Source organism: Sinorhizobium sp. BJ1 (assembly GCF_002531555.1).
Lineage (GTDB): Bacteria > Pseudomonadota > Alphaproteobacteria > Rhizobiales > Rhizobiaceae > Sinorhizobium > Sinorhizobium fredii_B.
Genome location: NZ_NWTH01000041.1, coordinates 1 through 44,624 on the forward strand (window position 1 = coordinate 1; position 44,624 = coordinate 44,624).

The 44,624-nt window shown below is 61.2% G+C and carries 39 protein-coding genes and 1 pseudogene; 10 read left to right on the plus strand and 30 right to left on the minus strand.

Annotation, left to right across the window (positions count from 1 at the left end; translation table 11 throughout):
• From purU to hmgA, 4 genes and pseudogenes are all read right to left on the minus strand, one after another.
• Positions 1-326, minus strand: a pseudogene (gene purU / locus CO676_RS29975) (formyltetrahydrofolate deformylase); the annotation flags it as partial.
• Positions 327-469: 143 nt separating this feature from the next.
• Positions 470-1,111 (minus strand): maleylacetoacetate isomerase, encoded by a 642-nt coding sequence (maiA, locus tag CO676_RS29980; RefSeq protein WP_097523760.1) that lies wholly within the window; start codon positions 1,109-1,111, stop codon positions 470-472.
• Between the two features lie 27 nt (positions 1,112-1,138).
• Positions 1,139-2,155, minus strand: a complete 1,017-nt coding sequence (locus CO676_RS29985; RefSeq protein ID WP_097523775.1) for a fumarylacetoacetate hydrolase family protein — start codon at positions 2,153-2,155, stop codon at positions 1,139-1,141.
• Positions 2,156-2,233: 78 nt separating this feature from the next.
• Positions 2,234-3,595 carry a homogentisate 1,2-dioxygenase gene (gene hmgA, locus CO676_RS29990; RefSeq protein ID WP_097523776.1) on the minus strand — a complete coding sequence of 454 codons (1,362 nt, stop codon included), beginning with the start codon at positions 3,593-3,595 and terminating at the stop codon, positions 2,234-2,236.
• 83 nt (positions 3,596-3,678) lie between these two features.
• Between hmgA and CO676_RS29995 the strand changes: the two genes are divergently transcribed.
• Positions 3,679-4,128 carry a MarR family winged helix-turn-helix transcriptional regulator gene (locus CO676_RS29995; RefSeq protein WP_014766048.1) on the plus strand — a complete coding sequence of 150 codons (450 nt, stop codon included), beginning with the start codon at positions 3,679-3,681 and terminating at the stop codon, positions 4,126-4,128.
• A gap of 176 nt (positions 4,129-4,304) precedes the next feature.
• On the opposite strand, the gene CO676_RS30000 is transcribed toward CO676_RS29995, so the two are convergent.
• A complete protein-coding gene (locus tag CO676_RS30000) occupies positions 4,305-4,784 on the minus strand; it encodes an Lrp/AsnC family transcriptional regulator (RefSeq protein ID WP_097523761.1) in 480 nt (159 codons plus the stop codon).
• A 131-nt stretch (positions 4,785-4,915) separates the two neighbouring features.
• On the opposite strand from CO676_RS30000, the gene hppD reads away from it, so the two are divergent.
• Positions 4,916-6,034, plus strand: coding sequence for a 4-hydroxyphenylpyruvate dioxygenase (hppD, locus tag CO676_RS30005; RefSeq protein ID WP_097523762.1), 1,119 nt, complete (start codon positions 4,916-4,918; stop codon positions 6,032-6,034).
• Between the two features lie 68 nt (positions 6,035-6,102).
• Here hppD and CO676_RS30010 read toward each other — a convergent pair whose 3' ends face one another.
• Entirely contained in the window at positions 6,103-6,879 is a 777-nt protein-coding gene (locus tag CO676_RS30010; RefSeq protein WP_014766051.1) for a response regulator transcription factor, read from the minus strand.
• 1,166 nt (positions 6,880-8,045) lie between these two features.
• Entirely contained in the window at positions 8,046-8,573 is a 528-nt protein-coding gene (locus CO676_RS30015; protein ID WP_014766052.1) for a hypothetical protein, read from the minus strand.
• A 508-nt stretch (positions 8,574-9,081) separates the two neighbouring features.
• Here CO676_RS30015 and CO676_RS30020 point away from each other — a divergent pair.
• From CO676_RS30020 to CO676_RS30040, 5 genes are all read left to right on the plus strand, one after another.
• Complete coding sequence (locus tag CO676_RS30020) at positions 9,082-10,788, plus strand: hypothetical protein (RefSeq protein ID WP_097523763.1); 1,707 nt, start codon at positions 9,082-9,084, stop codon at positions 10,786-10,788.
• A 105-nt stretch (positions 10,789-10,893) separates the two neighbouring features.
• A complete protein-coding gene (locus CO676_RS30025) occupies positions 10,894-12,903 on the plus strand; it encodes a type I secretion protein (RefSeq protein WP_097523764.1) in 2,010 nt (669 codons plus the stop codon).
• 20 nt (positions 12,904-12,923) lie between these two features.
• Positions 12,924-15,263 carry a type I secretion system permease/ATPase gene (locus CO676_RS30030; protein WP_097523777.1) on the plus strand — a complete coding sequence of 780 codons (2,340 nt, stop codon included), beginning with the start codon at positions 12,924-12,926 and terminating at the stop codon, positions 15,261-15,263.
• Between the two features lie 7 nt (positions 15,264-15,270).
• Positions 15,271-16,608: an HlyD family type I secretion periplasmic adaptor subunit gene (locus CO676_RS30035; protein WP_014766055.1), complete on the plus strand. Its 1,338-nt coding sequence runs from the start codon at positions 15,271-15,273 to the stop codon at positions 16,606-16,608.
• A 551-nt stretch (positions 16,609-17,159) separates the two neighbouring features.
• Positions 17,160-18,149 (plus strand): tetratricopeptide repeat protein, encoded by a 990-nt coding sequence (locus CO676_RS30040; RefSeq protein WP_245424546.1) that lies wholly within the window; start codon positions 17,160-17,162, stop codon positions 18,147-18,149.
• A 235-nt stretch (positions 18,150-18,384) separates the two neighbouring features.
• On the opposite strand, the gene CO676_RS30045 is transcribed toward CO676_RS30040, so the two are convergent.
• Positions 18,385-19,428, minus strand: coding sequence for a class I SAM-dependent methyltransferase (locus CO676_RS30045; RefSeq protein WP_097523765.1), 1,044 nt, complete (start codon positions 19,426-19,428; stop codon positions 18,385-18,387).
• 310 nt (positions 19,429-19,738) lie between these two features.
• Here CO676_RS30045 and CO676_RS30050 point away from each other — a divergent pair, with 310 nt between their 5' ends.
• On the plus strand, positions 19,739-21,739 hold the full coding sequence (locus CO676_RS30050; protein WP_179875698.1) for a GGDEF and EAL domain-containing protein: 2,001 nt from the start codon (positions 19,739-19,741) through the stop codon (positions 21,737-21,739).
• 182 nt (positions 21,740-21,921) lie between these two features.
• Here the strand turns inward: CO676_RS30050 and CO676_RS30055 are convergent, their stop codons facing one another.
• From CO676_RS30055 to CO676_RS30080, 6 genes are all read right to left on the minus strand, one after another.
• Entirely contained in the window at positions 21,922-22,308 is a 387-nt protein-coding gene (locus CO676_RS30055; RefSeq protein WP_041414690.1) for a hypothetical protein, read from the minus strand.
• Between the two features lie 284 nt (positions 22,309-22,592).
• Positions 22,593-23,168 carry an S-(hydroxymethyl)glutathione synthase gene (gene gfa / locus CO676_RS30060; RefSeq protein ID WP_014766060.1) on the minus strand — a complete coding sequence of 192 codons (576 nt, stop codon included), beginning with the start codon at positions 23,166-23,168 and terminating at the stop codon, positions 22,593-22,595.
• An 83-nt stretch (positions 23,169-23,251) separates the two neighbouring features.
• Positions 23,252-24,379, minus strand: coding sequence for an S-(hydroxymethyl)glutathione dehydrogenase/class III alcohol dehydrogenase (locus tag CO676_RS30065; RefSeq protein ID WP_097523767.1), 1,128 nt, complete (start codon positions 24,377-24,379; stop codon positions 23,252-23,254).
• Between the two features lie 154 nt (positions 24,380-24,533).
• Positions 24,534-25,394 (minus strand): substrate-binding domain-containing protein, encoded by an 861-nt coding sequence (locus CO676_RS30070; protein ID WP_014766062.1) that lies wholly within the window; start codon positions 25,392-25,394, stop codon positions 24,534-24,536.
• Position 25,395: 1 nt separating this feature from the next.
• Entirely contained in the window at positions 25,396-25,917 is a 522-nt protein-coding gene (locus CO676_RS30075) for a c-type cytochrome, methanol metabolism-related (RefSeq protein WP_097523768.1), read from the minus strand.
• A gap of 137 nt (positions 25,918-26,054) precedes the next feature.
• Positions 26,055-27,926: a methanol/ethanol family PQQ-dependent dehydrogenase gene (locus CO676_RS30080; RefSeq protein WP_048657519.1), complete on the minus strand. Its 1,872-nt coding sequence runs from the start codon at positions 27,924-27,926 to the stop codon at positions 26,055-26,057.
• Positions 27,927-28,424: 498 nt separating this feature from the next.
• Here CO676_RS30080 and CO676_RS36430 point away from each other — a divergent pair, with 498 nt between their 5' ends.
• Positions 28,425-28,724, plus strand: coding sequence for a hypothetical protein (locus CO676_RS36430; protein ID WP_245424550.1), 300 nt, complete (start codon positions 28,425-28,427; stop codon positions 28,722-28,724).
• Positions 28,725-28,789: 65 nt separating this feature from the next.
• Here the strand turns inward: CO676_RS36430 and CO676_RS30090 are convergent, their stop codons facing one another.
• From CO676_RS30090 to CO676_RS30165, 16 genes are all read right to left on the minus strand, one after another.
• Positions 28,790-29,530: an ATP-binding cassette domain-containing protein gene (locus CO676_RS30090; RefSeq protein WP_097523769.1), complete on the minus strand. Its 741-nt coding sequence runs from the start codon at positions 29,528-29,530 to the stop codon at positions 28,790-28,792.
• Positions 29,499-30,212, minus strand: a complete 714-nt coding sequence (locus CO676_RS30095; RefSeq protein WP_179875699.1) for an ABC transporter permease — start codon at positions 30,210-30,212, stop codon at positions 29,499-29,501. Before CO676_RS30095 ends, CO676_RS30090 begins: the two co-directional genes overlap by 32 nt.
• Positions 30,213-30,313: 101 nt before the next feature.
• On the minus strand, positions 30,314-31,306 hold the full coding sequence (locus tag CO676_RS30100; protein ID WP_097523780.1) for an ABC transporter substrate-binding protein: 993 nt from the start codon (positions 31,304-31,306) through the stop codon (positions 30,314-30,316).
• Between the two features lie 47 nt (positions 31,307-31,353).
• Positions 31,354-31,563, minus strand: coding sequence for a hypothetical protein (locus tag CO676_RS30105; protein WP_097523770.1), 210 nt, complete (start codon positions 31,561-31,563; stop codon positions 31,354-31,356).
• 190 nt (positions 31,564-31,753) lie between these two features.
• Complete coding sequence (locus CO676_RS30110) at positions 31,754-32,386, minus strand: hypothetical protein (RefSeq protein WP_014766070.1); 633 nt, start codon at positions 32,384-32,386, stop codon at positions 31,754-31,756.
• Between the two features lie 161 nt (positions 32,387-32,547).
• Entirely contained in the window at positions 32,548-33,333 is a 786-nt protein-coding gene (locus CO676_RS30115) for a hypothetical protein (RefSeq protein WP_097523771.1), read from the minus strand.
• Positions 33,320-34,627, minus strand: a complete 1,308-nt coding sequence (locus CO676_RS30120) for a hypothetical protein (protein ID WP_097523772.1) — start codon at positions 34,625-34,627, stop codon at positions 33,320-33,322. The genes CO676_RS30115 and CO676_RS30120 overlap by 14 nt, the downstream gene beginning before the upstream one ends.
• Before the next feature lie 161 nt (positions 34,628-34,788).
• The gene (pcaD, locus tag CO676_RS30125; protein ID WP_245424548.1) at positions 34,789-35,619 is read right to left on the minus strand and encodes a 3-oxoadipate enol-lactonase; all 831 of its coding nucleotides are present in this window, start codon (positions 35,617-35,619) and stop codon (positions 34,789-34,791) included.
• A gap of 158 nt (positions 35,620-35,777) precedes the next feature.
• Positions 35,778-37,109, minus strand: coding sequence for an MFS transporter (locus CO676_RS30130; RefSeq protein WP_097523773.1), 1,332 nt, complete (start codon positions 37,107-37,109; stop codon positions 35,778-35,780).
• Positions 37,110-37,151: 42 nt separating this feature from the next.
• Positions 37,152-37,940: a benzoate diol dehydrogenase BenD gene (benD, locus tag CO676_RS30135; protein WP_014766075.1), complete on the minus strand. Its 789-nt coding sequence runs from the start codon at positions 37,938-37,940 to the stop codon at positions 37,152-37,154.
• Positions 37,937-38,962: a benzoate 1,2-dioxygenase electron transfer component BenC gene (gene benC / locus CO676_RS30140; protein WP_014766076.1), complete on the minus strand. Its 1,026-nt coding sequence runs from the start codon at positions 38,960-38,962 to the stop codon at positions 37,937-37,939. Before benC ends, benD begins: the two co-directional genes overlap by 4 nt.
• A 42-nt stretch (positions 38,963-39,004) precedes the next feature.
• Entirely contained in the window at positions 39,005-39,493 is a 489-nt protein-coding gene (gene benB / locus CO676_RS30145) for a benzoate 1,2-dioxygenase small subunit (RefSeq protein ID WP_014766077.1), read from the minus strand.
• Positions 39,490-40,848 (minus strand): Rieske 2Fe-2S domain-containing protein, encoded by a 1,359-nt coding sequence (locus CO676_RS30150; protein WP_097523774.1) that lies wholly within the window; start codon positions 40,846-40,848, stop codon positions 39,490-39,492. The genes benB and CO676_RS30150 overlap by 4 nt, the downstream gene beginning before the upstream one ends.
• A gap of 99 nt (positions 40,849-40,947) precedes the next feature.
• Positions 40,948-41,886 (minus strand): catechol 1,2-dioxygenase, encoded by a 939-nt coding sequence (catA, locus tag CO676_RS30155; RefSeq protein ID WP_014766079.1) that lies wholly within the window; start codon positions 41,884-41,886, stop codon positions 40,948-40,950.
• Positions 41,887-41,961: 75 nt separating this feature from the next.
• On the minus strand, positions 41,962-42,252 hold the full coding sequence (catC, locus tag CO676_RS30160; protein ID WP_014766080.1) for a muconolactone Delta-isomerase: 291 nt from the start codon (positions 42,250-42,252) through the stop codon (positions 41,962-41,964).
• Between the two features lie 4 nt (positions 42,253-42,256).
• A complete protein-coding gene (locus CO676_RS30165; RefSeq protein WP_014766081.1) occupies positions 42,257-43,408 on the minus strand; it encodes a muconate/chloromuconate family cycloisomerase in 1,152 nt (383 codons plus the stop codon).
• Between the two features lie 93 nt (positions 43,409-43,501).
• Here CO676_RS30165 and CO676_RS30170 point away from each other — a divergent pair, with 93 nt between their 5' ends.
• A complete protein-coding gene (locus CO676_RS30170; protein WP_014766082.1) occupies positions 43,502-44,434 on the plus strand; it encodes a LysR family transcriptional regulator in 933 nt (310 codons plus the stop codon).
• Positions 44,435-44,624 lie beyond the last annotated feature (190 nt).

Consider the following 44,624-nt stretch of genomic DNA (forward strand, 5'->3'; position numbering starts at 1 on the left):
CCGATCTTCCAGCGGTAGAGCAGGTCGTTCAAGCAATGGCCGAAACGCGACACCATCAGCAGCACCTTGGTGCGCTCCTCGGAATCGCGGACTTCCATCGTCATGTCGAAGCGCTTGATGACAGGAGCGAAGCCTTCGCGCAGCTCCTCGAGCTTCGCGCCGTCCTGGCTGATGAAGGTGAGCCGCATGAAGAACAGGCCCGTTTCGAGATCGTCGAACTGCGAGCTGTCGCTGATGTAACAGCCCTTCTCCGCCAGATAGCCGGTCACGGCGGCAACGATGCCGCGGGTGGATTTGCAGGTGACGGTCAGCACATAGCTTTTCATCGATGGGTCTCTCGTTCTTGAGGTGTTTCCGCTCGCCCTTATACGGGCAGTCTCGCGAAAACTACCGTGACGATTTGAGACCCGCCGATCCATTCGCGACATCGGCTGGACGGAACGGAACACGCGGTGCGGCCAGGGTGAGTCTAAGGCTTCGCGCGATCGGGATGCGCTCTCGCGAAGCCGTCGATCTCGGCGCAGCGCGCGTCGATGGCGACAATCCGGGGACAGCGGGAAAGGTCGACCTCCCAGCGGCGCGCATTATAGACCTGCGGCATGAGGCAAATATCAGCCATTGTCGGCGTATCGCCGTGGCAGAAGGCGCCGGTCGCGGGGTGATCCAGCAGCCGCTCGAAGGCGGCAAGACCCTCGCCGATGAACTTCTGCATCCAGGCCCGGCGCGCTATCTCGCCGTCCGGAGCAGCCTCCATCACATGAGCGACCACCCCGAGATTGCAGACGGGATGGATATCCATGGCGATCGCATAGGACAACGCGCGCACCCGCTGGCGGCCGATGGCGTCGTTCGGAAGAAAGCCGCTCTCCGGCCGTGTCTCGGCGAGATACTCAATGATGGCGAGTGACTGATTGAACCGTTGGCCATCAATGTCGAGCACCGGCACCAGCCCTTGCGGGTTGCGGGCCAGATGCTCGGATGCGCGATGCACCTTGGCGACGAGATCGACCGGGACGGAGCGATAGCTCTCATCGACGAGATTGAGGGCGATCCGCACCCGATAGCTCGCCGACGAACGCCAGTAGTCGTAGAGAATGGTTTCGCAAGTCACGCTGCCTCCGATCGATCCCTCGCACCATCAACCACGCTCGTAACTTGCCACCTTCTGCTCGATCGCGCCGAAGATCGAATGGCCGGTAGCATCCTTCATCTCGATCCGGACAACGTCGCCGAATTTCAGGAAAGGCGTCGTCGGCGCACCGCTTTCGATCGTCTCTATCGTGCGCAGCTCGGCGACGCAGGAATAGCCGACGCCACCTTCCGAAGCCGGCTTGCCCGGTCCGCCGTCGAGCTTGTTCGAAACCGTGCCCGAGCCGATGATGGTGCCGGCCGAGAGCAGTCGGGTGCGGGCCGCGTGTGCAATCAGTTGCGGAAAATCGAAAGTCATGTCGATCCCGGCATTGGCGCGGCCAAAGGGCTTGCCATTGAGATCGATGCGAAGCGGCAGGTGGAGCTTGCCGCCGTCCCAGGCGTCGCCGAGCTCATCGGGCGTCACCGCGACCGGCGAGAAGGCGGAAGACGGTTTCGACTGGTAGAAGCCGAAACCCTTGGCGAGTTCGCCGGGGATGAGGCCGCGCAGCGAGACGTCGTTGACGAGCATGACGAGCCGGATCGCCTCGCGCGCTTCCTCGGGCGTCGCGCCCATCGCCACGTCGTCGACGATCACCGCGACTTCGCCTTCCATGTCGATGCCCCAGGCCTCGTCGGCCATCAGGATCGGATCACGTGGGCCGAGAAAACTGTCGGAGCCGCCCTGGTAGATCAGCGGGTCGGTCCAGAAACTCGCTGGCATCTCGGCATTCCGCGCCCTCCTGACGAGCTCGACATGGTTGACATAGGCGGAACCATCGGCCCACTGGAAGGCGCGCGGTAGGGGCGAAGCGGCATCGTGCTCGTGAAAACGCATGGTCGGCTGCGAGCCGGTCTCAATCCCCTCGGCAACGCGCGCCAGCCGCGGGCCCGCATGCGCCCAATCGTCGAGCGCCGCCTGCAGCGTGCGGGCGATGTGCCCCACCTCGGAGCAGCGGGTCAGGTCTTTCGAGACCACGACGAGCTTGCCGTCGCGGGTAGAATCTTTCAGCGTCGCGAGTTTCATGGTGCTTCCCGATAGATTTTGTTGATCCGCGCCGGACGGCGCGGATTTGGCCAGCATGTCACGGTTCTTCGCCTAAAGTCACTTGATTCCGGGCGTGCCGTCGAATTTCCGCTCGAGCCCCGACCAGCAGTCGATGTAGTCGTTCTGCAGCGTCTCGAGTTCGGCTGCGAACGTCGTCAGCTGTTGCGGAAAACGGGTCTCGAACATGAAGGCCATGGTGTTGTCGAGCTTTACGGGTTTCAACTCCCCATTCGAGGCCTTCTCGAAGCCGGAGAAATCCGGGCCGTGCGCCAGCATCATATTGTGCAGGCTCATGCCGCCGGGCACGAAGCCCTCCTCCTTCGCGTCGTAGCGCCCGTAGATCAGCCCCATGAACTCGCTCATGATGTTGCGGTGGTACCAGGGCGGGCGGAACGTGTGTTCGGCGACCAGCCAGCGCGGCGGGAAGAGGACGAAATCGATATTGGCCGTGCCTTCCTCCCCCGACGGCGCCGTCAGCACCGTGAAGATCGACGGATCCGGATGGTCGAACAGGATCGCGCCGACCGGCGAGAAGGTCTTGAGATCGTATTTGAAGGGCGCGTAATTGCCATGCCAGGCGACGACGTCGAGCGGCGAATGGCCGATTTCGACGACGTGGAAGGAGCCGCACCACTTCACCTGCACCCGGCACGGCGTCTCCTTATCCTCATAGGCCGCGACCGGCGTCTTGAAGTCGCGCGGATTGGCGAGACAATTGGCGCCGATCGGACCGCGATCCGGCAGCGTGAACTTGGCGCCGTAGTTCTCGCAGATATAGCCGCGCCAGACCTTCTCCTCGCCAAGCCGGGTGACCTTGAACATCGTGCCGCGCGGGACGAGGCAGATTTCCGATGGCGTGACATCCATCTTACCGAGTTCGGTAAAGACGCGGATCGCACCCGTTTCCGGCACGATCAGCAGCTCACCATCGGCATTGAAGAAATAGTCGTCGACCATGTCGGCATTGAAGACATAGGCATGCGCCGACATGCCGACCTGGGTCAGCACATCCCCCGCCGTCGTCATTGTGCGGATGCCTTGAAGGAAATTCAGCTCCTCGGTCGGGGCCGGCAGAGGGTTCCAGCGCAATTGTCCGAGCGCCAGCGAATGTTCCACGACATGCGGCGCCGTCTTCCAGTGCGGGTAGTCGATCTTCCGGAAGCGCCCGGTGTGCCGGACGCTTGGACGGATGCGGTAGAGCCAGGAACGCTCGTTCGTTCCGCGCGGCGCTGTGAAGGGCGAACCGGAGAGCTGCTCGGCATAGAGGCCGTACTCGCATTTCTGCGGGCTGTTCTGCCCCTGCGGCAGGGCACCGGGCAGGCTTTCGGTCTCGAAATCGTTGCCGAAACCAGGCATGTAGGCGAGCGCCTGCTCCTCGCCGGCCGCTCCTGCGCGGCGCTTATCCGCCTTGTCCAACATGGCTTGCATCTCCTCTTCAGCGCGGCATATTAGTTGCAAGCGTAACTATTGATTTTGTAACTATCAACTGCGGAGAAGCTTGTTTGACCGATGCGTTCGATTTGGAGGCCTTCCTGCCCTACCGGCTGAATCGGGCGGCGGAATTCGTGGCGCTGCGCTTTGCCGCGCAGTACAAGGCGCGCTACCAGCTGACCCGGCCCGAATGGCGTACGCTCGCGGCGTTGGGCAGTTCCGGCCGCAGCATGACGGCGACCGAGATCGGCGCCCATTCAGCGATGCACAAGACGAAGGTGAGCCGCGCCGTCTTCGGTCTCGAGCAGCGCCGATGGCTGAAGCGCGAAGAGGACGGCCGCGATCGTCGCTTCGAACATTTGGCGCTGACACCCGCCGGCCAGCAGGCCTATAAGGAACTGACGACGCTCGCCGCCGACTACCAGGCGGAGTTGCTTTCGATGCTGGGTATGGAAAACATGGAGGCGCTGTCGACAGGCTTGCGCGCCGTGGAGCGGGCGATGAAGAAAGCCCGTGCATAAGCCACCTCCCCAACCCCTCCCCACAGGTGGGAGGGGCTAGGCGCCCGCGGCGATCGCCTGCCATTTTCCGACCTTCGCGTCCGATGGAAAGGCGTGTTCCGTGGCGGAGACGGTGCGGCATCGGAGCCCTCCCACCTGTGGGGAGGGGAATTCAAATTGCCACAACAAACCCGAACTCACCCTTTCATGCGCTCCGGTATCGGCAGACCCTCGAAGCTCTTCAGCGTTTCCAGCACGATCGAGGTCTTCACGTGCTGGACGCTGTCATGCGGCAGGAGCACGTCATTGACGAAGCGCGAAAGCCCGGCAAGGTCGGGTGTCACGACGCGCAGGTGATAGTCCATCTCGCCGGTCAGCGCATAGGCTTCCAGCACCTCGGGCAGGCCGGAGATGAGCTTGGCAAAACGCTTCGCATTGTCGCGGTTATGGGTGGCGAGCGTCACCGAGATCACCACCATCAGATCGAGCCCGAGCTTCTGCCGGTCGATCTGCGCCTGATAGCCGGTGATGAAGCCTTCCGCCTCCAGCCGCGAGCGCCGCCGCGAACATTGCGACGGTGAGAGTGCGATGCGCTCGGAGAGTTCGTTGTTTGTCAGATGTCCGTCGCGCTGCAATTCGCCGAGGATCTTGAGGTCGAAACCGTCAAGCTGCTCCATTCATGCACCTCCACACCGCCACTTGCACAATTTATGCACGATCTGGGCAAAATCGCGCAAGAATACAAGCATCATGCATCGGATCTGCGCCATACTCCAACAAAGTTCGGAGGAATGAGAGGAGAGTTTCAATGGGACCGTTTCCACATGATGCACCGCCCGCAACCATATCGGCGGACAACCCCGCCGGAACCGATGGCTTCGAGTTCGTCGAATTCGCCCATCCGCAGCCGGAGAAGCTCGAAGAACTCTTCCATCGCACGGGCTACACACCGGTCGCCAGGCACCGGACGAAGAACATCACCGTCTGGCGGCAGGGCGACATCAACTACCTCCTGAATGCCGAACCCGGCTCGCATGCGATGCGCTTTGTCGACAAGCACGGGCCCTGCGCCCCATCGATGGCTTGGCGCGTCGTCGATGCGAAGCATGCCTTCGAGCATGCGGTCGCCAAGGGCGCCGAGCCCTATGCCGGCAGCGACAGGAGCCTCGACGTGCCGGCGATCGTCGGCATTGGCGGCTCGCTTCTCTATTTCGTCGAGACCTACGGCGACAAAGGTTCCGCCTATGAGGCCGAGTTCCAATGGCTGGGAGAACGCAATCCGAGGCCCGCGGGGGTCGGCTTTTACTATCTCGACCACCTGACGCACAACGTCTATCGCGGCCAAATGGACAAATGGTGGGCCTTCTATCGCGAGCTGTTCAACTTCAAGCAGATCCATTTCTTCGACATTGACGGCCGCATCACCGGGCTCCTGAGCCGGGCGATCACCTCCCCCTGCAGCAAGATCAGGATCCCCTTGAACGAGTCGAAAGACGATACGAGCCAAATCGAGGAATATCTGAAGAAGTACAAGGGCGAGGGTATCCAGCACATCGCGGTCGGAACCGAAGCGATCTACGACGCCACGGACAGGCTGGCGGAGAACGGTCTTAAATTCATGCCCGGACCGCCGGACACCTATTACGAGATGTCGCACGAGCGCGTCCACGGCCACGAAGAGCCGATCGAGCGGATGAAGAAGCACGGCATCCTGATCGATGGCGAGGGCGTTGTGAACGGCGGCATGACGAAGATCCTCCTGCAGATCTTCTCGAAAACCGTCATCGGGCCGATCTTCTTCGAATTTATCCAGCGCAAGGGCGACGAAGGCTTCGGCGAGGGAAATTTCCGGGCGCTGTTCGAGTCGATCGAGGCCGACCAGATCCGGCGCGGCGCGCTCAGCACTCCGCCGGCCGCGGCCGAGTAGGGGAAAATCCGTTCAGAAAAGCGCCGCGCACCCTGGCGGGTGCGCGGCGCTTACCTTCGTTGGCTCATTCAGTTCGACCAGCGCCCCCGTGGTGAGCCCAGGTCGCCTTCGTGCCGGAAATAACGCGACGCCGCTTCGGTGCGGTTGCGCACGTTCATCTTTTTGTAAATGTTGCGGACATGCACCTTGACGGTGTTTTCCGAAAGCCCTAGCCGGTCGGCGATGATCTTGTTTTGCGTGCCCATGCAGATCAGATCGAGAATCTGGATCTCACGCGTCGTCAGCATGCCCCTGCCGTTCTCGCTCCTGCGCTCCGGGTCGCTCGACTCGATGACCGATGGCCGTTGAACAGAGGAGCCGCCTCCTGCGAATCCCCGCGGGGCCAATCGCCTGAGCAACGCTGCGGGAAAGTGCTCGCCGCCCTTCATCAGCAGATCGATGGCGGTCAGGCAGACATCGAGGTGCAGGTTCAAGGGCAGTACGCCATGAATGAGGCCTTCATCGACGAAGCCGGCGATCGACGTATCGAGCTCGTCGGCATTCTCCACCACCACGCCGATCGAGGCCTTGGGGTGAAACTCACGGATGATTCTGATGATCGACGGGAAAGTGCTTGCGGGCATGCGGTAGAGCATTACCAGTGCGATATCGACGAGATTGCCGTCGAGCAGACTGTCGGCTTCCGACAGACTGACCACGTCATGGCTTTGAAAGCGGGCGCCGATCGCTTGCGTCAGGCATTCGGCAAGCAGGTCCGCCTTGGCGAGCATTACAATCTTGTTTCTCTTTGTTAAAACTTTGTTGTTATCCTCAAAATTGCTCAGGGTAGAACTCTCACGGTACATTTATCCCTCCTTGGGCATTCCCTGAAAATTTATGGGTGTGAGGCCCCTCTTGAAGAACGCCCTTGTTTAAAAATTTATTCGAATAAAAAACGAATTCCCACAGCGGTAGAATTCGTAATGACTAATGTATCGTAAATATGGGGGATGGGAAACAGCCCAAATGGGTTAGATTGGCAGGGTGACGCTATCTAGACCGTCTGAAATCGAACCAATTTTGGGCCTGTCCACGCAAAGCCTTGGACAAGCGCGTAAGCCGCCGTGCATTTTCCGCTTCCTTCGATCACCCTTTGCTTTTCAGGGGTTCGGCGGACCAAGGGCTGGGGCGGAAAACGGCGGGGCCGTGAGAACATTCAAGTCTAGGATGTAGATCGCGGCTCCGCACGTTCTAGCCTGCTCCGATACCAACAACGGGTTAGCGCCGGCCAGTCGCGCAGTCGATCCGCAGACCCATATGCCAGCCCGCGCGCATCACTCCCCAACTCTCGCGGTCGCTCGATCCGCGCCCTTGGGACCCCAACAGCGGCTCAACGCGACGGGTCGGAGCGGCGGTGACGGATTCACAATGTTAACATTGTCTTAACGTGCATGGCACGAAAGCGCATCCCGGCAGACCGGGCACAGCCAGACGGCAGTCCGTCTCCCCGGCGCCCGATCCACCACCGCAAGGTCTCGGTGTCGCCGTCACGATGCCACCCCGAAACGCATGCGCTCCGTCAAGCGGCTGCCTAGACTAACCATAATTGGTATCTATCGCTTCCTTACATTCCGGACCACACTGCAATGGTCGCACGGCGTTTTGTGCGTCCCGGATAGTGTCTTGCGTAGGTTCGGAAGTATTTATATTGCGTTCACATGACTAATCGTATGACTTCTTATTTCTGACGTAACAATTTGGACAGAGCCGAACCTCTGTCGCACAATTATATTGGAAAAAGAAATAGAAGATATCGAGACCCGCAGATGGATGATATCGCATTCCTCTGATTGCAGATGAGCCAGCGCCATAAGAATCCTAAATGAGATGAAAGGGTTTCGGTGCTGGCTCCCTCTCCTCACGCCTCTCTTCGGACTCCGGCAAAGCCAAGCAAGAATTGACCCAGTGCTGTGTCATAGGCGCGGATCACCGCGGTCTTAAGGGAAGCATGTCGTCCTTCCGTGCCCTCCCGTTAGCGCGGGAAGGAATGTCGCTCGACGATATCCCAGATCCCCTTGTTGATCTTCATGATCTGATCGATCGCCTCACTGATCCTCGCCAGTTCGGCATCGTCGATCTGCTCGATCTTGCCGTATTTGATCGTTTCCTTGCTGTCGAAGATGGCCATCAGCTGGGTGCTCGCCTGATCCCCGGTCTCGTCGAAGGAATAGATGCAATGGCTGTACTTGTTCCTGAGCTTCGCCTGCCTGCCCAGCTGCTGCGTCACGGCCAGGATCTCGTGCCTGCGATCGGATGGCGTCTTGGCCATCTTCGCAAACCGCTCGACGAGCTCGATGCGGGCGCGTGTCGTGTTCAGCGTCAGGAAAATAATGACCGCGGTTTCCTTGTCCACATTCGCAAGGCCCGCAATCAGGTAGATAAGTAGGCTTTCCGTGTTCGTCCACGTGTAGTTCAGCTGCCCGATCAGAAGCAGGATCTCGTGAAATCGCTTCATGGGCCCTGTTTGCCGTTGCCGAACACCTCCAGCAGGATCGCTCATATCCGCCTCCCATTCATTTCTTCCGGTTGAATAGGTTTGGGCTTTAAGTTTGCCTGCCGCAAGTAGCCCCAACGGAGTAGAAACGCAAATCCATTCTCAATATTTGCCATTTCTCAAAATACCTTTCCGCATGTGATCAACCTGGGGCTGACTAGCGCCCGCCACGACTACCCGACGGGCTAGCTCGAACTGACAGCTTACATTTCCTTCAACTTGGCAACAGACTGCCCGGGCAAAACGACGAGCAGGGAGGCTCGAGCCTGGGGACCGACACTGCGCCGGATGCGCAGGTGTCCTTCGAGAGGCCCGACGAGCTGCTCCACGATGGAGGAGGGCATCTACCACGACAATTTGAATGTCTGATCCCCGGTCGCGCTTGGCCGCCGGTGATCGAAATTCTTCACTGAAATAACTTTATTCATTTTCAACACCTGGACCGCACATCCATTAGCCGCGTGAGAGAAAAAGGTGGCTTGGTTGTCGCGGCCTCAATCTGAGGTAGATCGTTATGAGCAGCAAGGACAAGAATTTCTTGTGGCCGTGGGAAGAGCAATCCCAAAATCAGGAGCAGGATCAGGAGCAGGAGCAGGAGTCCGAGCAGGAACAGGAGCAGGAGCAGGAACAGGAGCAGGAATCCGAGCAGGAGCAGGAGCAGGAGCAGTCCAGTGAGTCCTATAATGGCAACCTGAACGGCAACGGCAACCTGAACGGCAACGGCAACCTTAACGGTAATGCCAATGGCAACGGCAACCTGAACGGCAACGGCAATGCCAACCTGAACGGCAACGGCAACCTGAACGGCAACGCCAACCTCAACGCCAACGTCAACAAGAACGAGACCGAAGTCGACGTCGACGTCGACAGCAAGACTGAGGTCGACGTCGATGTCGATGTCGACGTCGACCTTGATGGCTACAAGCCCTCGGATGACGATTTCGTTGACATCGACGATTCGACCATCGAAGGCATGGCCAGCGTCAGCTTCAAGGACATCTTGAACGGCTCGCTTGACGGCGCCGGCAATGATGTCGGTAACGTCTTCAGCCAGTCCGCCATCATGTCGGATGACGACGAGCTGTACGACGTCTCCAATAGCGGCACCCTGCACCAGAATGGCGATGCCGATGGCGGTTACGCCAAGTCGGACGACGGCATTTCCGCCAGCGGTGACGGTGGCGAAGGCGGTGACGATGCCGATGCCGACGGCGGCGACGGTGGCGACGGTGGCTTCGCGATCGGCGGCTTCGCCGGGGGCGGCGACGCTGACGGCGGCGACGCCGACAATGACGGCGACGCGGACGGCGGAGACGGCGAAGGCGGTCTCGCGGCAAGTGTCGGCGTCGGCACAGGTGGGACCAGCGGCAGCGCCAATGGCGGCGCGGCAGCGGGTGGCGCCGGTGGCGCCGGTGGTGCCGGCCTCGGTCTCGGCCTCGGTCTCGGTGTCGGTCTCGGTGTCGGCGCGGCAGAAGGCGGCGAAGGTGGCGACAACGAAGCCGGCGACGGCGGCGAAACGGGTGACGTCGAAAGCGACGAGGCGGAAGCTGAGGATGCGGGCGACGGCGGCGACGGCGCAGATGTCGACGACTTCTCGATCCCGATCCTGAACTTCGGCGGCGACGGCGGCGACAACGATGGCGGCAACAGCGTCGCTCTCGGTCGGACCGGCAACGCCAACGGCGGCAGCGCGGACGATGCTGGTGACGGCGGCGATGCGCTCGGTGCTGGCGTTGGCATTGGCACGGGTTCCGGTGTCGGCGCCGGTAACGGCGGTGGTGGCGGCGGCGGCGGCGGTGCCACTGCGAACGGCGGAACCTCCGGTGCTGCCGGCGGCGGAGCCGGAACCGGCGGAGCGGCAACCGGCGGCGCTGGTGATGGCGGCCTTGCTCTTGCAGGTGCATGGGCTGGCGATGCCTTGGCCGGTGGCGGCGTAGGCGGAGCAGCCACAGGCGGTGGCGGCGGCGCAGGCGCTGCAGGTGGCACCGCTACGACCGGTGCAGGCGGCGCAGGGTCGGGCGGCACCTGGGGTTCCTACAATGGCGACGATAGTTTCCTCGAAGGAATCTCCTCGGCATCGGCCGATGCGGTGATCGACACCAACGCCTTCAACCAGCAGATCGTGCTTGGTGCCAACCTGCAGGGCAACACCATCGACATGACGGTCGTCGGCGGCAACTACAGCTCGACGGCCATCGGCGAAGACGACGACGACGCATAAGGCGAGACTGCCGGTTCGCATTCATCGCAAATCGGGCATTGAACTGGACTGCGCGGGTTCGCCCCGCGCAGTCCAACAGCACCGAAGTGAAAAAGGGGGCTGACAATGACCCTGTATTTCGACAAGACGACCGAGGCTATCGCCCATTTCATCGGCCTGTTCGCCATCGCTCTTGAAGAAATTCGCCTGCGCGACGCCTACGAGGAATTCAAGGCTCACCAGAAAGCGCAGGAGGAACCGCCGGAACTCCCTTCCGTGCCGGTTGCGGTAAAGGCGCCCTACGAGCTCAAGGATTTCAACCCCGGTATTCCCTACCGCCCGGCCGAGCCGGACGAGGCTGGGCCGACACCGGGTCTCTATCCCGGCCTTCGTCCCCCGGAAATACCGATTTCGCGTCCGGCCAATGAAATCGACAATCCCCACGCTTACACACGGGACGGCTCGAGTTCCTCATCCGGCGGCGCACCCGAAATTCAAATCGATCCGCCCGGCTCGACCGCCGTCTACGCATCGCAGCAGATCTGGCTTTCGGACGACGACGTCGTCAGCCTTGGCGGTCACGGATTGCAGTTTGCCCCCCAGGTGGACAACAGCGCTTTGATGAATGATCTCATCGAAGCGGCGCTGCAGATCTCCCCGCTCGGCGGCGAAGAGATACCCGGTTCCCCGGAGGAGATCGCCACCTTCATCAACACCGCCTCGCAGCAGCTTGATGCCGTCCCGGCGGGACAGGAAGGACAGGAAGGCACAGTTGTCGAGAAAGCCGAGACTCTCGAAGGCACCGTCGTCGACGGAGAGCTCGTCGAGGAGGCACCGAGTCTCGATGATTACCTGCCGCCGCCGGAAGAAGCCACGGAGGAAAAGCCGGCTACCACCACCGAGGCCAGCGGTAACTTCACGCCGGGCCAGGGCCAGATCGGGGTCGAGGCATCGGTCGAACTGGAAGCCGGTGGCAACACGCTGATCAATTCCGTCGAGCTGACGAATAACTGGTTGCAGTCACATGTGCTCGCTGTCGAAGGCGACCATGTCGAGCTCAACGCGATCATCCAGACCAACATCGTTTCCGACAACGATCTGGTGAGCCCTGCTCTCAACGGCTGGAATCTGGACCCAGGCAAGGCAACCGAGGCCTTCAATATCGCGATGTTCAAGCATCTCGACCCCGAGGCCGACAAGGCAGAGCAGGCCGGAACGGGCGGCTTCCCGAAGGCTTGGGCGATTACCGAGATCAAGGGCGACCTCTTGATCATGAACTGGTTAGAGCAATTCACCTTGATGACCGATGAAGACACGGCCATTTTAGCGTCCGCTGGCTCGACGGCTTCGATCATCACCGGCGACAATACGGCGATCAACAACGTCTCGCTCGCAGAGCTCGGACACTACTACGATCTCATCTTCGTCGGCGGCAGTGTCTACGATGCCAACATCATCCAGCAGACGAACATCCTGCTCGACAACGACTTGGTCGGCGCCGTCGAGGGTTTCGGCACAAGCGGCAAGGGCTCCGTCTCCACTGACGGCAACTTGCTGTGGAACGAAGCCCGCATCGTGGAAGCCGGTGGCGCGACCGCCGTCAAACCAATGCCGGAATCCTACCTCGACGCCTTCGGCGATCTCGCAAGCGGAAAAAAATCGCTACCGGACGACGTGCTGCAGGACGGCGCCTTTGCCGGGATGAATGGCTTGCGGGTACTTTATATTTCGGGCGACCTCGTCAATCTCAACTACGTCAAGCAGACCAATATCCTGGGTGACAGCGACCAAGTCGCGCTGGCGATGAGCAAACTTGCGGCGGATTGGGACGCAGACTGGACGATTTCGACGGGTTCGAACGCCTTGGTGAATTACGCCGGGATTGTCGACGTCGATGCAGGCCAGACCATTTATACGGGTGGCACCGCCTATTCGGACGAGATCCTGATCCAGGCCGAACTGATCAGGACCGAACCTTACCTCGGGGGCCAGGATCCTGACGCGCTCGTCAGCGAAGCGGTTGCTTTCCTTGGTGAGGACATGATGGCCCCCGACCCCGGGCCCCAGTCGCCGGGTCACGCGCCGCATCCGCTCGATACGGCGAACTCCGATCCCATGCATAGCATGCTGGCATGATCGGATCGCGGGAGGAGACGATGACCGACGACCGCGACCCGTCCTGGGAGCAATTCGCGACAAATGGCGACGAGGCTGCAGACGAGGCGGATTCCCCGCCGCAGACGCCGAAGGCGGAGGCTGCCCGGCAGCAATTGCTCCGCAGGATCGACCGCAGGGAAGATATTTTGGATCGCACTGTTAAGGAGTTCGACCAGGTGATTGACCAGCTTCGCGGCACGGCGGCCGCAAGAACCAGCCAACAAGCCGATCATGACGATACGGCCGCACCGCCCGTTTCCGAACGGCGTGCGGCGCCCGAGGTCATGAAACAGACAGTCATGCAACAGACAAGGACGCCCCCGCTGATGGCCGATAACGCGAACACCGCGCAAATCGTGCCTCGCCCGCATGGAGGCGATGCCGGCCAGCGTCCGCCTGTCCAGGAGGCCCGCAAGCCGGAACCGCGCGTCGAAAAGCCGAGCGTCGAGACGAGGGCTGAAGTCAAGGACAGGTCTTCAATACCGGGTATGGTGGTGATCGACGGCGACCGCGGCCCCCTCAAGGCCGAGCCACGATCCCCCGACAAGGGGGGCTCCTCGGGCGGCGGCGGGGGTGGTCATGGCGGCGGAGGCGGAGGCGTTTTCCATAAACGTCTCGGGCCGGTCGATTTTTCCGCCAGTCTCAAGGCCGGTCTGCAGGCCATCAAGCAGAACCTGATGGTCGTGATGGTCTTCACGCTCGCCACCAACGTGCTGGTGCTCGCCATACCGATCTATCTGTTTCAGATCTCGGACCGCGTGCTGACCAGTCGCTCGATCGACACGCTGGTCATGCTCACCGCGCTGATCATCGGCGCGGTCATTCTGCAGGCTGTTTTCGACGGAATCCGCCGCATGATCCTCATGCGGACGGCGGTGGAGGTTGCCGCTCAGCTCGGCGCGCCGATCCTCAGTGCGGCGGCCCGAGCCTCGCTTCACAGCAACGGGCGGGAATATCAGACCCTTGGCGACTTGCAGCAGCTTCGCTCCTTCCTCGTATCGAGCACGCTGCTGTCCTTCCTCGACGCCCCGATCGCGCCGTTCTTCGTCCTGGCGGTCTTTCTGATCCACCCGCATCTTGGCTTCATCGTCATTACTTCCGCCTTGTTTCTCCTCATTGTCACCTTGGTGAACCAGAGAGCGACCGCCGCTCCCTTCGGCGAGGCCAACACCTTCCAGGGCAAGGCGAACCTCCATCTCGACTCCATGTCGCGCAATTCGCAGATCATCAATGCGCTTGCGATGATCCCGGAAGCAGTCCGCATCTGGGGGAAGGACATGGCGGGATCGCTAAAGGCGCAAGTCGTGGCGCAGGACCGCAACATCGCGCTTGCCTCGCTCTCCAAGGCCATTCGGCTGCTCACCCAGGTCACCATGCTCGGCTGGGGCGCCAATCTCGCGCTTCACGGCCAACTCACTGGCGGCATGGTAATCGCCGCATCGATCGTCGCCGGCCGTGCGCTCGGCCCGATCGAAGGCGCAATCGAAGGCTGGAATCAGGTGATCCAGGTGCGCGCCGCCTATGGGCGCATCGCTTCGTTGCTCCAGAGCTCGCCGCTTAATTTTGAGCGGCTGAAGCTGCCGCGCCCCGAAGGGCGCCTGGACGTCGAGCGGCTGCTCTTCGTCCCGAACGGCACCAAGCGCGTGGTCCTCAACGGCGTGACGTTCTCGCTCAACCCTGGCGACTCGCTTGCCGTGATCGGCAGTTCCGGAGCTGGCAAGACGACGCTCGGCAAGATGCTTGTCGGGTCCATCCTGCCGACATCTGGGAATGTGCGCCTCGACCTCATGGACTTGAGGAACTGGGATCAGCGCCAGTTCGGCGAAAGCATCGGCTACCTCCCGCAGGACGTCCAGCTCTTTCCCGGAACGATCAAGGCCAATATTGCGCGCATGCAGGAGGACGCCACCGACGCCGACATCTATGCGGCCGCCAAATTGGCCGACGTGCACGACATGATTGCGTCACTGCCGCACGGCTACGAGACCTTCGTCGCGGCCGACGGATCACCGCTTTCCGGCGGGCAAAAGCAGCGCGTCGCGCTTGCCCGGGCTTTCTTCGGCAATCCGCGCATGGTGCTGCTGGACGAGCCGAATTCCAATCTCGACAGTGCCGGGGAGGCGGCGCTGACGCGGGCACTTGCCCATGCGAAGAAGCAGAAAATCACCGTCGTTACCATTACCCAGCGGCCCGCCCTCCTCAACAGTGTGGACAAGGTATTGCTTCTGGTGAACGGCACCGTAGCGCTTTTCGGCATGCGCCAGGATGTGCTGAAGGCCCTCTCCTCGCGCGGCATGAACTTCGAGGGCAACCCGGTCGACCACAATCAGCTTACGTAGGCACCCCATGACAGACATAGTCAAAGTTTACGATCTTGCATGGTATTCAGAGGTTCCGCGGTCGATCTGGAAACAGACCACCATCGGACTGGTGCTCATGGCAGTCACGTTCGGCGGCTTCAGCCTCTGGTCCTTCACGGCGCCGCTGGCTGCGGCAATCATCGCTCAGGGCAGTTTCGTCGCGACCGGTCAGAACAAGGTCATCCAGCATCTTGAAGGCGGGATCATCAAGGATATCCTGGTGAGCGAGGGTGATCATATCGTCGCCGATCAGCCGCTGCTACGGCTGGACGAGACGGCTGCACTCGCCAACCAACGCCAGCTCTTTCTGCGCCGGGCGAGGCTGGAGGCGATCATCGCCCGCCTCATGGCCCAGGTGCAGGGTCTCGACAAGATCGAACTGCCGAAAATTCTTGTCCCATATCTGCAGGATCCGGAGATCGAGCCGATCATTCGAAGCCAGGAGCTCAATTTTCGGGCCTGGAGAAGCAAGCTGGACAGCGAAATCGGACTGTACAGGCAGAATATCGAGGGTTTCCGCTTCCGTGCCGAAGGCTACCAGCAGCAACTCGCGGCGGTTCGCCAGCAGCATACCCTCCTCGAGGAGGAGTATGCGGGCAAGAAGTCGCTCCTCGACAAGAACCTGATCCGCAAGACGGAAATCAAGAGCATCCAGCGATCGATCGCGGACGCCCAGGGACAGACCGGCAGACTGACCTCCGAGATTTCGGAAATCGGCTCGCAAATCTTGAAACAGGATCAGCAGATCCGTCAGACGGAGGAAAGCTATCGCGAGGCGGCCCTGGAAGAGCTCCAGAAGGTGGAGGCCGAACTGGACTCCGTCCGCGAGCAGTTGACGGGGGCCGCCAGCGTGCTGCGCCGCGCCACGATAAACGCTCCGGTTACCGGCACCGTCGTGCGCCTGTACTATCATACGGCCGGCGGTGTCATCGAAACCGGCAAACCGATCATGGAAATCCTGCCGTCGGACGTACCGCTGATCATTGAAGCGCAGGTCCTCCGCACCGAGATCGACAGCGTCAAGATCGGCCAAAAGGCGACCGTAAGGCTCAGCGCGCTGAATCAGCGGACGACGCCGGTGCTGAACGGCGAGGTCTACTATGTCTCCGCCGACTCCATGCCCGATCCGGCAACCAACGGCACACAGGAAGTCTATCTCGCCAGAGTGAACCTGCCGGTGAGCGAAGTCTCGAGGATTTCCGGCTTCGTCCCGACGCCCGGCATGCCAGCCGAGATTCTCATCCAGACGGCCGAGCGGACCTTCTTCGACTATCTGACGAAGCCGATCCGGGACAGCATGGCGCGCGCCTTCATGGAGCGATGAAGCAAACCAGCTGCGAGCGACGCCGCTTGTTCTCACGAACCCGGCCGCTTGACGCACCGAGCGTCAGGCGGTCGGCGGCATTGTCTGCAGTCGCAGACGACTTGTCTCGCGGCCTGCGCGTTCGACGAGGCCGAGGGGCCGGGCTATTGCTCACCCGACTACATCCCCTGCGTGCCTAGCTATTGCAAAATAACCCGAAATTGCTATTATTCCAATCTTATTGCTGACTTATATATCTGTGACTTCTGCTGCATAATTGAAATTTATTTCATTTTTTATTTTTATGCGAGGAAGCTATGTTTACAGAAATTATTGAGCGTATTGAGGACTTTGAGAATATTCGGAAGTCTTGGGACGAGCTCTACCATAACGATCCCGACTCTCACCCTTGCCTTTCCTGGGATTGGTTGCGGCAATACCTCCCTCGGCAACAGAGGTGGTTCATCCTGGCCCTGAAACGATCCGACGATGCGGATTACTGCGCCTTTCTTCCGCTTCGTGTGGCAACCTACCGCGACAAGAGCAGCGGTCTTTTCTGCGATGAAATTCTATTGATCGGCAATCACGGCTCCGGCCGCACCGGCCTGCTTTGCTCGCCGGGGCTCGAGAATGAGGCGGTCGATGCGTCTGCCAGCGTCATCCGTCGCGAGAACTGGGCAAGCCTGCGGTTCGATTCTCTCGACCTCGCCTCCGACCGAACCGAACGATTGCTCCACGCCTTTGCCGACGAACAGTTTGTCCGCGAGGACGACGGCGGCGAGAGCGGGATCCGCATCCCGGAACAGCCTGTGCGCCACCTCATCGTCAGAACGCGGACGGGCCGCAATCTTCACGACTGTCTGAATCACCGCAGCATCGACTTCGTCTTCGAGCGCGCCATGGACCTGCACAGCCGAGGCAAGCTGGACGCGGCGGAGACAGGCTATCGGCAAGTGATACATGCGGCTCCCAAGCATATCTATGCCCGCTACGGCCTGGCACAGCTCTGCACCGAGAAGGGAGACCACGCCGAGGCGGAACATCTCTATCGCGGCTTGCTGTCGGCGATACCGGAGGCGGACAAGATCCAGCACCGGCTGGGCGACGCCCAGATGGCGCAAGCCTGCTACCGCGAGGCGAGCAAGACCTTCGAAGACCTGCTTGCCCGCCACGCGCATCTCGGCCTCGTCCGTTACAAATTGGCCGTCTGCCTTCTGGCCGCAGGCCAGAGAGACGCCGCGATCGCCACGTTTCTGAGTTTCGAAGAGATCGCTTCCGATGATCCGGAGCATCTTCGATGCAAGCTCAGAGCGCGGGAGGCGGTGTTGCGCCTTAAATTGCGCTCGGCGATGGAAGAGCAGCGAGAAGCTAAGCGAACGGCCGCCACACCGCTTGCTCAGGCGGGCGGTCGGTCCGGCGAAACCCCATCGGCACCGGCAATATCCGTCCGGCTCCTGCCGCCAGCGGCTCTCCTCAAGCCGTCCTTGCCCGGGGGCGCCTCCGCCCACCTGCATGCAAGGCCGTTCCGATTCGACTCCACTGGATCGAAACGGAAGCATTGAGACGCTGAGCGGCACCCGCTTTTCCATCAGGCCGTTTGGCTGTGCTTTGCAGCCAAACGGGGCATTTCGACTCCGAAATGCGCCGAGTTTCTACAGCGCCGTGCATCTATCAGGCGCACAAGGCCGCGGTACGTTACAGCGCTGCGAGTTTCTTCCTTAAATCGGCTGCGATTCACGGAAATACGCAGTGGTGCAGGTATAGACTGAAGACTCGAGAGACGGGCTTCGGCGATGGCTAAGACCGCTTCTGCAGGATGCCGTAGACGATGTTGCGGTTGGCGCCGAATTCCAATCGCGCATTGACCGTGTTGCGGTCGACGCTCGCATTGATGATGCTCCACATATCCGCTTCCGAGCGCAGCAGCAGCGCCCAATTCATCAACGTCTCCATGTAGCCGTCATCGCTGATGTCGCGGGCGAAATTGGCGAAGAGGAAGACCCCATTGGGCTTCAGCATTTCCAGGCATCGTTGCGTGAGCTTCACCGCCACCTTATCGGCCAGGTAGTCATAGAGGCCGGCGGCGTAGATGAAGTCGAACTGACCCAGTTCCTGGGACCTGGTCAGAAGGCCGCGAACGGAACCGTCGATCGCCTCGACGCAGGTTCCCCTGAAGTCGCGAACCATCGAGCCGACGCTCAAGGGGTCCTGATCGAGGGCAACCCAGCGCTTTATCCGCCGCTCGCGCAATGCCACCGAACGATCGGCCTCGCGCAGATGTCCCGCCGCGATCGTCAGAATTTCCGTCTCAGGGCCCTTCTCGGCCGCAATCGCGTCGACATGCCGGGTCAGGAGGTCGCGTCGTTCCCGCACGGCGACCGACGACGGCGCATCCTTCGTGTAGTTGTAGAGGGTGCGGCCAAGCGGAGAGGCCTTGGCAATTTCGTCCGAAACGCTCGGATGACCATAGATGAAGTCGATCAGCTGCGCGTCGCCGGAATAACCGCGTGGTTTCCGGAAAGACCAACGGGTGAACGGGTCCTCATGGAAGTAATTCGACACCGGATGGTTCTGGACGATCGGGATCAGCGCTTGCCAGACGCTCGGATCGAACTTGCGGCGTATCCCATGAAGTGCGCCGATCAGCTGGTGGATAATCACCGGCGGATCGCGGCGCTGCTCGATTTGTTGCTGGGCGATCATAAGCGCCAGTGCGACTTCGGCTTCGCCGGTTGCCAGCTGCTCGTCATGGCGATCCGTCTTGGCTGTCGAGAGTTCGGTTGTAATGGCGGTGGGGGTAATCAGGCTTTCGCCGTCGAGGGCAATCTGAATTTGGGTCACGCGAGACTCATCCGTTAATAGATCGTTAACAGTATGCGCAAGATCACGGAGCGCGCCAAATCCAATTTCAAACTATCGAATAATATGGTTAACAACACATCCGACTGACCTATTTCGCTACACTATTACGTGCGTCTTTGGCCCAATACCAATTCAGCAAAACTTAATGGACCTAAACTAATGTGCCGAACGATGCTGCACGCCCTCACATTCTTACCCAAGCAAGCAGCTACTGCAGGGACGCCCCGTGGTACTCGTCGAAGAGAGACTTCGGGCTTTACACGAAGACGCAAACGCAATGGATCGGTGCATGAAGCACACGCTGGCCGACGTAGTTGAGATCGACCTCCGCAGCGAGCCGCCGAGGCCGGCCTCGACTGAACTGCGCGCGCTCTACGAAAATGAAGGCGAAGGCGCCCGAAAACAGGCGACGCGGCACGGGTTCTGGACTGCGGTCGCGGTCTATCTGCTGTTTTCGATAACCGATATCCTGCTAGTTCCCGACGTTGCGCATTATACGATCGCCGCGCGATTCATGATCGCTATGATCGCACTGACGATGATCGAAACGCAGATTCGGCTGAACGCCAGTGCGAACGCGATCGATGTCACGGCTGCCGCAGCACTCGTCGCGGCCTATGCCGGCTGGCTTTATCCGGCGATGATGACCGCCGACACCCAGAGCATCTCTTACTACATGGTCTTCGGCGCGATCTTCATGATGAGCGTCAATCTATTCTTCAGCTTTCAGTTCCGCATTTCGCTGTTCGCGTCCGTCACCATCCTGCTGATCTTCTTTGCGGCTGTGCTGTCCTTTTCCCCGGCGGAGATCTCCTATCGGCTTGCATTCGGCACCTTCAACATCTCCTGCTTCGTCTTCACCTCCTATGTGAACTGGAAGCTCAACAGGGAGCGCTACAAGGTCTTTCTCAATGCATTCGAAGCGCGCATTCAGCAGAAAGAAGCTTCCGAGCGCGGCAGGGCCCTGCTGCGGCTGTCGAATACCGACTCCCTGACGGGTCTCGACAACCGTCGCGCCGTCGACCAGAAGCTCCGCGACTACTGGAGTGACTGGCAGAAGAAGGGGACGAGTTTCGCCGCGTTCCTCATCGACGTCGATTTCTTCAAGAAATACAACGACTTCTATGGCCATCAGGAAGGTGACCGCTGCCTCGTTCTTGTCGCCAGTGCGCTCAAGGATTCGATCGAGCCGTTCAACGGCTCGATCGGGCGCTATGGCGGCGAAGAGTTCATTGTGCTGGCGCGCATGGAGACCAGCGAACAGGCGGCCGATCTTGCCGAGGCGATCCGTTGCGGTGTGGAAAAGCTTGCTCTGGAGCACGGGCAGCGACGCGACGGCATGTCGATCGTCACCGTCAGCGTCGGTGCCGCATTCAGCAGAAATCAGACGGGCGCGAAGCTCGAGAGGCTGATCCACGAGGCGGACCGAGCTCTCTATGGCGCAAAGGCCAACGGCCGGAACTGCACCCGGCTTTTCGATCCGAATGATCCACACAGCAGCGATGAGAGCGAGAACATCGCCGCCCTGCTGAAAATCGCCATCGACCAGGACCTCGTCTCGCTGGTCTATCAGCCGATTCGAAATGTCGCCTCCGGCCGCATCGACGCAGTCGAGGCGCTCATGCGCCTGAGAATGCTGGATGGCACCTCGGTTCCTCCCAGCCTCTTCATCCCGGTCGCGGAACGCACCGGCGCCATCCTGGACCTGGGGCGTTGGGCGATCAGGACAGTGTGCCGCGAACTTCTGGCGGACGACCACGTCCCCGTCGTCAGTGTGAACGTCTCCCCGATCCAGCTGAAGTCACCGGGCTTCGCCGCCTCGGTGGCAGCGATTCTTGGCGAAACAGGTGTGGCCGGCGGCAGGTTGGCTCTCGAAATCACCGAGGGGCTGGAGATGGAGATGCATTCCGATATCCTTCGGTGCATCAGCGATCTCAAGACCCTGGGCGTCAGGATCTGGCTCGATGACTTCGGAACAGGCTTTGCGGGCCTGTCCTGGCTACGCCTGATCGATTTCGATACGGTGAAGGTCGACCGCTCCTTCCTGCACGATTGCGACACCCCGCGGGGAAAGGCGATGCTGCAGGATATTATCGGACTCGTGCGAAATCGCGGCCACATGATCCTAGTGGAGGGCGTGGAGACTGAGGAACAATTGGCCTTGATGCGTCAATTCCGGATCGATCAGGTCCAGGGATTTCATGTCGGCCGCCCGGCGCCGGCGCAGACGTTCCGGCTGCCCGCAGTCGCGAACATCCGTTCGGCCGCGGCCCTCGCGAAGCCGCGCTGACATTCCGTCTATTCTCGCCCGTTGCTTCGCCTCGCTCTGACAATGGCCCGATCGGCTGCCGCGAGGGAGCCCTGTTGCCGTCAGACGAATACCTTCGCTCGCCCTGTCGAGGAAGAAGACTGGTGAGCTATCGTAACCTTACTGCGATCACTGGGGTTAACCCTCCAGTGTTTACCGGGTCCTCACTTTTCGCCGATCAGGCCTTTGATTTCCGCCAGCTTCTTCATGCAGCCCGGCTCATCACCGGCGTCGGCCATTTTGCGGGCTTCGGCTGCGAGCTGGCTTGGCTTGTCGGCAGTTTCACCGCTCCGTGTCCCGGTTACCTGCTCCTGATGGGGCGACACCGCTTCCGTCTGGGTGCCGGTTGATCCTGTTATTTCAGTCCCTACACCCTTTTTCTGTTCGCCGGCCGTGACTTCTTCCTGGTGCTCGGTAACGGACCCGCTGGCGCCCGTTTCCGCGGAAACAATAGCTTGCCCGAGCTTCTCGAGTTCCTGGCGGCAATCCGCGAATGCCGGCGCAGCCAACAGAAGGGGGACGGCGGTAGCTGCTATGAGACGTATCAACATTTGCTCTTCGCTCGCTGTTGTGGATGCGATGCATCCGTTTACACCTGCTGAGCCAAACAAGGCTCGACGCGAAGAGTTCCCCGTAGAAAGCTGACTTCCTTTAAATGCACCTCGCGGTTAAGTCCCAATAAATTGAGTGCATTTATGCGCGCGACAAGCCGCCTGGTACCTTCGGCAAAGAAGGGTTCTCCATGCGGTTGCGCTTCCCTGTCGCCACACAACACCCTCGTCAGCGCGCCTGGACGAGCGCGCTGACGAGGGTTGCATCGGCTTCGTCGGCACGGTCAACTGGAAAGTGTGCCCGCTTTCTTCGCGACCCAGGTGGCAACATAGTCCATCAGGCCAGGCGACAGGCAGTCATAGGGCTCCAGCCCAAGCTCCCTCAAACGGGCCCGGATGTCATCCATGCGACTGGGATCGACGCCCGATTCGATGATGGAAGACACGAAGGCTGCAAAGCCGGGCGGAGCCCAGCCCGACTCCTGGAAGCGCTCGGGATGTATAAAGTCCAGCCCCTGGAAGGCATGCTCTCGCTCCACGGGCCCGTACATATGTACGCCGCATTGTCTGCAGGCGTGCCGCTGAATGAGCGCGGAGGGATCGACCACTTGCAGCTTGTCGCCGTTCTCGAGCACGGTCACCTTGTCATGCGGAACAACCGCGACAATGGAGAAATTGGTGCCACTGGGCTTCCAGCATTTGGTGCAGCCGCAAGCGTGGTTGTGGGCAATCTGTCCCTCGATTCTTACCTTGACCGGTCTGTCCGTGCAGTCACAGACAAGCGTGCCTCCGGTAAAGCCCGGGCTGGCCGGTCTCAGGCCGCCATCCACTGCCGGATGAATGCGAATTGAACTTTCCATTGCGTGTCCTCCCTGTTGTGCCGAAGCCCGATCCGTCTCGGATGGTGTGGCGCTTCGGTTTGGTTCGAGCGCCCGGCGGATGCTCAGTAGATCACCACGCTCCTGATGCTTTCGCCGGAATGCATCAGTTCGAAGCCCTTGTTGATGTCGTCGAGCGGCATGGTGTGGGTGATCATCGGATCGATCTCGATCTTGCCCTCCATGTACCAGTCGACGATCCTCGGCACGTCGGTGCGGCCGCGGGCGCCGCCGAAGGCGGTGCCCATCCAGGAGCGGCCGGTGACCAGCTGGAACGGCCGGGTGGCGATCTCCTGGCCGGCGCCGGCGACGCCGATGATCACCGACTTGCCCCAGCCGCGATGCGAGGCTTCGAGCGCCTGGCGCATGACGCCGGTGTTGCCGGTGCAGTCGAAGGTGTAGTCGGCGCCGCCGATCTGGTCGGCACCGCGCTTCGTCATGTTGACGAGGTAGGCAACGATGTCGTCGCCGACCTCCTTCGGGTTGACGAAATGAGTCATCCCGAACTTCTCGCCCCAGGGTTTCTTGTCGTTGTTCAAATCGACGCCGATGATCATGTCGGCGCCGGCGAGCCTGAGTCCCTGGATGACGTTGAGGCCGATGCCGCCGAGTCCGAAGACGATCGCCGTGGCGCCCATCTCGACCTTGGCGGTGTTGATCACCGCGCCGATGCCGGTGGTCACGCCGCAGCCGATATAGCAGATCTTGTCGAAGGCTGCGTCCGGGTTGACCTTGGCGACGGCGATTTCCGGCAAGACGGTGAAGTTCGAAAAGGTCGAGCAGCCCATGTAGTGGTGCAGCTTCTCCCCGTTAATCGAGAAGCGCGAGCTGCCGTCCGGCATGACGCCCTGGCCTTGGGTGGCGCGGATGGCGGTGCACAGATTGGTCTTGCGCGAAAGGCAGGAGGGGCAGGCGCGGCATTCCGGCGTATAGAGCGGAATGACGTGATCGCCCTTCTTCACCGAGGTGACGCCGGGGCCGACATCGACGACGATGCCGGCGCCCTCATGGCCGAGGATGGCCGGGAACAGCCCTTCCGGGTCGGCGCCCGACAGGGTGAAGTCGTCGGTGTGGCAGATGCCAGTGGCCTTGACCTCGACCAGCACCTCGCCGGCCCGCGGGCCTTCGAGCTGAACGGTCATCACTTCCAGAGGCTTGCCGGCTTCAGTGGCGACGGCGGCGCGTACGTCCATGTCTCCATCCCCCTTTGAACATCATATTCGTCATGGGCTGGTTGGTCCGGATGATCCCGACCGGCGCAGCCCTCCTACCGTCCATCGGCGGTCAGCGGTTGCCGATGCGACCGGTATTTGCAATCTCAGCCATCCGCGCGAAGTCGCCGCCACGTCACTGAGTGATCCTCTCGTCTTGCTCATCGAGCAGCGGGACACCATAGGAGAGCAAGAGTTTGTTGATGTCCGCCTGATTGTCCCTGATGAAGGTGTTGAGCGTGCGTTTCCATTGCTGATCGGACGGCCGCACACCCATCGTGATCCGATAGGTCATGCGCGAACCGCCCTTCTCCCTGGTCAAGGGCACGATCGCCAGATCGAGTTTTGACTTGCGGGCATAGTAGCCTGCCATCGGCCCCCAGATCACGGCCGCGTCAATCACGCCTGCTGCCATGTCCCGGATCATCACCTCCGCCATCGACGGCGCTGTCCGCGTGTCGACCACCAGAGGATAGACCTTCGCTTTGCGCATCAGTTTTGCCGCCGCCATATTCGCCGAGGGTGGCGTCGCGTGGACCACGCCGATCCTCTTGTCGACGAGCTTCGGATCGGTCAGCGTTTCTACGCCGGCAAGGTCGCCATCCTTCCTGTAAATCAGCACATAGGAGGTGCGATAATAAGCGTTGGTATTCTGGACGAGTTCGTCTCCCTGAGCGTATCCCATGATGATGTCGCAGCGATTGGTCCCGAGCGTGTTGCGCACGAAACCAGGGATAGAGGGAAACCACGTATAGGCGACGGAACTCCGTCCTGTCGCGGCTGCTACCATCTTGGCGAGCTTGTCTTCGAATCCCTCGCCGCTCTTGTCAGAGAAGGGCATGTTGGACGGGTCGGCGCAGACGCGCAGCGTCTCCGGGTCGACAAGTTCGCCAGCGGCGCCCAGCCCGGCGCTCTGGGAATGCGCTTGCAATGGCATCAGCGCGGCCGCGGCCAGAGAGACGAGGGTCCTGCAGGTCCGATGGACGCGGTGTGCCATGTCATCCCCCCATGCAGGACGATTCGTAGGCCGTAGCCGCTTCGGGCTTGTCGGCCTTCTTGGGCGGACGACCTCGAGGCGCAACGCCGACAGCGCGGGCGCGCAGGTAGATGTAGATGTCGTCGAGGTAGCAATAGACATTCTTGTTGTCGCCGAACGCCGGCATGACAACCTCTTTGCCGCCGACGACGCTCTTGCGTCCTTCGGCGACGATCGAAAGGAATGTTCCGTAGTCGACATTCTTTGTGGTCTTGGCGAGGGCGGGCGCATACGAGGACCCTTCCCCATCGGGTCCGTGGCAGACGTGACAATCGGCGTGATAGCGGCGATATCCATTGAACGTGTACCAATCGACGACGCCGTTCTCGATCTTGAAGGTGGGATTGCCTTCGGCGTCGAAGTGCTTCCCGTCTTCCTCTTTGACGCTGGCCGCCTTTTCCTCGCTGTCCTCGGCGCGGGCAGTGCCGATTGCAAACGGCAGGAGAACCGCAGCGAACGCCGAAATGATGAAGCGTGGCAACATGCATGACCTCTTTTTCCAGCCGCCATGGTCCATTGGCTGACGGACTTGAGATTCTTGTCTGGTGAAACCGAGAGCCCGGCAGCGTTTGCTGCGATTTGGTCCGGGCTCTCGCTTCGGCAGCCGGATCTGCCCCGTGATCAATCCGGAAGACCGAATACCGTCAGTTGTCCGCCCAGCGTCGTGTATTCGGCCAATGCGGCGTAGCCGCCTACCGCACCCAAACCTGCTGTAGCGATGCTTCGGCTTTCTTCGGTCGGAGCTCTCTCACCGGCCACCGCCTGCTGCCACGCTGCAGCACCCTCAGCGCCCAAGAGACCACCGGCGAGTCCGATGCCTGCCCAGCCGCCGATACCCGACAGAACCGCGACATACTGCTTGCCGCCGTGTTCGAAGGTGTTGATGTTGCCGATGATGCCGGAAGGAGTCTTGAACTTGTAGAGTTCATTTCCTTGCGTATCGACCGCCTTGATGTAGCCTTCAAGCGTGCCATAGAAGATGACGTCGCCTTCCGTTGCGACCGCACCTGACCACACCGAGAACCGCTCCGGCTTCGACCAGACTATCTCACCCTTGGCCGCGTCCCAGGCAATGAAATTACCCATGCCGCCGTGGCTATTGGGCGTCGGGTACATGTTCACGGTCGCGCCCACATAGGCCTGACCGGCGGTGTAGCTCACCTTGTAGGGCTCAAGGTCCATGCAAACATGGTTTGTCGGCACGTAGAACAGCTTCGTCTTTGGCGAATAGGTCGCCGGTTGCTGGTCTTTCGTTCCAAGCGCTGTCGGGCAGATACCCGTGGTGTTGAAGTCCTCGCCGTTATGTTCGGGGGAGTACTTGTCTACAACCTGCGGACGCCCATACTGGTCGCTCTTGGGATCCATCACGACCTCGGTCGCCCAGTTCACCGTGGGATCATACTTCTTGGCAACCAGAAGCTCACCCGTTGCACGGTCGAGGGTGTAGGCGAAGCCGTTGCGGTCAAAATGCACGAGCACGTCCCTTGGTTGCCCCTTGATGTCCATGTCGTCGACAAGGATCATTTCGTTGACGCCGTCATAGTCCCACTCGTCGTGAGGCGTCATTTGATAGGCCCACTTGGCCATGCCCGTGTCGGCATCGCGCGCGAAGATCGTCATCGACCAACGGTTGTCGCCAGGTCTCTGGTTGGGGTTCCAGGTCGAAGGGTTCCCCGTGCCATAATAAATAACGTTGAGCTCTGGATCGTAGGAGTACCATCCCCATGTGGTTCCGCCGCCGGTCTTCCACTGCTCGCCTTCCCAGGTGTTCATCCCGGAGTCCTTGCCCACCGGCTTGCCGAGATGAGTCGTCTTCTCCGGGTCGATCAGTGTTTCTGAATCAGGACCCGTCGAATAGGCTCGCCAGGCTCGCTTGCCGTCGCTCAAATTGTAGGCCGTGATGTGACCGCGGACACCATACTCGGCACCGGATATGCCGACGATTACCTTGTCCTTGACCACCATCGGTGCGGACGTGCCCGATTCGGACAGACTCCCATCTTTTTTCTCGCCATTCAGGACCTGCCATGCGACCTTGCCGGTCTTGGCGTCGAGCGCGGTGACCGTCGTATCAGCCTGGTAAAGGATGATCTTGCCGTCCCCGTAAGCCGGACCGCGGTTGACGGTGTCGCAGCACATGATCGCGATGACGTTCGGATCCTGCCTTGGCTCGTATTTCCAAAGCATCTTGCCTTCGTTCTTGAGATCAAGCGCATAGACGATGTTCGGGAACGGCGTATGGACATACATCACGTCGCCGATCACGAGCGGGCCGCCTTCATGGCCACGCAACACGCCAGTCGAGAATGTCCACTTGACTTGCAAGTCCTTGACGTTGTCCTTGTTGATCTGCTTCAGTTTCGAGTAGCGGGTGTTCGCATAGTCGCCCGTGGGCATCGCCCAATTCTTCGCGTCGGCCGAAAGGGTCATCAGTTCCTCATTGGCCAATGCACTTCCGGCAAGAGCCGCCGTCAGAAATCCAGCAGCGGTCATCGGCAGATATGCGAGTTTTCCAAGCGTGCGCATGCGAAATCCTCCCGATGTCGATATTCAACCCGAGGATCGCCATCACAAATCCTCGGGATAACCACAGAGGCCAGCCCAAGCGATATCATGCTTGTCGTGGGACATGCGCTTCCGTCAGCGTGTCACGGTCGTTTGGATGGGCAGTGGGCATCGCAATTGCCCGTCCCATTGATCGGACACTTTGCCGCTCCCTAAAGACAAGCCTTGAAGCCGGAAACCGGTGCAAGAATAGGCTTTTGGACCAAATAACGCAAATTAAATCTCACGTTGTTTGTGCGGCGCAAAACGAAACATGCTGCTACGCAACATGGGTGTTACTCGGTTTTATATTGGCTACTCTCCCGAATACTACAATAATATGGGGGTCGACATAAGTTTACATGGCTGCTGCCTCTGTCTATACCTGCGGGAGATTTCGCGATGGCCACTGGAACTTTGGGCGCGATTGCTGTTGCCGCTGCGCTCATGGGTGCTGTCACAGCATCGGGGGCCGAAGGGTACCCGACAGTTGCAGTTGTGGACTATGTGTACGCCTGCATGAAAGCCAATGGCGAAACACGAGCCGCCCTAGAGCGCTGTTCTTGCTCGATTGACGTCATAGCTTCGATCATGCCCTACGAGCGCTATGAGGCGGCCGAGACGTTCAGGAGCCTCGGACTTCAGACGGGCGAACGAGGGGCTCTGTTTCGCGAGAGCGCGCCGGCGAAATCCGCTCTCTCAGAGCTCAGGCGAGCACAGGCTGAAGCAGAGGTCCGCTGCTTCTGATCCTCGATCAAGATCCGCCGCCGATCGCCGGTGGCCCCATCAGCGGATTTTCCGGTGGAGCGCAATCAAACCCCGTCCGGAAACCTCTTGTGAAAGTCCGCGACAAGATGGTCCAGCGACGGCGCATCGCGCAAATGGCGCACGAGGCCCACGTCGAAGATGCCCAGCACATGCGCGGGACGCGGGGACAGCACGACAATGCGATCGGCAAGTAGTAGGGCCTCACGCAAATTGTGAGTCACCATCAGAGCAGTGGTGGGTCTGGCCGCCCACACCGTCATCAGAAGACGACGGAGTCTGTCGGCGGTTCGCTCATCGAGCGAGGCGAACGGCTCGTCCAGAAAGAGAATTGCGGGTTCCGTGGCGAAGGCTCGTGCCAGCGCGGCGCGGCGCGCAAGGCCAAGCGAAAGCTCCGAAGGGTAGAGCGACCGCATCGCGGAGAGGCCCAGAATGTCGAACAGCCAGTCAAGATCCTTGTCCCTGAGGCGCGGAGACAGAGCCAGGCGTATGTTCTGCTCCACCGTCCGCCAGGGGAGAAGGACAGGCTCCTGAAAGACCACAGCAATGCGATTGGAGCCGCCTTCGGGCAACTGATAACTGCCCGAAAACTGCCGATCGAGACCCAGCAGAATTCGCAGGGTGGTGGTCTTGCCGCAGCCTGACGGGCCGAGCAGACAGGCGAATTCACCCTGCCTGACCTCGAAGGAAAGTTCGCGCAGTGCGGCAATCGTGACGCCCTCCGCCGAGCGGAAGGTCTTCTCGGTAATGTCGACTTTAAGCGGAACGGCGGCGCCAACGGGTTGCATGTCGTTCAACTGGCTGCACCAGAAGGAATTCGATCAACAGCATGATAGCCACGAAGGCCAGCGTGTAGGCAAGGATGGCGGCAACATCGAATATCTGAAAGTAGAGATAGATCTGAAAGCCGACACCGCTGGAGCGGCCAAGCAATTCCACGACGAGCACGATCTTCCAGATCAACGCAATGCCGGAACGCGAGGCGGCGGCGAAGTAAGGCTGCAGCTGCGGCACCAGGATGTGGCGAATTTGGTCGAGCGGCCCCAGCCGGTAGACCGTGGCCAGTTCGGCGAATCGGGGTTCGAGTGCACGCGCCCCCTCGCGCATGGTGACGACGACATTGGGTATCTTGTTGATGGCCACGGCGCCGATTGCGGCGGCCTCCGTCAGGCCGAACCAGATGTAGGCGAGCACGATGACGACCAGTGCCGGCAGGTTGAGAAAGAGCACAAGCCACGGATTGAAGAAGGAATCCGCCCGCCGGTGCATGCCGAGCAGGACGCCGATCACCGACCCGACGATCATGGCGACGACGTAGGCGGCCGCAACCCGCCAGAGCGTCATTGCCAGATGATAGCCAAGGTCGCCGCTCGCCGCCTCCTTGAGAAGCACTCGCCAGACCTCGAGCGGTGGCGGAAAGGCACGGCTCGGCCAGATCCCTGCCGCAAGGCTCCAGAGCAGGCATAGCATGAGGAGCGATGCCAAGGCCGTCGCCGCGGGCAACGCGGCGCCAATCCCGCGGACCGGGCGCGCGCGCCGGCGTGCCGATAATCCGTTTTCCGATCCTGCCGTCATGTCTTCAATGCAGCCCAGAACGTCCCGGGAGCCATCTGCCGCGCTGCGCCGACGAGCTTCTCCCCGCCCAGTTCCGCAAGAATCTCGTACAGCTTGGCGGCATCGCTTTCCTCTTCGGCGACAGGCCGACCTGGGATGCCTTGACGATAGCGATCGCGCAGCACATCGAGTTCCCTGCCCTCGGCGCGCACAATCGGCGCCAAACGCTGCCATTCGGCGTCGGATCGAGCCAGGAGTTTCTTTGCGTCTGCGCTTGCCTTGACAAAGCTCATCGCCGCATCCGGGTTTTCGTTCGCCCATTTGTCGTGGAATACGTAGCCCAACGCCGAGACCGGCCCCGATGCTCCGAGCGCCTTGGCCGCCTCGTCGGCACCGATCAGGCGGCGAAAGCCTGTTGCCTCGAGCCGCGCGCAGAAATGCCAAAAGTTCAAGACGGCGTCGAGTTCTCCTGAGAGAGCCTTTTCCGACAGCAGCGGCGGCGCGCCGAAAACGACGTCGCTTTCCCTAGTCAGATCGATCTTGTGGTCGCGCTGTGCAAGTCCCTGGATCAGAAGCCAGCTCTTGTCGAGCGATCCACCGGCGACGCCGATTTTCTTCCCCACGAGATCGGTGATTTGACGAATTGCCGCGTCCTCTTTGACCATGATCGCGCCAACGGCGGTCGAGTAAGGTGCGAGCGTCAGATCCTCTCCTTGCGAACGCTGGCGCGACACCCACAACCAGTCGGAAACGATGATGTCGAGATCGCCCGCAAGCATAGCCACGTTAGTGGCGTCTTCGCCGGCGAAATAGACGACTTCCACGTCGATGCCATGAGCCGCATCGAATTTATTGTGCTTGATGGTATCGAGTTCCCAATTCACCGTGCCGAACTTCAGGACACCCACCCGTATCTTCGGAGCGGATGGATTTGCCAAGACATGGAGGTCTAGAGGATTTGCAGCGGCCAGCAAGGCCACCCCGCAAAGCGCACGCCGCGATATGTTCATGATGCCACCTTCCAACAACTGCATGCCAACAACTGCTTGCAGCGACTTCAAATTTCCCCGCCCTTCTCCGGGAAAACACACTTCCACCGCACGATCTTCAGCCCCGGATGGTTCTCGGCCCACTTCGCGATCTCGACCGGGGCCAACATCATGCATTGGATCAGCGATCCGTGGCTCTCGAAATACAGGTGCTCGGTGCGGCAACTTGTCGGGTCGGCCAGCGTGCAGACGGTCAGGACGAGATCGACGAGGTTCACTTAAGCACCTCCCGCACGAACGCGCGCAGAACCTACGCTGACCGGCAAGTTTTGCGTGACAGTCCGACAGCTGGCTTTCGCAAGGTGCCTGATGGAAAGCCAACGAAGAGGATACGCGTGCGATAAACGAGCGTCAATTAATCCACGAGAGGTCCCGCCTGCCGCGTCGCCCGCGGCGGCAGCTCTGGGCTCATCGATCCTCCAGCGCTTCAGCAATCGACTTGACCAGGGCGTACAAGCGTCGTTCGATCAGGGTCGGCACCTCGCAGACAAAGCTCAGCGATTGCGCACGCTCCTGAAAAACGCGGGTCTGAAACACGAGCCGATCGTTCCGCTGTTGAAGCTCGTTCGGGTCGGCACCGGGCTTCGCCTGCAAAGCATCCACCGCTGAAGCTTCCTGCCGCAGGAATGCCGCCATGTCCCTCTGCCGGTGGGCGTAGCGCGCTATGCCGGCGATAACCTGCGAGCGCTCTCGGTTCATATGATCGAACAGGCCCTGCACGAGCATGGTCATGCGCCGTTGCCTGTCGCCCTCCGGCAGGCTTTCCGCATACTCTCTGATCTTTCGCTGCGCCTCCGGCAGCGGCACGCGGCGCGCCGACAATTCCGTCACCAAAGCCGAGATGGCCGCATCTTTCGACCAGCCCGCGGACGTCTGCGGCAGCTCGGCGCCGGTCCAGAACTGGCCGAGCGAAAGCTCCGCAACCTTGCGCTGGATACACGGCCAATCCGGGTCGTCCCCCTGCGCGCCCATGACGGGCCAAGCGGCGATTGCAGCGACCATCGCGGCGGGGATAATGCGCGTCAGGGACAGGCACCGCATCAGGCACTTCCTCCGGTATCCGGCCGGCGGTAGAGCAAGTCGACTGACGACGGATCATGAGCGTTCATCGCGCCGCCCAGAACAGTACTGCGAACGCAAACACGAGCATGAGCGAACCCGTCAATCTGCGAAAGCCTGTCGGCAGGGATGGCCTTCCAAGGTCAGCCTTTTTTCTTGGCGGTGGCGACCGGCTCCGTTGTCAGCTTGAAATCGGCCATCTCCTTCGCCGTCAGATAGTAGAGCCGGTCCGGCGGCGTTTCGAGAGCATTGATCCACAGCCCGGCGCCGATACCCATTGCATCAAGATGCCGCGCAACCCGGGCGGTGGTGGATTGCGCGGCCGACATGGCCTGCTCTGCCGTCGGCCGGACCGTGCTGCCATTGAAAACCTGATGCACGCCGACCACCGCATCCTTTTCGGCCACGCGCCCCAGGCCACCGGCAAAGACGATCGGGCAGGAGGACGCGCAGAGGGCTTTTGACGCCACTTTGGTATTGAGCTTCTTGTCGCGGATCAGTTTCGAAATGGCGAGCGCGTCGTCCACCGAGCCGCCCGGGGAGTTGAGCGCCACCGTCGTCACATATTCGCCGCGCGCTTCGAGCTCCTGGGCGAAGCGCGCACCCGCCCCGGGGTCCATGGTGCCTTCGGCGAGCAATACGCCGCCAGACGTGAGTTCGAATTTCATCGGCTGGCGCAGCACCTCATTTGGGCTTGCGGGTCGTACCGGCGGAGCGTTGGGCATCCCGTCGGTCAGCGCGGGAGGCAGGATGGGCTGGTTCTGATGCATCGGGTCGAAACCCGGCAGTTCGGCGTTCATGGCGGTGAGGTCGCGCACGTCGATCAGCAGGAAGACCGCCGCGGCCGATAGCAACGTGAAGAAGGCGCTGCGCATCAACACACCGTCGTCGAGCCGCATCAGCGCCTTGAACAGGTCATCGATCCTCATGCGACCGATCCTTTGCACGCGTTCTCGGATCGAGACTGGTGATGTTGTTCGGCTCCTCGGCCATGCTCTCGATTTCCGCCTGGGCGTCCATTTCCCCGAGATTTATCCCGTTTGCTGTTACGGCTCGCCGCACTTCCAGCGCCTGAAGAAGTTCGGCCGCTGTAATGCGCTCGGCAAACGGCAGCTTCTCCTCCTGCTTGCGGATAGCACTGTGCACGGCGGCAAGAATGAAGACCAACACGCCGGGCAGAAGATCGATGGAAATGGCCCCGGACCAGGCCGGAATAAAATCAGTCGCATAGCGCAATACGGCTTCGGCGGAGGACAGCGGAACGAAGCGCCGCTCCGCCACCGGCGCACGGGCAAGGATTTCGTCGGCCGCATCGGAGAGCACCTTGGATTGCGCCGCCACCGAGGTCCGCACGGTCTCCATCACCCTGTCCTGGCGGTTGACGAGATCGGCATCACCGCCGTCGGCCACCGGTGCGATGAAGCCGAGGGAGAGGTCGTCGGCGGCGCGACGGATCGATGGCGCGATCGAAGTCTGTCCCAGCGAAGCTATGACACCTGTGAGCGCCACCACTTCGGAAGAGAACTGGTCGGCGCGCGGCTCGATCGCACCCGGCGCGGAGACCAGCGTGCGCATGGTTTCGAGCCGCTTCTGCCCTTCGTTGAACAGCGTCGTGACCTGTTCGCGGGAGGCGTTGATGCCATTTTCGAGCTCTTTCATCTGCGCCGACATTTGCGACAGAAGCTGCACCACGCTTCCCGACCCCGTCGTGCCGGTGAGCGCGCCCGATTGCCGCTCCGAGGCGGCAAGCTGGGCGAAGCGCTCAGATGCGCGCTGGATATCGGGCAGCAGGCTTTGGGCCGCAAGCGCGTTCTGGTGCGCCTGATCGAGGTCGGCGGTGTAGTCCTCCACCGTTTCCGCGAGATGCTGTTCGAGCGCGGCCGAACCTGCCAGCGCCGCCGCATTGAGCCAGCTCGACATGGCGATGATCATGGCCGCGCCCAAAGCCATCACACCCAACATAGCGGCCCGGCCCGTATGGGTCGTCACATGCGGATAGAAGCGGGCCATGTAGGTCCAGAAGGCGTAGATGCCGACAGAGACCGAGGCCGAGTAGATGATTGCTGCGAAGAAAACCGAGGTCGGCGAGCCGTCGAGAATGCTGCGTACGCCGAGATAGGTGTAGACGCCCGAGGCAAGCGCCAGCACCGCAAGCGCAAAGCGCGTCATGGTTTCGACGGCCGCAACGCCATCGTGCAAACGTTGGGATGCACCGAGCGCCATGGGCAAAATCTCCGCGAGGAATGTATTCCTTAACAGAATATGAAGATGCGGGCGGAATAAAGGCCGCTCCTTCGGGGGAGCGCTGTGTAAACGGGTTCCTTTGGCGTGCATCGCCCGACCGCATGACGCCCGACAAGCGGAGCGCCGCCGCAAGCCGCGGCTCAGGACCGAAGAAAAGCCAGGAGTGCGGCGTTGAACGCCTGCGACGACTCGATATTGACGACATGCCGGCCGGGCAGCGACAGGTGCCGGCCCTGTTCTACGCAGGCGGCGATGGTCTTGAGGTCCGACGGTGGACATACCGGATCGTCGTCACCGGATATGGCAAGTAGAGGATTGGCGATTCGTTGGAGGTCCTCGCGCAGGTCGGCGCCTGCCAGAGCCGCGCAGCAGCCGTTATAGCCATCCACGGTTGTCGCAACAAAACTGTCGAGCACCTTCTGGACTACACCGGGCTCGACCGTACGGAACTCTGGCGTGAACCAGCGTTCAGCCGTGGCTGCGATCAAGCTCGCTAGGCCATCCGCTTTAACCGCTTCGATGCGTGCCATCCAACTCTCGGCAGTGCCGATCCGGGCCGCCGTCGCGCAGACCGCGATCCTGTCGAAGCGGTGACTGGCGTTGACACCCAGCCACTGCCCGGTCAGGCCGCCGATCGACAAACCGCAGAAATGCGCACGCTCGATCTTCAGCGCGTCGAGCAGGGCGATGACGTCGTTGCCAAGGTCGGACAGCGCATAGGGCGGCGGCGGCGCCGAAGACCTGCCGTGACCACGACAATCGTAGCGCAGCACGCGAAAATGCTGCGACAGTTCAGCGATCTGCGGATCCCACATGTGCACGTCGGTGCCCAGCGAATTGCAGAAGACGAGCCATGGTGCGGAAGTGTCGGCACCATCGATCCGGTAATGGAGGCGGTGGGTGGGAAGATTCAAATATGCCGTGATGGCGGTGTTGCCGTCTTCCGGCGAGGATAGCAGGGTCATGCGCATCATTCCTTGCAAGGATCAAAATATATGCTCGGCTCACCTTGGCCCCGACTGCATGGTTCATACTTGGGATTCAGGCAGCGCACGGCGTTCAACCCATGCGCTGCCTGGCAACCGATGACCGGCGGCCCGGCAGGAAACCGGCGTGGCGATCCTTGTTCCTACGCTGTCACCGGTTGCGGTTCCTCTACGCGGCGCGCATTGCTCACCGCGAAGACCAGCATCGCCAATGCGGAAATCGCCGCCGGAATGGAGAAGATCAGGAAGTTCTGCTGGAGCGGATATTCCTGCGCCAGCAGCAAGCCGCCCAGCGTCGGACCCACGATCGCCCCGATGCGGCCGACGCCCGAGGCCCAACCCAGACCGGTGGAGCGCACCGAGAGGTTGTAAAGCTGGGCAACGCTGGCATAGAGCAGGATCTGCGTGCCGATTGTCGTGCCGCCGGCGACGAAGACCATCAGGAACAGCAACGCCGGCGACGCATTCAGACCGATCAGCGCAATCGACAATGCGCCGGCAATGAAGAAGCCGACCACGACCTTCGGCAGCCCAAACCGGTCACCGAGCCAGCCGCCTGCGATTGCCCCTGCCATGCCGCCGAAATTGAGCGAGAAGAGGCTCAAGAGGCTGGCCTTCTCCGCATAGCCGGCTTCCTGCAGGACCTTCGGTAGCCAAGAAGACAGCAGATAGACGAGCAGCAGGCAGCAGAAGAATGCCACCCACAGCATGAGCGTACGCAGCGTGCGCTGGTGACGAAACAGTTCGATGACCGATGCCGAAGCACCCTTGGTCTCGTTGAAGACCAGCTTGTCGCCGCTTCCCAGACGCGAGGACGGGGCGATCTTGGCGTAAATCTCCTTTGCTTGCTCCTGCCGCCCTTGCCGAATGAGGAAACCGAGCGATTCAGGCAGCCTCCACAGGATGAACGGAAGCATCAGCAGCGGGATCGCGGCGATGAAGAACATCGGCTTCCAGCCGTATTGCGGGATCATGCCGATGCCGACGCTGGCCGCAACCATGCCGCCGACCGAATAGCCGGAGAACATCAGCGCGACCATCGTGCCGCGAAGGCGCTTGGGGGCGTATTCGTTCATCAGCGCTACGGCGTTCGGCATCAGCCCGCCGCAGCCGAGACCGGCGAGGAAACGGAACACCTTGAATTCACCCGGCGACGAGGCGAAGCCGGTCAGAAGGGTGGCGACGGTGAAGAGCAGGAAGCTGATCGCAATGCCCTTCTTGCGCCCGATCCTGTCGGCCAGCGGGCCGAAAAAGAGGGCGCCGAACATCATGCCGAACAGCGCCCACGCCTGCAATGCGCCGGCCTCCGGCTTGCTCAGCCCCCATTCCGCAATCAGAGTCGGCAACACGGTGCCGGCAACGAAGACGTCATAACCGTCGACGATCAGCAGCAAGGCGCACAGCCCGACCACCATCCATTGAAAGCTCCCGAAGGGATTGTTGTCTATGGCTTCATTCACGTCGATAGTGCGCATTATCGCTCCTCCCCGAGTCGTTACGCAGTCAGTCTTGAAATTTCAGCCGAAGTCGCCTCCCGCGACCGGCAGAACGCTGCCGGTGATGTAGGACGCCTCGTCCGATGCCAGGAACAGGATAGGTGCGGCCTGTTCCTCGATCGTGCCGTAGCGCTTGATGAAGCTCGATTGCTTCACCTGCTGGACGACGTCGGCCATCCAGGCCTTCTCCGCTTCGGTGTCACCGGCGGCATTGCGCGGGATCCGGCGCGGCGGCGCCTCCGTGCCGCCCGGCGCCGTGGCGACCACGCGGATGTTGCGTCCGGCGAGCTCCATCGCCAGCGACTGCGTGATTGCGTTCACGCCTCCCTTAGCGGCCGAGTAGGGCATGCGGTGGATGCCGCGCGTGGCGTTCGACGAGACATTCACGACGACGCCGCCACCGCGCGCGAACAGATGCGGCAGAACAGCATGGCAGCAATAAAGCGTCGGCATCAGCGAACGGCGGATTTCGGCGTCGATCTGCTCAGGCTCGAATTCCGCGAAGGGACGCATGCGGATCGCCCCGCCGACATTATTGATCAGGATGTCGATGCCGCCGAACCGCTCCTCGGCAAACCGCATCGCTGCCGCCGCGCCTTCATAGGTTTCGAGGTCGGCATTGAAGGCCGCGGTTTTGGCGCCCGGGGCCTCGGCAGCGACCTCGGTGACAAATTCGGCGCGATCCACGAACAGCACCTTGCCGCCCTCTTCCGCGGCGCGGATCGCCACGGCACGGCCGATGCCTTGCGCGGCGCCCGTGACGACCACCACCTTGCCGGCAAAACGGCCTTCGAAGCGTGCCGTGCTCACGCGGCCTCCTTCACGGCCGCATTGGGCGTGAACTTCTCGTAGTGGAAGCTGTTGGGCTTCACGCCTTTGTCGCCGAAATACTGGCGCACGGCATCGACCATCGGCGGGGGACCACACAGATAGACGTCGACATCGCCGCCATTGAGTGCCTCTTCCGGCATATGCTGGGTCACCCAGCCTTTGCGCGGATGGCTGGAGGCCTCCTCGGCCACGACCGTGCTGTATGTGAAACTGGCAAGCCGTTTGGCGTAGGCCTCGATCTCGTCGACGAGCACCAGGTCCAGGTCCCGGGTGACACCGTAGACGAGATGGACGTGCTGCTGCGAGTTCTCGCGGGCCAACACTTCCAGCATCGACAGGAACGGCGCGAGACCGGTGCCACCGGCCAGGAACATGAGCGGGCGCTTGACCTCCCGCAGATAGAAACTGCCCAGGGGGCCCGTCAGCTCGAGCTTTGTTCCGACTTCGCACCGCTCCAGCCAGTTGCTCATCACGCCGCCCGGGATCTTCTTGATCAGAAAGCCGATGCGCTGTTCGCCAGGCGCCGTGCTGAACGAATAGGAGCGGTGTTGGCCGCTGCCGGGCACGTCGATGTTGACATACTGGCCGGGCAGGAACACGGGCGCCGTGGCGTCGACTTCCAGTTCCAGCACGATCGCCGCATCGTTGTGCGGTACCACACGCGTGAGAGTGGCGGCGAATTTCTGCTGCCCGGTCTTGCAGGCAACCGAGGTCGTGGGGACCGCGATGATGCCGTCGGAGGACGGCCTCATCTGGCAGGTGAGGACGAGACCGCTCTGCGCCTCGTCGGCGGTCAGCGCATCATCGATATAGTCGTCGCCGAGGTCGTAGGTACCGCTCTCGGCACGGCACTTGCAGGTGCCGCACACGCCGTCGGAACAGTCCATCGGCAGGTTGATCTTGTTGCGGAAGGCGGCATCGAGAACCTTCTCGCCGTCCTTGCATTCGATGAAACGGGTAACGCCGTCCTCGAAGTTCAAAGCGATGCTGTAGCTGGCCATGGAACCCTCCTCACCAGTTCCTGTGTCGTCCGGCGATGCCTGTCAGATGTGATAGACGTCGATGACCTGGCGGATGTAGTCGTTCTTCAACACGATCTTCTTGCTTGAGATCAGCAAGCGGTCGTCGCTCTTGCGCAGGGTGACGAACACGGTCCCGAAGAAGTGGTCGGTGACCTTGTAGCGGTGATTGAGCGTGTGGAAGTTGTAGCGGACATCCGCCTCCTCGCCGCGTTGCGCCAGCACCTCGACATTGTTGACGTTGTGGCTGGTGCGCGGCTCCGGTGTCGACGCTCCGGACCGCTCCGTCTTGATCCGGAACACGCGGTCTTCCAGACCTTCGCGGTTCGGATAGTAGATCAGGGAAATCTCCGACTGCGGATCCTCGGTGATCTGGTCGTCATCGTCCCAGGATGGCATCCAGTAGGTCGCGTCCTGGGCATAACAGGTCAACCACTCATCCCACTGGCGGTCGTCCAGCAGACGTGCCTCCTTGTACAGGAAGGCGCAGATGTCTTCGTAGGAAATGCTCATGCCGCCACCTCCTTCTTTTCGGCGGCGAGCGCCTCGCGCATCACCTTGGCCCAATATTCGTGCTGGCGGACGAACAGTCCCTCGTCCTCGCTGCGTTCGCCGGACAGAAGCGGCTCGATACCCATCCTCCTCGCGTTGTCGTCCGGACCGTCGATCCACAGGGGCGCGCCCCGGGACAGATCGTTCCAGAGCGCGGCCGTACCGGCATAACCGGCCTGGCAGGCGCGGAACTCTTCCAAGTCGTCGGCGGTGCCCATGCCGGAAACATTGAAGAAATCCTCGTACTGGCGAATGCGCAGCGCCCGGGCCTCTTCGCTCTCGCCCTTCGGCGCGAAGCAGAAGATGGTGATTTCGGTTTTGTCGACGCTGAGCGGGCGGGTGACCCGGATCTGCGTGCTGAACTGGTCCATGAGGAAGACGTTCGGATAGAGGCAGAGATTGCGGGTCTGATTGACGATGAAATCCGCCTTCTCCGCGCCGACGCGCGCCTTGATCTCGTCGCGCTGGTTATAGACCGGGCGGACCTCCGGGTTCATCGTGTTCGTCCACAGCAGGATGTGGCCATTCTCGAAGCCGTAGACGCCCGCGACGGAACGGCTCCAGCTATTGGCGTCGACCGCCTTCGTGCCCTCTTCCTTGCGCCGCCCCATCGTCGCGGCATAGTTCCAGTGCACGGAGCTGACGTGGTAACCGTCGCAGCCGTTCTCCATCTGCAGCTTCCAGTTTCCGTCGTAGATGTAGGACGAATTGCCCCGCAGCACTTCGAGCCCGCCTGGCGCCTGGTCGACGATCTGGTCGATGATGACCTTCGTCTCGCCGAGATAGTCCTGGAGTGTCGCCACGTTTTCGCTCAGGCTGCCGAACAGGAAGCCGCGGTAGCTCTGGAACCGGGGCACGCGCTTCAGGTCGTGCGATCCGTTCTGCGCGAACTGGGGCGGATATTGGGTGGTCTTCTCGTCCTTGACCTTGAGCAGCTTGCCGGTGTTGGAGAAGGTCCAGCCGTGGAAGGGACAGGTGAAGCTGCCCTTGTTGCCGTGCTTGCGCCGGCAAAGCATCGCGCCGCGATGGGCGCAGGCGTTGATGACCGCGTGCAGCTCGCCGTTCTTGTCGCGGGTCACGACCACCGGCTGGCGGCCGATATAGGTCGTATAATAGTCGTTGTTCTCCGGCACCTGGCTTTCATGGGCCAGATAGACCCAATTGCTTTCGAAGATGTGCTTCATCTCCAGTTCGAACAGGTCTTCGTTGGTGAAGATGTCACGGCGGCAACGGAACATGCCGGCTTCCTTGTCATCCTGCACAGCCGTGGCGAGCAGATGGTCGAGATCCCGGGCCTTATCGATAATCGCAGACATAGCTTACCTTCCGCAAAGGCAGAGCTCGGAACAGTGCCGCCTTTGCACGAATAACGGTGGTTGGGGATGGCGGCTTTCACGGGCCGCCGCTGTCATCGCTTACGCTGCAGCACGCTTGCGCTGCTCGTTGATCTGGTTGTCCACACCGTCCACCAGCGCGGTGAGGCGAATATCGAATTCAATTTCGGCAAACGGGCCGCTGAGATTGTTTGCTTTGATGCTGGTCTCATCGGTCCGCTCGATGATGGCCGGGACCAGGCCGTCGCGCGTCGCATAGGCGAAATCGTCATTGACCAGAGGGTCGCCGTCGATGTTGATCTGGGTCGTCAGCTTGCGGTGACCGTCGGCGCTGATGAAGAAGTGGATATGCGCCGGACGCTGGCCGTGGCGGCCGAGCGCGGAAAGCAGCCGCTCGGTCGGACTGCCAGGCGGCACGCCATAGCCGTGCGGCACGATGCTCTGGAACTTATAACAGCCGTTTGCGTCGGCGATGATCGTGCGACGCATGTTGAACGGCGCCTGCTTTCCGGTCGGGTCGAAATGCGAATAGAAGCCGCGCGTATCACAGTGCCAGACCTCGACCAGAGCGCCCGACAGAGGCTTGCCATCGGCTCCGTAGACAGTGCCATGCATGATCAAGGTGTGGCCGTTGGCGTCGGTGCCGTCGTCAAGACGCGCAAAGCCGTGCGATACCGGCGCGCCGGCCACATAGAGCGGGCCTTCGATGGTCCGCGGGGTCGGATTGTCGATGCCGAGTGCCTCATCAATCGCGTCGAGGCGCTCATCGAGGAAATGGTCGAGGCCGAGACCAGGCGAGATCAGGCCGGCCTGTCCGGCGGCACCGATTTCATTGAGCCAGGCGATACCGGTCCAGTATTCGTCGGGGGTGATATCGAGATCATCGATCGCCTTGAACAGGTCGGACATAATTCGATGAACGATCTGCTTGACGCGCGGATTGCCGCCGACCTTGTCCAAACCGCTCAGGGCCTTCAGAAAGTCCTGGATATCCGCTCTTTCGAAAATCTTCACGTTCATGGTGATTCCTCCACTCGGATTGTTTTGAAACTGCGGCGGCTCCCGTCCTCCCGGAAGCACCGGTGACGACGGCACTTAGCTGTCGTCCTCACGGATCGCGGAGGGATGCCGCAGAAGCGGCGTCACCTCGATGTCCATGAATTTGAACAGCGGAAGTCCCGAGAGTACCTCGTGCAATTCCGCATTATCCCTGACGTCAAGGACGCTGTAGTTCGCGTACTGACCGGCGATCCGCCAGATATGCCGCCACTTGCCGGTACGCTGCAGTTCCTGCGAATAGGCTTTCTCTCGGGCGAGGATCTCGGCCGCCTCGGCAGCGGGCAGGTCGAGGGGAAGGTTCACGTTCATCCGCACATGAAAGAGCATGGTCTCACCCCACCACACGCAAGGTCGAAGCGTGCTTGCCGTCCCTGCGGAACCGATCGACGGCTTCCGCGGAGAGCGTCACTCCGAGCCCGGGATCCGTTGGCAATTGCAGCTCGAAGTTCTCGTAGCGCAGCGGCTCCTCCAGGATTTCCTCGGTCAGCAGCAGGGGACCGAAGAACTCGGTGCCCCATTCCAGTTCCTTGACGCTTGCGAGTAGCTGACAGGCGGCGATCGTGCCGACTGGCCCCTCCAGCATGGTCCCGCCATAAATGCTGACGCCTGCGGCTTCGGCGATCGCGATCACCCGGGCGGCGGCAAACAGCCCTCCCGCCTGCTCGATCTTGATCGAGAACACGTCGGCAGCCCGCGCTGTCGCCGCCTCGAGCGCGCTTTCAGGCCCAACCAGAACCTCGTCGGCCATGATGGCGATCGAGGACGTTCGCCGTAGACGGGCGAGCGACGCGATCCCGTGCACCGGTTGTTCGACCAGCACGCAGCCGGCGTCGGCCAGGGCCGCGATCGCATTGCGCGCCTCCCGCTCCCGCCAGGCCATGTTGACGTCGACCCGGATGGAGGCCAGGTCCGGCAGCGCCCTTCGAATGGCGCTCACATGGCGAATGTCCTCTTCGATCGATTTGACGCCGATCTTCAGCTTGAAGTCCTTGTGGCGCCGCCGGTCGAGCATGGCTTGCGCCTCATCGATATCCTTGGCGGTGTCACCGGAGGCGAGCGTCCAGGCAACTGGAAGGCTGTCGCGACGCCGCCCACCGAGCAGTTCCGACATCGGCAGGCCGAGGCGATGCGCATGGCAATCGAGCAGGGCGGCCTCGACCGCGCATTTGGCGAAGTGATTTCCCTTTACCGCCTTGACGACGACGTCCATGGCCGCCTGGATGCGCGTCGCGTCACGGCCGATGAGCAGCGGCGCGATATACGCGTCGATCGTCAGCTTCATGCCTTCCGGACTTTCCGGCCCGTAAGCGAGACCGCCGATCGTCGTCCCCTCTCCGAGCCCCTCGAAGCCGTCGGAGCAGCGGACGCGGACGATGGTCATGCTTTGCCGGTTCATGGTCACCATCGACAGCCGATGTGGCCGGATGGTGGGCAGATCGAGTATAATTGTTTCGATCGCGCTGATGCGGCTTTCCGTGGACACCGGGCTTCCTCCTTGATTGCGAGGAAATTAGCGTCCACTTTAAAATGAGTCCAAAACTATAAAAGTTGGTTTTGATACCTGAAAGGTATAATCGTGGAGCTGAGGCAGCTGCGCTATTTTCTTGCCGTCGCGCGCGAGCGGAACTTCTCGCGGGCCGCGGAAATCCTGCACATTGCACAGCCGCCCCTCAGTCGGCAGATCCAGCAATTGGAAGAGGAACTCGGCGTTCTGCTTATCGACCGGTCGAACCGTCCTCTCGATCTGACGGAGGCCGGCCGCTTCTTCTACGAACAGGCCGGACAGATCATTGCGCGGACGGAACACATGCGCGAGCAGACGCGCAAGATCGGCTTGTCGAAACGGGAGCGTTACGTCATCGGCTGCGTCGGCTCGACCCTTTATGGCGGCATGCCGGACCTCGTCCGCCGCATGCGCAAGCGCTGGCCGGATCTCGACATCGAGATCCGCGAAATGATGTCGACCGAGCAGGTGACCGCTCTCAAGGAGAGGCGGATCGATCTCGGCTTCGGCAGGGTTCGCTTCAACGACCGGGAGGTCGAGAGGCTGACGCTTCGAGAGGAACGACTGGTCGTCGCTTTCCCCAAGGGGCATCCGAAATCGCTCCCCACCGAGCCGATCGCGCTTGCCGAACTGGAAGGAGAACCGCTCATCGTCTATCCGTCGGCGCCGCGTCCGAGCTTTGCCGACGAGGTCCTCAACATGTTGACCGAGCAGGGCATTTCGCCTGCCAGCGTGGAAGAGGTCCGTGAGATTCAGACCGCATTGGGTATTGTGGCGGCCGGGGTCAGTCTCTGCATCATTCCCGCGGCGTCGCAACGGCAAAGACCCGACGACGTATGTTACCGCACCATAAAAGACGAGAACGCCACCTCGCCGATCATCATGAGCTTCAGGCGCGACGACCAGAAAGGAAGGATCGAAGAGATCAAGCAGATCATTCGCGAGATGTACGCCGACAACCCGCCTTGGCTGCAGCTGTCCAACGTCCAACTCGACGGAGCCTGAGCCTTGCCTCGCATCCTGAGCTGCGCTGAAAGCGGCCATTCCAACAGCAACTCATGGCGGCAATTGTAGTGGTGATGCTGATGGAGAAGCGGCTGCGCGCGGAGATCCGGAACCATTTCGAGGAGAAGCTGGCAGTGGCGAGTTCGGTGTGTGCGTTGGGCGGTAAAAGCAAAAGGCCCGCCTGGGATGA

Bases quoted from the DNA above. Each gene is read 5' to 3' on its own strand.
- CO676_RS30130 (WP_097523773.1), bottom strand. From the start codon at position 37,109: ATGCGCACTATCGACGTGAATGAAGCCATAGACAACAATCCCTTCGGG.
- CO676_RS36430 (WP_245424550.1), top strand. From the start codon at position 28,425: ATGGGTGCTGTCACAGCATCGGGGGCCGAAGGGTACCCGACAGTTGCA.
- CO676_RS30055 (WP_041414690.1), bottom strand. From the start codon at position 22,308: ATGTTGATACGTCTCATAGCAGCTACCGCCGTCCCCCTTCTGTTGGCT.
- CO676_RS30090 (WP_097523769.1), bottom strand. From the start codon at position 29,530: ATGCAACCCGTTGGCGCCGCCGTTCCGCTTAAAGTCGACATTACCGAG.
- CO676_RS29985 (WP_097523775.1), bottom strand. From the start codon at position 2,155: ATGAAACTCGCGACGCTGAAAGATTCTACCCGCGACGGCAAGCTCGTC.
- CO676_RS30070 (WP_014766062.1), bottom strand. From the start codon at position 25,394: ATGGCACACCGCGTCCATCGGACCTGCAGGACCCTCGTCTCTCTGGCC.
- hmgA (WP_097523776.1), bottom strand. From the start codon at position 3,595: ATGTTGGACAAGGCGGATAAGCGCCGCGCAGGAGCGGCCGGCGAGGAG.
- CO676_RS30030 (WP_097523777.1), top strand. From the start codon at position 12,924: ATGACCGACGACCGCGACCCGTCCTGGGAGCAATTCGCGACAAATGGC.
- gfa (WP_014766060.1), bottom strand. From the start codon at position 23,168: ATGGAAAGTTCAATTCGCATTCATCCGGCAGTGGATGGCGGCCTGAGA.
- CO676_RS30035 (WP_014766055.1), top strand. From the start codon at position 15,271: ATGACAGACATAGTCAAAGTTTACGATCTTGCATGGTATTCAGAGGTT.
- hppD (WP_097523762.1), top strand. From the start codon at position 4,916: ATGGGACCGTTTCCACATGATGCACCGCCCGCAACCATATCGGCGGAC.
- CO676_RS30015 (WP_014766052.1), bottom strand. From the start codon at position 8,573: ATGAGCGATCCTGCTGGAGGTGTTCGGCAACGGCAAACAGGGCCCATG.
- CO676_RS30115 (WP_097523771.1), bottom strand. From the start codon at position 33,333: ATGAGGATCGATGACCTGTTCAAGGCGCTGATGCGGCTCGACGACGGT.
- catA (WP_014766079.1), bottom strand. From the start codon at position 41,886: ATGAACGTGAAGATTTTCGAAAGAGCGGATATCCAGGACTTTCTGAAG.
- CO676_RS30025 (WP_097523764.1), top strand. From the start codon at position 10,894: ATGACCCTGTATTTCGACAAGACGACCGAGGCTATCGCCCATTTCATC.
- CO676_RS30110 (WP_014766070.1), bottom strand. From the start codon at position 32,386: ATGCGGTGCCTGTCCCTGACGCGCATTATCCCCGCCGCGATGGTCGCT.
- CO676_RS30010 (WP_014766051.1), bottom strand. From the start codon at position 6,879: ATGTACCGTGAGAGTTCTACCCTGAGCAATTTTGAGGATAACAACAAA.
- catC (WP_014766080.1), bottom strand. From the start codon at position 42,252: ATGCTCTTTCATGTGCGGATGAACGTGAACCTTCCCCTCGACCTGCCC.
- CO676_RS30065 (WP_097523767.1), bottom strand. From the start codon at position 24,379: ATGGACGTACGCGCCGCCGTCGCCACTGAAGCCGGCAAGCCTCTGGAA.
- CO676_RS30150 (WP_097523774.1), bottom strand. From the start codon at position 40,848: ATGTCTGCGATTATCGATAAGGCCCGGGATCTCGACCATCTGCTCGCC.
- CO676_RS30020 (WP_097523763.1), top strand. From the start codon at position 9,082: ATGAGCAGCAAGGACAAGAATTTCTTGTGGCCGTGGGAAGAGCAATCC.
- CO676_RS30100 (WP_097523780.1), bottom strand. From the start codon at position 31,306: ATGAACATATCGCGGCGTGCGCTTTGCGGGGTGGCCTTGCTGGCCGCT.
- pcaD (WP_245424548.1), bottom strand. From the start codon at position 35,619: ATGCGCATGACCCTGCTATCCTCGCCGGAAGACGGCAACACCGCCATC.
- benC (WP_014766076.1), bottom strand. From the start codon at position 38,962: ATGGCCAGCTACAGCATCGCTTTGAACTTCGAGGACGGCGTTACCCGT.
- CO676_RS30120 (WP_097523772.1), bottom strand. From the start codon at position 34,627: ATGGCGCTCGGTGCATCCCAACGTTTGCACGATGGCGTTGCGGCCGTC.
- benB (WP_014766077.1), bottom strand. From the start codon at position 39,493: ATGAGCATTTCCTACGAAGACATCTGCGCCTTCCTGTACAAGGAGGCA.
- CO676_RS30000 (WP_097523761.1), bottom strand. From the start codon at position 4,784: ATGGAGCAGCTTGACGGTTTCGACCTCAAGATCCTCGGCGAATTGCAG.
- CO676_RS30080 (WP_048657519.1), bottom strand. From the start codon at position 27,926: ATGACCGCTGCTGGATTTCTGACGGCGGCTCTTGCCGGAAGTGCATTG.
- CO676_RS30075 (WP_097523768.1), bottom strand. From the start codon at position 25,917: ATGTTGCCACGCTTCATCATTTCGGCGTTCGCTGCGGTTCTCCTGCCG.
- CO676_RS30050 (WP_179875698.1), top strand. From the start codon at position 19,739: ATGAAGCACACGCTGGCCGACGTAGTTGAGATCGACCTCCGCAGCGAG.
- CO676_RS30095 (WP_179875699.1), bottom strand. From the start codon at position 30,212: ATGCTATGCCTGCTCTGGAGCCTTGCGGCAGGGATCTGGCCGAGCCGT.